The sequence below is a fragment of the Sulfobacillus sp. hq2 genome (genome assembly GCF_002903155.1).
Classification (GTDB): domain Bacteria; phylum Bacillota; class Sulfobacillia; order Sulfobacillales; family Sulfobacillaceae; genus Sulfobacillus; species Sulfobacillus thermotolerans.
Genome location: NZ_NWUL01000034.1, coordinates 230,531 through 278,778 on the forward strand (window position 1 = coordinate 230,531; position 48,248 = coordinate 278,778).

Sequence of the window (48,248 nt, forward strand, 5' to 3'; positions counted from 1 at the left end):
AGCGCGGGCTGCTTTGGAGATGCGTCAATATAGTGTGGCCATGGACTGGGCGAAAAGGGCCCTCGGTCGGCGTGCTTTGCCTTCGTCCCAAAGCCAGGTGGCTTTGCAGTTGATTGAAGCGCAAGCGCTCTTGGGGCAAGAACGCTTCAAAGACACATGGAGACTCTGTGTCTCCTTGCTCTCCCGCCATCCGTCAGCTGATGCGGTGTATACGGCAGCCCAAGCACTTATGGGCTTAGAACGATTTGAAGAAGCCGCGGCCTATTATACGCAACTTGGCTCGGGACTTTATGGGAAACGCCAATTTCAAGAGCCTGGCGCGGATTCTTATCGCGCGTGGTTAGGAGCGGCCAGGGCTTTTCGTGCCATGCGCCGCGATAAAGATAGTTTCGACATTCTTATACATATTTTGTCGGAATATCCCTTTTTTCGCGAAGCTTGGCAGGAAATGTTTCGTTTGCTCCCTGCCGCGGAACCCAAAGAGCTTTATGCATTATTAACGCATAGTATCGCCCCTTCGAAAATTCGGGAGTTTTTTAGCCGGTTAACGCACCTCACAGAACCCGAAGACATTTTTCGGCATTGGTTGGGTGTGTAGAACATATTTCTTCCTGCAAAAGAAGGAGTTACCAAAATGGTGTCGAAAAACCGTAGAAATGCACGAGGGGAGGGATGACGTTGGTTAATAAGTCGCTGGCATTTTTTGAGAATGGACAAGCGGTCCCGATGACCACACCAATTTTTCAGACGCCCCGGTCCCGTCCGCGAGGTCGACGCCGGGATAGTGACCGTTATTTTCCCAGCGGCGAGTTGATTCCAGGCCGTGAAGAGCTTATCCAATACATTCTGAACCATGTTCTCTACCAAATCGATCCTGTCTTGGGGGGGCCAATTTTTTGCAAGCACATCATTAAGCCCAACCGTGAGCGCAATCGGGAGAGCATGTATCACGTCGTGCTGGGCCCGCCGTCGTGGACGGGAGTTTGGGAAGTAATTGGCAATCGCCGGATGTTTGATATTCATGCGGAGTACATTCCCGAAGATGGAGTGTGGCTTCCCCAAATTACCGTGTCACCGGGCAACTTTATTGGCGTCGGAAAGCTTAATGGAATTGAAATGGATCCGGTGCGTTTGCGCCGCGAAATTATTCGCCGGGGATTTGCCACACCGGAAGAATACGAATGGTTTGCCAGCCCTTATCTTTCGGTACGCCGTCTGGCGATTGACCGCGCTAAACGCGGCATTTGGATGTAGAGGTCAACGCGCGGTGTTGGACGGATGGGGAGTAAAGGAGGATTTATGCGCTTAGATATCACGGCTATCGGCGGAGTTATTTTTGGGGTGTTGGCCATTGTGACGGGATTCGTCTTAGAGGGCGGCCGGGCAGGCGCGTTGTTGCAAGGCACCGCGGCCTTGATCGTAATCGGCGGCACAATGGGGGCGACGGCGGTATCTTTTTCGATTGATGATTTGAAAAAAGTCCCCATGTTGTTCCGCATGGGTATGACGCGCAGCAATTTTGATCCCATCGTCCTCATTGATCAGTTGGCGGGCTATACCGATATTGCCCGCAAACAGCAGCCCTTGGCCTTGGAGCCGGAAATCGCGCTGACCCACGATGAGTTCTTAAGCAAAGGATTGCAATTGATTGTGGATAATGCCGACCCTGTCTTGATGCGCCAAATGCTTGAGTCTGATATTTATGCGCGCTACTCTCAGCAAAAGATGGGGGCCAGTATCTTTGAACAAGCTGGGGGTTATGCACCAACGATGGGGATTGTGGGGACGGTCATGGGCTTGGTCCATGTCTTAGGAGAATTGACGGGGAATCCCAATGCCCTGGCCAGTGCCATTGGCCTTGCATTTGTAGCAACATTGTACGGCGTCTCCAGTGCTAATCTGTTATGGTTGCCGTTAGCGACCAATCTCAAGAACAAGGCCAAGCACGATTTGCTGATGCGTCAAATTGGTTTGGAAGGTCTCTTGGCGATTCAAGAAGGCATGGCGCCCAGTTTACTGAAAGACAAGCTGATGTCCATTATTCGTCCTTCCGGGTCCCCACAGACGGCCCCTAGCACCACGGCCGATGTAGGGGCTCAAGGTGCGTCAGCCGCGAACGGTGCGGCGCAAGCGTCATGAACACGTTATGGGAGAAAGATGACGAAGAAGGGGCTGGCAACGAAGGCGGCGGGATGATGCGCTGGCTGTTGACCTATGCGGATTTGATTACGTTGCTGTTGGCCTTTTTTATCATTCTTTATGCCATGAGCCGAAACCAAGAGGTAAAATTCGCCATGGTTTCGCAAGCGCTCGCCCAGCAATTTGATTCCAAAAGTGTGGTCGGATCGTCGCCTGGCCCTTCGATTATTAACGGCCTCTCCGGAACACATGCGGAATTAGCCAGTATGAATCATTTGCAAAATGAGTTGCAGCAGGCGATTGCTGCAAAGGGGCTCGCTAACCAAGTATCGGTCGGTAGCAATGGACGAGGGGTAGAGGTCAGTTTAAATGCTTCTTTGTTGTTCCCGCCAGGGTCAGCGCGGATTTCTTTACAAGCGCAAGCCTTATTAGACACGCTAGGCCAGGCTCTGAAAACTGTGCCGAACGATATTGAGGTTGCGGGGTATACGGATTCGACACCGATCCGGACCGTGCAATATCCGAGTAATTGGCAGTTGTCTGCAGCGCGCGCGGCCAATGTCGTCTATGTTTTGGCGCATGTGCCAGGGATTATGCCGCAGCGATTGTCCATTGCCGCATTTGGCCGATATCATCCCGTGGCCAGTAATCAGACGGCGCAAGGACGGCAACAGAATCGGCGGGTCAATATCTTGGTGCTTTATTCGCAAGTGGCGCAAGTGGCCATTGGCAATGGACCCTAATAGGAGGAGGAAGAGATCATGGGGTTGTTCGATACCGTAACCAACCAAGCCGTCGTCACGACGCTCAATCTTTCGCGTAAAGCCGAAGCCTTAGTCGCCAACAACTTGGCCAATTATGATACCCCTGGCTATAAAACGGAAACCCTGTCGTTTCAATCGCAGCTGGCCCAGGCGATTGCGCAAGGGCCGGCCCAAGTCGCTCAAGTCAAAGGGCAGATCGTAATCAATCCGATGGCCTTGCAGCCCGACTTGAACAGTGTGTCGATGACCCAGCAGACGACGGATTTGGCCAAGACCCAGTTGCTCTATGAGACCGCGGTCCAAGCCTTTAATTATAAAGTGACCGAAGTAAAAATTGTTAGTGAAGGGCAGGCTCAGTAATGTTTGATGCGATGCAAATCACCTCAACGGCCTTAAGCGCAGAAAGCTTGCGGTTAGATTTAGTGGCCAATAATTTGGCCAATGCCACGACAACGCGTACGTCTACGGGTTTTCCCTATCAAAGCGAGTCGGCGGTTCTGACCAGTTTGCCGGCAGCGACCAGCGGGCCTAATCAAGGGGTCGGACAAGGCGTGATGGTGACGGCCATTTTGAGTAGTCAAGCGCCTTTCCCTGAAACGTATGATCCGACCAGTCCTTTGGCGAACAAGGCGGGATATGTGGCCGAGCCCAATGTCAACTTGTCCAGTCAGATGGTCGATATGGCTGAAGCGTCCCAGGCCTATCAAGCCAATGCGAATGCGTTTACCGCAGACAAAAATATGGTCTTAAAAGCCTTAACGTTAGGAGCGTAAACGATGAACATGGTAGGATTGAACGTTGCTAATGTATCGGCTTTGGGGCCTTCTACTGCCTCCAAATCTTCAAGTTCCAGCTTCGGCGCATTGCTAGATGGAGCGGTGCGTCAGTTGGAAATGAGCCAGGCTCAAGCTAACCAGCAAATTACCGGGGCCATGACGGGGCAAGTATCGGTGACCCAAGCGATGGTGGCCGTCAGTGAAGCGCAGAGCACGCTGGATGTGGCAACGGCCGTTCGCAACAATGTGGTACAGGCGTATCAGACCATTATGAACATGTCCGTGTAACTGATTAGGGGTTGACGATGAACGAACGAATTAAACAATGGGGACAACGGCTCGTTGCTTGGTGGAAGAATCTTTCGTCCACCAAGCGCTTGCGCCTTTTAGTGATTGTGGCAATGGCGGCGAGCATCTTGGTAGTGGTCGGGCATTGGGTTACCAGTCCTGATTGGCAGCCGCTCTATACCAATCTCAGTGCCCGAACGGCCGGGCAAATTACGACGCAATTAACGTCGATGAAGGTGCCGTATGAACTGGCCGACCAAGGTCGTACCGTGCTCGTTCCCAAAAAGGATGTTGACCAGGTGCGAGTGGACTTGGCGGACCAAAATATTCCCTCCGGTACGGTGGGCTTGCCACAACCTCTGACCTTTAGTTTGGGGGAGACGGATCAAGAGATTACGCTGAGCCAGTTGGCGAATGTCGAGGCGGAACTCGAGGCGACGATTAATTCGATTAATGGCGTCCATGATTCCCGTGTGCTCATTAATGAGCCGTCTCCTGCCCTCTTTGGGGAGAGCACGGCACAGCCCACGGCGTCGGTATTTTTAGATCTAAATCCGGGAGCTAATTTAAGTGGGGCCCAGGTCAAAGGCATTATGAATTTGGTAGCCCATTCCGTTTCAGGCTTGTCTCCCGCGCAGGTGACCGTCGTGGATCAAACCGGGGCGTTGTTATCCCAAAACGCGTTAAACAATCAACCCTCCTCCCAGATTACTGGGACGAACCAAGCGGAATTGGCCGCGGAAGACCAAGTGGATAGTCAAATTGCGCAGAACGTGACCTCCATGCTGGACCAGGTGCTGGGACCAGGGGCTGCGGTGGTGCGGGTGAATGCGACGCTCAATTTTGACCAATCCACGGTAAGCTCTACCAATTATGGCAAGGCGGTGTTGTCGTCTCAGCAAGTGACGACGAATACCAGCACGCAAGCTGCCGGCGCCACGACCCAGACGGCGGGAGCGGGTGGCAATACGCCCACGTATCCCGTGACCACGTCAGGAACAGGCCCCAGCAAGTCTACCAGCAACAGCACCATTAGCCATTGGTTGGTGGATACGCAAAGTACGCACCAAGTGATTCCTGCGGGCAGTATTAATCGCATGACGGTGGCCGTGGCGGTCGACAAGCCATTAACGGCGGCGCAGAGCGCGTCCTTGAAAAACTTAGTGGCTGCGGCAGCGGGAGTGGATAAAGCGCGGGGGGATGTGGTGACCATTTTGGGACAGCCCTTTAACCGTAGTCAAGTGAACTTAGCAGAAAAGCAAATGGCCCAAGCGGCCCGGGCTGCTCAGATTCGCCAAGATATCATGGACGGGCTCATTCTTTTGGGCATTTTAGCGGCCGGTGTCATCGTCTGGCGCTGGGCCAAAAAGGCTGGGCAGCAAGCGGCTTTGCAACCACGTCTTGAACCCCAGTTGGCAACGGGTGGTTCGGGCAGCTTGTCGGTGACCGATTTGCTTAATGAGATGCGGCAGACCAAGGAGCCTAGTTTGACCGATGTGGCCAAAAGTCATTTACAGGAGTTGCTGCAAAAAGACCCTGAAAGTGCCGCGCGTCTTATCAGGGCATGGATTCAGGAGGATGACTGATGAAGCTCTCGGGTTCTAAAAAAGCAGCTATCCTCTTAATGAGTTTGGGAGCAGAGCAGGCCGCGACGCTTTTACGCTATTTGCGGCGCTCAGAAGTCGAAACGATCACCATGGAAATTGCCAACATGAAGCGGGTTGACTCCCAATTGATGGATGATGTCCTCAGTGAGTTCTACCAAATGTCGCGGGCAGATTCGCAATTGGCTGAAGGCGGCATGGACATGGCCCGGGACATGCTCGAAAAAGCGTTTGATGGACCAAGGGCTCAAGAAATTCTTACACGGCTGACCGGACTATTACAGCGGCGGCCTTTTGAAGCCTTGCGCAAGGCAGATCCCAGTCAAGTCATGACGCTGATGATGAATGAGCACCCGCAGACGATTGCCGTCGTATTGGCCTATATGGATCCCACCCAAGCGTCCCAGGTCTTGTCCTCGTTGGAGCCTGATTTGCAAAGCGATGTGGCCCGGCGTATCGCAATTATGGGGCGAGCGGCGCCGGAAGTCATTAAAGAAATTGAGGCGTTGATGGAAAAAAAGCTCACCAACTTAGCCGCTGAGGAAATTTCAGGTGCTGGCGGAATCAATGCCATTGTACCGATTTTAAACAACACCGATCGTACTTCTGAGCGGTTGATTTTACAGCGCTTAGAAGAGTTTGATCCGGAATTGGCGGATGAAATTCGAAACCGCATGTTTGTGTTTGAGAACATTGTGCAGATTGATGACCGGGCGATGCAAAAAGTGCTGCGGCGGGTAGACAATAAGACCTTGGCCTTGGCACTTAAGGGGACCCCTGCCGAAGTGTCGCAGAAAGTCATGAAAAATCTTTCCCAAAAGGCTGCCGAGCTTTTAAAAGAAGATATCGATGTGTTAGGGCCGGTTCGTATTCGTGACGTGGAGCAGGCGCAACGAGAGATTGTCAATGCGATCCGTCAGTTGGAAGACCAAGGGGAATTGGTGATTTCACGAGGGGAACGTGATGACTTTGTCGTCTAAAGTGATTAAAGCGGGGCATATACGACACGGGGATGAACCTGTCCAACTAGGGAGCGCAGTCGATGTAAAGTGGGTGTCGTCGATGGATGGGACGATGCATGAGGCAATGAACGCCGCTGAAGAAATCATTGAGCGAGCTAAAGCCGAAGCGCAAGCCATTTTGGATGAGGCGCGCGAGGAGCGTCAGCACATTCACCAAGCCGCCCATGCTGAGGGATATCAGGCGGGCCACGCGGAGGGCGTCGCAGCCGGAAAACAAGCAGCGCACAAGGAATGGCTTAAGATTCAGGAGGTGGTGCAAGGCGTTCTAGAGCGGACCCAACGTCTGCAGCATTATGCAGACCGGCTTGAGCCCGAGGTCGTGTTAGCCCAAGCTGCGGCTTTAAGTGCAAAATTTTTTAGTCAGCAAGCGCGAGAAAATCCCCAAGTGCTGAAAGAATATTTGACGGCGTTGCTCGGAACCGTTGATGACGACGAGGTGGTCCTATTCGTCTCCCCGTCTTTTAAAGCCACCGTGGAATCGCTAGCGAAAGAGTGGGCGGGCCCCTGGCAGCAGGTGCGCGTGGCAGTCGACCGTGAGTTGGATGCGCTGGAATGCCGGGTCCAAGGGGAACCTGGTGGGCAAAGTTTTTTAGCAGGCCCCATTACCACGCTGACGGCAGTATTAGATGAGGTGCTATATGGGGATTACCACGAGGATTGAAAAGATGTCTGATGCGCATCGCTTTATTCCAGCCGGCCGCATTGTCGCTCTGCGGGGGGCAAGCTTAATCGCGCGAGGCGTGCGCATGGCCGTGGGTGAGATGGGGACAGTGGCCTTAGCGGGAGGCGCTTCATTAGCCGTGGAGTGTGTCGGGTTTTTACCCGGTGAAGAAGTGTTGCTGACCCCCTATCACGACGTCGAGGGGCTGAGGCCGGGTCTGTGGGTTAAAGCGACCGGCCATAGCGCGAGTGTGGTTACCGGACCTGCGGTGCTAGGACGGTTGCTGGATGGATTGGGCCAGCCCCTGGATGGGGGGCCCGCACCCATGGGCCCGAGACAATCATTGCGGGTGGGGCCTGTTCCCCCCTTAAGCCGCACAAGGGTGCATACGCCACTTTGGACTGGCATTAAAGCGATCGATGGATTGCTGACGCTGGGTAAGGGTCAGCGGACGGGAATTTTTGCCGGGGCTGGGTACGGGAAAACTACGCTTCTGCAACTGATTTTGCAAGGAGTGCAGGCCGATGTGATGGTGGTTGCGCTCATTGGCGAGCGCGGCAAAGAGGTTGCAGAATTTTATCGGGAAATGAATATGGCAACCAGGCAACGCACGGTGCTTATTGCCGCCACATCTGATATGCCTGCCATTTTGCGCCTCAAAGCGGCTTGGTCGGCTACGGTGGTGGCCGAGACGTTTCGCAAACAAGGCCTAGATGTGCTGCTGGTCATGGACTCCCTCACCCGTGTGGCAATGGCTCAGCGTGAGATTGGGTTGGAGACGGGCGAGTTGCCCGCTTCACGGGGGTACACACCCTCTGTATTCCATCTTCTACCACGTCTATTGGAGAGACCCGGCGCTTATCAGCGCGGGTCGTTGACAGGAATTTACACGGTGCTAGTGGACGGTGTCGACGCGCGCGAAGACCCGTTGGGCGATAGTGTGCGAGGCTTGATTGATGGGCATATCTTGTTGTCACGGGATTTAGCCGAACAGCACCATTTTCCGGCCATCGATGTGGTGAAAAGTCTCAGTCGTTTGATGCCCGACTTGGTGAGCGCGGATCATCTTCGGGCAGCCGCGCGGATTCGCCGGTACGTCTCTCACGTTATGGACTCGGAAGACTTGCGCGCGGTGGGGGCCTATGTGCCAGGACAAGATGTCGCTTTGGATGAAGCGTTGGCGCGTTATCCGCACATTCGCGCCTTCCTCGATCAGGAGGTAGGCGACATTGTGCAGCCGCATGTGATGCAGCAGGCCCTTGAGGGATTAGCAGGAAAGGAAGAGGATGTCCATGACGTGGCAACGGTTGATGAACCATTTGCGGCGGAGGGAGCGTGAGAGCCAGGCTGCATATCAGCATTGGTCGGAACAGCAAAAGGCCTTGCAAAAGGAGATTGCGCGCGGGATTGTGCCTCAATTTATTAACCTGGGAGCCGAAATGACGGCATTTGACATTGCCGATTATTTTACCGACAGCCTATTCCAAAAAGCCCGATTAGAGCGGGCCCAAAAAGAGGAATTTGTCGTAGCGCAGCGAATTTTAGAATGTCGGGAGGAACTTATGGCCATTCGCCAGGCCCAAAGACAGCTGGAACGTTTTCAAGCGCGTCAAGAGGCGGTTGCGGAACGCAGGCGCCAAAGGCTTTGGAATGACGAGATGGTTTCCCTCAGCATGACCCGGCAGCAGATAGGCAGGGAGGCTGTAAAGACTGGTGGCTGTGCTCGAATCCCATCAATCCGTCTTTCTCGTGGTACGCCCCGGACGGGTAGTGCCCACTCGGGTTATTCGGTGCGTGAAACAGGAGATTTATCTTGAAGCCTTAAAAGACCACGACCTGGAATTGACGCCTTTGCCAGGTCAAACGGTCCAGGTGCGTTGGATCTCTGATGACTGTCTCTTTGAGCAGCCAGCTGAAATTACGGAAGTGCTCGATCCTATTCCTATGATTGTGCTCAAACTCATTGGGGATGTGCACATGATTGAGCAACGTGGGAGCTTGCGGGTGAAGGTTACCGTTCCCTTAGAGTATGGGCTGTTGCGAGCGGGTTCTGAGGTGTGGATGACGACCACGCTCGATTTGTCTGCGAGTGGTTTGCGATTTCCGAGCTCTGTGCGGGTATGGAATGGCTTGCATTTGAAAATGCGTTTGCTCGTGGATCACAATGCCGTCGAGGTCGTGGGCCAAGTCAACCGCGTATCGGCTAAGCCGCGCGAGATTCGGGGCCATAAAACGTGGGAAACGGCTGTGACATTTCTCCAAGTCAAACCGCAAGACCGCCAGACCTTGGAAAATTTTGTACGATCCCAGTATCAGCGGCAACAACACAAGAAAGGCGCTCGCCCGCGTAGTGACTGAAAGGAGGTGAGTCCAAATGATTAACATGGTTCCTGAATTGCCCGAGGTACCTACGCGTCAGGGAAAGGAAGGCCCTGTGCATAAGGATAGGAGTCCGGGGCGATTTGCCCAAATGGTGCGCACAAACAAGGCGCCTCAAAAAAAGGCCGCGGCTTTTCATGTGCCGGTCGCCGTGGACGTCAAAGCCAAACGAGTGCTGGTGAAAATGGTGAAAGAAGATTATAGTGCTCGAGTTGGGATTAGCCATGAGAAAAGGCCTAAAGCAAAGTCTAATGCGTCGTCTCATCCCCATTCTTCGAAGGCATCGCCCAAAACGTCTTCTTTTAGCTCAGACGATACGAAGAATAAGCATTCTAAGACTAAGAAGGCGCAAGACTTGACAATGAGTCTTCCGGTGCCCACGCTCCCCTTACCAGGCGGGGGTCCTTCTGATGCGAATATCCCAGGCCACCGCACAGAGGAGCCAAACCGTCTTGACACGGTTGCGGCGTCATCGCCCATGCAAGCCAAGACGACCACGACCCCGTTAAGGCGTGAGTCGCTACCATTGCATATGCAAGTGGCCCGGGGTCAGAAGCAAAGTTCCGACGAGGCTATTACCATGCCGCAGACCCCCGGACGCTTGATTTATCGTGCCCAGACCAAGGGCGGCAATCATACCGTTGTCAGCCACGGTGCGTCTCGCACGGTATCAAAACAAGAAGCGCCGTCGGGGAAAGATTTGACGAGTCCCATTGTGCTTGGAATGGAGTCCTTTGCAAAACATGTGGTGGCCAAACCGTCTACGTTTCAAGCCGTGCACAGGGCTGTCAACCAAGGGGCCTTGGAGCCGCATCCAGCTAAGGGCTGGGTGATTCGACCTATTCATTGGAAAGGTGCTGGAGCCTCTAGCAGCAAATGGTTGGTGACGGTACCGAAAAATCCCGAGCCCTTAGTCATAACGCTGACCGCCTTGCATAATGCGTGGAAAGTGGATTTTCAAGTGGCGTCTTCCAATTGGGCAGGCACTATTGCCCAAGCTTTCTCACCAGGGCAAACCGTGACGGCCAATGCGGTACCGGTGCAGCAAGTGTCTGTATTTTTGGGCCAATCGAGCACCGGACAAAGTGGGAGTCAGAGCGGATCCGAGACACAGGGACGGGATGGATATGACCTCGTGCGACGAAGCCCGTCGGTTGGTGCCGCGTCGCCCTGGGGGTCGGCCGCGATGACCTTAGACGGCATTGATTACCGCGTATGATTGGTCAAAGAAATATTGTGAGAGGAGTGGTTTAAAGCATGTCTTCAACGGTGAATAGCCTTTCGTCTCTGCTTACCCCACAGGCATCGTCACAAGCGACCGGTTCAGCTACGGCGCCTTCTTCGTCGCCCTCCAGCAACTTGGGGGAATCGGCTTTTTTGACACTGTTGTCGGCCGAACTGCAGTATCAAAATCCTTTGCAACCGATGGATAATACGCAGTTTGTGGCGCAGCTTGCCCAATTTTCGGCATTGGCGGCAACCACAACCCAAACATCCACGTTAAATAGCATTCTCTCAACCTTACAGCAACAAAACCCTGTCGTGGCTATGGCTCAATTAATTGGCAAAACGGTCACGACCACTCAAGGCTCTGGCACCGTGAGCGCGGTATCCCAACAAGGACAAAGCTTGATGGCCGATATCAACGGGGTGGGAACTGTGCCGATTTCAGACATTACAGAGGTGCAGAACTAATGGGGATTCATCACCCCAGTGCCATCTTGGGGCCCTCTGCCACGGCTGTTCCCCAAGAAGGTGGACCAGGCCGTGCCTCGGCAACGGGTGTTAACTTTCAAGCCCTGGTGCAAGAACGCGTGACATTGAGTCAGCATGCCATGTCCCGGATGCAGGCACGGCACATGACCTTATCAGAAGCGGATACAAAGCGCTTGGGTGAAGCGATGACTGCTGTCGATAGCAAAGGATCGAAGCAAGCAGCCATTATCTTGGGAAACGATATTTATATTGTCTCACCGCCGGCGCGAACCGTCATTACCAGCATTCACCCGCCCACCGACGGAATGAAAGTGATTACGCAAGTCGACGCAGTGGTCTATATAAGCCGGACCTCGCACCAAGAGATAGAGGAAGCTTCGGGTTCCCGAACGACTGACGGAACCGCCGCCGCGCCGCATTGGAGTTTAATTACAAATCCTGAAACGTGATGGAGAAGAACGGCGACTCGTTATAGGACAATGGAGGAGATATTATGTCAGGCAGTCTTTACGCAGCGATATCGGGTCTTAACGCGGAACAGGCCTTATTAGGAGTGGTGTCTGAAAATATTGCGAACGCTAACACTACCGGTTACAAGAGCAGTCATGTCACGTTTGGACAGGCGATGGAGGAGACGCTGTCGGGAGGAACTGCTCCGACGGCTACGCTGGGGGGGACCAACCCGGAGCAAATTTCGGCAGGGGCCGCGGTTGGGGTTGATGGTGTCAATGTCAACATGAGCCAAGGAAGTTTGCAAACAACGGGCATTGCGACAAATATGGCCATTCAAGGCAACGGCTTTTTTGTGGTCAGGTCTCCTCAAGGCATTCAATATACGCGCGCGGGAGACTTTACGCTCGATGCTCAAGGCCAGTTGGTCAATCCCCAAGGGGGATTAGTCCAGGGGTGGACCGCGGTGAATGGCAAGCTCACCGGTGAATCGGCGGGAAATATTGGTGCGATCGTGATTCAACCCGGCATGACGATGCCACCAAGCGCTACGAGTAGTGCGACGGTGACAGGAAACCTTAATGCGGCGTTAGCATCGGCACCAGCTGGAACGAATACCGAGCGCACAGTGCCTTTGACCGTTTACGATTCACTGGGCAATCCGGTGACGCTGGCCATCAACTTTAGCAATCCAACGGTCTCCTCAGGAAATGGGACCAGCTGGACAGCAACAGTCACTGCACCGCCTAGTACGACGTCGCTCGGAAGCGGCACGGTCACCTTTGGTCCGACCGGCGCCATCACATCGGGACAGACCTTGGCGGTGTCGTTAACCACTACGGATGGTTCGACGAGTCCGCAGACCTTTAACATCAATTTAAGCGGAATGACTGGGGACGCCGCCAGCACGCAATTGACAGCCAGTGCCAACGGCTATCCCCAAGGCAGCCTCTCCAACTATACGGTTGGCTCCGATGGCGTCATTACCGGAACCTTTTCGAATGGGCAAACGCAGCCTATTGCGCAAGTGGCTTTGGCCAACTTTAGCAATAACGCGGGTCTGGTCAATGTCGGGAACACGATGTGGCAACAATCAGCGAACTCAGGTACGCCGCAGGTAGGTCAGCCCGCGTCTGGGAACTTTGGGTCCATTGCTGGCGGATCCGTCGAAGAATCGAATGTGAGTTTGGCCAACCAGTTTGTCAATATGATTATGGCCCAACAAGGCTATCAAGCGAATGCCAAGGTGATATCGGTTGCGCAAGCCCTGGATACGACATTGGTCAATACCATCGCGCCGTAACCGCTCAAGGCGCTTCAATTACCAAGAAAAGCCTGGCTAACGGCCAGGCTTTTGCATGGGTGTCTGCTTTTCTATTCTGTTGACACGCTATCCTTTAGTGAAGGATGCTTTAGCGCGTCGCCTGTCTCGGGTTCTTTCCCATAAAACCAGCATCATATATAATCAGCCGAAAAAGAAAAATAAATACCTAACCCTATGCACCTAAGACACAAATAATGATGATTGGGGACTGCTCGTCAACACAATAATGACTCCATGTGACGGATCATGCTGCACGCATTTAGTTGGGTTCTGGTGAATTATTATGTTAAAAAGCAATATGGTATGACTCTTGTTATATGGTGGCACAGGTTCGAAAATAGTAATACACTGAGTAAGAGGTGATACGTCCATGGCTATGTCGCGCATTGGTCCAAAGGGTCAGGTAGTTCTGCCGAAGGAATTTCGCGATATACTCGGGATTGGCCCAGGTGACCGAGTAGTATTTGACATGCAAGAGGGAAAGGTAGTTCTGACTCCCGTGCCTGCCCGTACCACATCTGACCTTCTTGGTATTCTTCGGATGCCCAAGTCGGTCAATGTAAAGGAGGCGCGTCAAGACTATCAGGACCACTTGGTCGACAAGCTCAAAGAAGGGCATTCCGATGGCTAAGGAGGCTCGTCGTGCTCATGTTGACGCTAATGTGATTCTGCGCCTTCTCTTAGGGGAACCGGAGGACCAGGCCTGCTCTGCAAAGGCGATATTCGACCGGGCATCGCGAGCAGAACTCACTGCAGTAATCCATCCAGTCGTATGCGCTGAGGTGATATACGTTCTCACGTCGCCTAGACTGGCAGCTTATTCACGACGACAGGTGGCAGACGTCCTACGTGGGTTTTTTGCATTGGAGGGTGTAGAAGTTGTAGACCTCGACGTGGTACTTAAAGCACTCCACCAATTTGAGGAAACACATCTCGACTGGGTGGACTGTCTTCTACTCGCATATTCGCCGGAAATCCCCGTCTACACTTTCGACCACGCGATGGTGGCTGCGGGGGGAATTCACCCTAAGCGTGCCGACTAACCTCGTCAAGGAGAGCGACGGTCCGATTTCGTCTGGCGTCGTTGATGCAGCATCTGGGCCTTTTTTGGGCATGATTTTTCCCATCTTTCCAGCATCGATCGGAAAAGGCCGTACTTCGTACTTCGACTCAAAGAAAGTAAGACCGTAACAAAAAGGCTCTTTGACGCGGCTACCCGCCAAGGAGGCGTCGCCGTGTTAAGCTCACTGAATGAGGGAGATAGCTTATGCAGGCTACCGTGATAGGCGTCATAGTACTTTTCGTTGCGATTTTAGGCGCAAGCGTGTGGCCAGCTATGCGTCATCATCGTGGGGGCTGGAAGTCTACGGGGCCTGGGTGGCCATGGATTGTGCGGTGGGGGTTAACGGCCTTGATACTCATCTCCATTGCGTGGTCCGTCTTACGGCGCTAATGGGCTACTGTCTTCGCCGCTTTTTATGAGAGAATTATTTGCAGCATATGTCGTCGGGCTTTTCATCTGTACCAAATTTCCTCCGAATTTTTCCCAATTATTGTAGAGCAATACGAGTCCCAACTGACCGAGATACGAAAGGGTTGGTATTGTGCTAGAAAAAAAGCCCATGGCATAGTGCCACGGGCTTTTTAGACCGACCAGGAACGAGAAGTATTACCCGTTCGGTGCTTGATGTAGGTGTCGTGATTACTGGTACGTTCCGTCTTTTTGCGCCAGGGCCACCGCTTGCTGATATGCACTGTGCATGGCGGCTTGAGGCGTTTCTTTGTTGATTAACACGGCCGTAATGGCATTGAGCAAGACCTCATGGGAGAACTCGTCCCACCAAGCGACCTTGGGTTCAGCGATGGCGTTGGGGAGCACGCTTAAGGATACTTGCTGGGCTGGATGGGTGTTTAAGAAGGACTGCGCGGCCTGTGCTACGTCGCTACGAACCGGGAGGTATCCTTCGCTTTTCTCCATCCAGTATAATTGCCCCGCTTTGGATGTGAGGTATTTAATGAACGCAAATGCCGCCGATTGCTGTGCTGGGGTCGCTTTGGAAAACATGCCGAGGTAACCACCAAATAAGCTTGTCGCTGCGATCTTGTCAGCCGGCAGCGGAGCCTCACCAATCGGGAATTTGTTGGCGACAGCTTGGTCTAAATAGGGGTAAAAGCCCGTGGTGCCAATCAATATCGAACTGGTTTCATTGGCAAAATCGGTTTGTGAGGCGTATCCGTGGGTCAGCACGGCTGAGCCGTTCTTGACCATATTGCTCCAAAGCGTAAGCGCTTTGACCGCAGGCCCATTGGCAGCGAATGCGGCAGGATTGGGTTCGCCATTCTTACCAACAAAATTGCCACCCGCTTGGTCAAAGAATGCCAACCATGGATAGGTATGCACGAGGGTGATGGCAAACGCTTGCTTGCCCGGGCCAGATAATTTTGCGCTGTCTTGGGCAAATTCAGCCCAAGTGGTCGGGGGATGGGTAATGCCGGCAGCCTGAAAAGCGGCCTTATTATAGTACATAATGGCAGCACCCAGATTGAACGGCATCAGATATTGCTGGCCGCCTGGCCATTTGCCGGGTTTGAGCATGTTGGGATAAAAAGGCGATAACGAGAAGCCATGCGATCCGGCAATCAATGGGCTTAAGTTCACCAAGCTGCCGGTCTGGATAAAGCCGGTCGCCCAGGGAGGATTCATTTGGGAGATTGTCGGAGGATTTTGCCCGACGACAGCGGAGAGGAGCTTAGGCTCTAAGGCGGCGTCGTTGGGGACGACCACATCTTTGACGGTAATGTTAGGGTGAAGCTTGTGAAATTGCTGAATTTCGCCGGCTAAGGCTGTCTCATAGGGGCCCGTCATTTCGTTCCAAAATGTGATAGTGACCGGAGCATTGTTTTTGGGCGTGGACGGGGTGGCTGTCGATTGGCCACATCCCGCCAATCCTGCCGCCAGGACAGCGGCTCCCGCAGCGGACGCGGCCCAGCGGATTTTGGTATTCGGTTTCATAAAAACCCTCCTCATATCGTCTCTATCGATTGTGTTCGAAGTTCTATCCCTTAATACCTGTTTGACTGACAGATTCCACAATTTGACGCTGTGCGATGATGTACAAAATCAATACAGGCAAGGTCGTGATGGCGGCCGCGGCCGACAACACCGTCCAATCGGTACCGTTGGCGGTGGACAGAAAATCGGCGAGGCCAACTTGGATAGGTTGGACGCTCGGGCCGGTCGTAACAATAAGCGGCCAGAGAAAGGCATTCCAGCTCAAGAGAAATAAATAGATGCTAACGGTCGCTAACGCCGGGCCTAAGTTGGGAACCACAATCTGCCACAGATAGCCCCAATCACCAATGCCGTCAATCCGAGCCGCATCGCGGAGTTCTTTGGGCAGCTGGCGCATAAATTGCACTAACATAAAGACGGCAAAGCCATTGGCCGCGAACGGAACGATTTGAGCCGCATAGGTATTGAGCCAACCGAGGTCGCGAACGATTAAGTAGTCAGGGACTAATATGGAGTAAAAAGGGATCATCATAGTGGCCAGAATCAGCCCGAGCACGACTTTACTAAAGCGTCCCGGCAGATACACAATGCCATACGCCGCCAGTAATGACGTGCCCAAAGCGAGTACGGTGGTGGCGATGCCAATGCCAAGCGAGTTCAATAGAAACCGGAGCCAAGGGGCAAGACGCCAGGCGGCTTGGTAGTTCGACAAAATCCCTTGCGGAATGAGCGCTCCAGGAAACGAATAGGCACGCGCGGCGGTTTCTAAAGACGTGGCGAATATCCACCAAATCGGAAACAAGGTGATGACCGCACTGATAATCAAGAACGCATAAACAAGCAGGCGACGGCCGTGAACCATGTTTTTAGCCTCCGTAATAGACCGCTTTGCGGGATATCCAGAACTGCAACCCGGTCAGCGCCAGAATCAACAGGAAGAATACCACGGCAGTCGCCGAGGCCCCGCCAAAGTGAAAGTAATTAAAAGCTGTTTCATAAATCAAATACGTCAGCGTGGTGGTGCCATTTACGGGTCCGCCTCGTGTCAGGGCGTAGATTTGCGTAAAGGTTTGGAAGGCGTTAATCGTATTGATGACCACCACAAACAGGGTCGTTGGAGACAATAGAGGCCACGTAATGCTCCAAAACTGCCGCCAGGGACTTGCGCCATCCACCTCTGCAGCCTCTAACAATTCCCTAGAGATATTAGTCAGTCCTGCCATGAAAAGAAGCATGGTAAATCCAAAACTGAACCAGATGGTATAGATAATCAAGCTGATCAGCGCCAACCGCGGCTCATTTACCCAGCCAATATTGCCTGGCAGTCCTACCATTGCGAAGATACGGTCGATGACGCCAACCGAGGGCTGGTACATCCAGAGCCATACCGTTGACGTGGCAACCACTGGCATCACATAGGGCAGAAAAAACAAGGCGCGAAAAAGGCCTACGGCACGGATGCCGCGAAACAAGAGAACCGCGAAAAGCAAAGAAATGGCACTCCCCCCGATTACAACCGCTGCCGCGAAAATCAAGGTGGTGCGTAATGACAACCAAAAAAGACTGGAGGTGAATAATTGTTGATATTGTGACAAGCCAACAAAGTGAGGATGTGTGCCATAGATAAAATGAAAGAAGCTATAACCAAAAACCATCACCAATGGGATCATCCAGAAGACACCCAAAATAATTAGCGCTGGCAATAGATACCAAAATCCTTTATGCGGCGGCGAATGTTTGATGGTTTTCACGGCTCGGCCCTTTCTGATACGTCCGCGTACCGGGTTAAGGTATACGTGATAACGCCTTCACGGTGATAGCCAATGCTGTATATCGCTGGTGTGTGGTCCGTTGTATAAGCTACTTGCTGAAGATACAAGACGGGATCGCCTGTGGCGATATTCAGCGCTTCAGCCGCTTCGGCTGTACTTCGTTGAATACTGAGATGGGTGCGCGCATATAAGATGAAAACACCCAAATGCGCTAAAGCGGCGATCATTTTATCAGAAAAAACAGATAAGTCTACCGAAATTTTCCCAATCGTTTCTGGCAGATAGTCCACTAGAAACACCGCGGGTTGGCCATCGGCTGTCACTGTCCGCACGACGCGAAATCCTGGGGTCGCTGTCGGGAGCAACAAGGCATCACATACCGCGGTCGGCAGGGACACCGAGGTGATATGGACGTCGGTCACGGCGGGTGTATAACCGTTGTTGCGGACAATATCCGCCACGCTGTTTAACACCTGTAACGAAGCGTCCATGTCGGTGTGAGGCGTGGAGGCAAACGTTCCAACGCCATGGCGACGAACAATGAGACCCTCTTGTTCCAGCGCGCTGAGTGCTGAACGAATGGTCGGTCGACTAATGCCTAGTTGCTTGGCCAGTTGTTCCTCGGAAGGGAGCTTGCTGCCAGCGCTCATGGTTGATAGCAGTGCTTCAATGCTTTCCCGAGCGAGACGCTGGCGGGGAACGAAGCGACTGGTCAATGACAACCCTCCTAAGGTAAGACGTTTTACGACTCGATTATAACGCCTTTACTGACGAAAAATGCAAGAGATTTTGTTGGTTTTTGCAAAAATATTTGGAGGTTTTGCCGTATATAGACACCAAGGCGATAGGGTTGGTATACGGGAATCAGAGAACGTATGCGAGGGATTGCAAGACATTCAATGAATGGGCGAGACGATGGGCGGGGATTTGGCGGAAGAGAGTGACCTCAAGACTACGCACGAAATCTTCTAAATATATATGGCTTGGGGCCTAGGGAATGCTGTCGAAAATTTTTTCGATTAAATGCGTCTTGTTGTTTCGTGTCGAGATTTGGTTCTTTATATAATATGCCCTAGCTAGGGGGGCATTCTTTGAATTCGTTAGGCCTGTTTTTTAATTTTTTATGGGCGATGATTTTAGTGGTTGGCTTGGCGTATGTTGCTGCCCGCCTACTAAAGAAGATGGGCTGGGGCAAGGTTAGCCATGCCCAGTACTTGGAGCAAATAGATTATCTCCCATTAGGGCCTAAACGCGGCATTGCGCTGGTGCAAATCGCGGATAAGACGGTGGCACTCGGTGTCACGGAACAAACGGTCTCTTTATTGATGGAAGTGGACGCGGACGCGATTACGAGGCAAGCACCCACGGCGAGTCGTGTCGTCTCAACCACTTTGCCGCCATTTGCCGAGGAGCTGTGGCGCAAGTTGCGCCGAGGTGAGGGCAAGTCGTGAGAAGCCGCCGTTTGTCGCGTTGGTGGGGAGGCCTGGGGGCTGTCCTCATCCTTATCTCGACGGGTCCACAGGCCTTTGCCCAAAGTAGTCTGTCGATTCCCTCAGTGACGCTTAACACGCATGGAGGAAGCTCTCCCTCTCAAGTCATCAGTATTTTAGCTTTATTAACGTTGTTGTCATTTGTGCCTGCCTTGCTCTTGACAATGACCGCATTTACGCGTGTCATTACCGTCTTGGCTTTTGTACGCAGTGCGCTGGGGTTGCAACAGACGCCCCCTAATCAGGTGCTGATCGGGTTGGCGTTGTTTCTCACTTTTTTCATTATGGCGCCTACCTTTCAACAAATTGACCACCAAGCCCTGATCCCCTATATGCATGGCCATATGGGTCTTATTCAGGCCTCCAATAAAGCTCTTGGCCCTTTGCGTCTTTTCATGTATCAACAAACGCGTCCGACGGATATCGCCTTATTCTTGCGACTCGATCATCTGCCTCCCCCCAAAAGTCTTAGTCAGGTGCCGACTGTGGCATTGATTCCGGCGTTTATCATTTCGGAGCTGAAAACAGCGTTTGAAATTGGAGTCTATATCTTTATTCCGTTTGTCATTGTGGATTTGGTTGTTTCCACGGTACTCATGTCACTCGGAATGATGATGGTGCCGCCGACATTGATTTCTTTGCCTTTGAAATTGTTGCTGTTTGTTCTTGCTAATGGCTGGAGCTTAGTGGTGCAGTCTTTAGTGTTGTCCTTTCATGGGGTGCGATAAATGTTTGATCATGCCATTGCATTGAGTCAGTCGGCGATGCTCACTACGGGTATCATTTTGGGGCCCGTTCTCGTGGCGTCGCTATTGGTGGGACTGTTGGTGGGGCTCTTTCAAGCGACCACCTCCATTCAAGATATGACGCTATCTTTTATGCCTAAGTTAATTGTGGTGGGTGTCATGATTTATTTAGCGGGGCCATGGTTTTTGCGGCTATTGATTACCTTTACGCAGAATGACTTATCGAGCTTTTGGCATGTTACGTACCTGCCATGAGACCCAATGGGAGTCGTGTGAGGAGCCTATGACCGTCAGTTTGGTGTCAACGCAGTTAACGGAAACATTCTTTTTGGTAGCATCCCGGTTGGCGGGATTAGTGTTCAGCGCCCCGGTGCTCAGTTCTGCGTACTTGCCTCGCATGCTGAAAGTAGCCTTAATTCTGGCCCTAGCGGGGGCTTTGTCACCTTCTGTGCAGGTCAGCGCCTCTATCTCGGGACTTGCCTGGGGACTCGATTTAATTGTTAATTTCGCCGTGGGTATGCTGATTGGTTTGATTTTGTCCTTGTTTTTGGCGGTTTTAGATATGGCTGGTCAGGTGGTCACGTATGAATTGGGTCTGGGCTTGGCGATTGCGTCAAATCCTGGGCTCGACGAAAATGGCTCTTTTCTCTCGGAATGGCAAAGTCTCTTAGCCCTCTTCGTCTTTGTGGCGACTGGGGGGCTGGAACTCTCGGTGATCGCGTTGCATGCAAGCTTTCGGGCCATTGGGCTCAATATTATGGCACTTCCTCTACCCGCTTTATCGTTTGTCACGGGACTCATGACGAGCGCGTTGACGATGACGTTATTAGTCGCGTTTCCTTTGCTATTGGCGGGCTTTATTGTCAACATGGCGGTCGGCATTATGTCGCGGGCGTTTCCACAAATGAACGCCTACTATCTTTCATTGCCGGTCAATTTTGGCGTTAGCCTCTTGGTGTTTGCGGCCATGTTGCCGTTGTTGATGGGAATCTTACCAAGTTTTTGGGACCAGGCGTTTACCGATGTGAGTCGGCTTTTAGCGTTATTGGAGGGAAAGCCGTGACAGCAATAGCTGGGCGTATTTATTATGCGTCGGCGGGAGAGAAGAGCCACCAAGCGACACCCCATAAAAAGCAAGAAATACAAAAACAAGGCCAGAGTTGGAAAAGCCCGGATTTTCAAGCGGCTTTAGGCTTGTTTGTCGGGTTCTTGATGATCGGCCATTATTTGCCATGGGCAGGATCCCAATTAGGATTTCTAGAGTCCATGGTGTTGCAGTTGTCGGCAAACCCCGCCAATGCGTTAGGGCAAGCGTGGATTGAAGCTTTTGCCATCATGATTCGCATTTTGCTGCCCATCACTCTACCGCTGGTTATCGCGGGGCTCTTTGCGAGCAGTTTGGAGAAAGGCTTTCGTCTGTCGTTTAGTGGTTTGAAGGCGGATTTTACGAAGATTAATCCCGTTGAAGGTTTAAAGCGCCTCTTTTCCCAAGACAGTATGTGGCAGCTCGGCAAGGGCGTCTTAAAAATTGCCATCATGGGTTCGCTTGCGGCGTGGTTGATTCACCGCCAAGTGGCGGATTATGCGGGCTTGATGGCTGAATCTTTGGGAGGCGCCTTACATTCGGCTTTAAGTATGATGGGGCAAGTATTGCTGTTAATGTCTTTAGCGTTTTTTATCATTGGCATTGCGGATATGGGATATCAGTCTTATGCGTTTCAGCAAAAGATTCGCATGACGACCCAAGAGGTTCGGGACGAGTTCAAGAATACCGAGGGGGATCCTCGTGTCAAAGGCAAACGCCGAGAACTGGCGCGGCGGATTTGGCGGTCGGGCGTGCGTCAGGTAAAAAATGCGCAAGTGGTCGTGACAAATCCCACGCATTATGCAGTGGCTTTGCAATGGGACGAAAAAAAGATGGCAGCCCCTATTGTCGTGGCTAAAGGGGTTGATGGCACCGCCAAAAATATTCGCGACATGGCCATGCGCTATGAAGTGCCTATTGTTGAAAATCCTCCGCTGGCGCGTTCCCTCTACGAATTGCCCATTGGGCAGGCGATTTTGGAAGAGCATTACCAAGCCGTTGCAGATATTTTAGCGTTTTTGATACGCAAGCGTCAGGGGCGTCCCATGGGGAGGCGTGAGCCATGAAGTTCAGTCGAGCGATCCTCAAAGAAGCCTTTGTTCCTGTCGCCGCCGTCATTGCGATTTTAATGCTCGTGATCCCGATTCCTCCTTGGCTCTTAGATTTCTTTTTGCTCATTAATATTGGCTTGTCGATTGCGGTCTTGGTATCCACGATGTTTATCAACCAAGTGCTCGAGTTGTCCGTCTTTCCATCACTCTTGCTGTTAACGACGTTATTCCGGTTGGCGCTCGAAGTGACGGCGACGCGCCTGATTTTACTAGAAGGCAATCCTGGCTCGGTCATTCAGACCTTTGGGCGCATGGTTGTGGGCGACAATGTCGTCGTGGGGATTATCATTTTCATTATTTTGATCGTCATTCAGTTTATGGTGATCACGCGTGGCGCGGAACGGGTCAGTGAGGTGGCAGCGCGGTTTACCTTAGATGCGATGCCCGGAAAACAGATGGCCGTGGACGCGGAACTCAATAGCGGGATGATACGAGAAGCCGAAGCGAAACAACGGCGCGCCGACATTGAGCGCGAAGCGGACTTTTATGGAGCAATGGATGGGGCATCCAAATTTGTGCGCGGCGATGCGATTGCGGGCATTATTATCGTGCTGATTAATATCGTGGGTGGCTTAATTATTGGGCTGTCTGAACGGCATTTGGCGATAGGCGTTGCGCTGAATACGTACACGATTCTCACCATTGGCGAAGGTATCACCACGCAAATCCCTGCCTTGTTGCTGTCGACCGCGACCGGTATTTTAGTGACGCGCTCGGGCGCCACCGGAACGTTGAACGATGATGTCCTGTCCCAATTAACGCAATTACCGCGTGTTCTCTACATTGTGGCGATTGTGCTCTTCTTATTGGCTTTACTGGGCATTCCGCCGTTTGTGCCTATGGTTTTGGGAGCAGGTGTTTTTTACCTCGGCTGGCGCATCGAACAGCGTCAAAAAGTGCAGAAGGCATTGGAGGCACGCCGCCAAAGCCAAGAAGCCGAAAATCTCAACAAGCGTCCCGAAGCGGTGATGCAGTTGATTGGATTTGACACCGTGGAGTTGGAGGTGGGTGTTGGGTTGGTGCCCTTAGTGGGAGGACAAGCGGGGCAGGATTTGCGCGACCGCATTGTGGCCTTGCGGCGGCAAATTACGACAGAGCTGGGCTTGGTTATTCCTCCCGTGCGGGTACGTGACAGTTTGGACTTAAGTCTCAATCAATACCGCATTCGCGTTCGTGGCGCCAGTATCGCCGTAGCGGAAGTGCGTCCGGACCGTTTTTTGGCGATGGGGGGACAAGACTTGGGGATAGAGAGTGCCATTCTAACCAAAGACCCCGTGTTTGGTTTGCCCGCCTATTGGATTCGCGAAGACTCGCGAGACCGGGCCGAATTAGCGGGGGCCACCGTGATTGATGCCGGGTCCATTTTGGTGACGCACTTGGCCGAAGTCATTCGTTCTCATGCCTATGAAATCTTAGGGCGTGAGGATGTCAAAAAATTACTCGACCATGTGAAACTCACGCATCCGGTGGTCGTGGCTGAACTCGTGCCCGACTTGCTAACGTTAGGCGAGGTCCAACGCGTGTTAGCCAATTTGCTGCGAGAGAAAATCTCGATTCGCGATATGCCAACGATTTTAGAGGCCTTGGCGGACCGCGCCCGCACGACACGCGATCCTGATCTCCTCACTGAAGCCGTAAGACAACAGTTGTCTCGTCACATTACAGAGCCCTTGATTAAGCAAGGCTTCTTGCATGCGGTGGTCTTGTCGCCGCGCATTGAACAGGCCATGAAGGATGCGATGGAGACAACCGATACTGGCACCTATTTAAATCTCGATCCCAAAGTGGCTCAAGACGTGGTAGGGGCTTTAAACACCCAACTTAAGCAAATGCCGGCAGGGCTTCCTAAAGTGGTGATTACGTCGCCTTTTGTGCGGCTGTATTTTAAGCGCTTGACAGAAAGGCTTTTCAAGGATTTGTCGGTGCTGTCTTATGCCGAAATTCAAAGTGATGTGGGAATCAAGACGATGGGAGTGGTTGAAATATGATTGTCAAACGATTCAGTGGTCAGACGGTGGAAGAGGCTTTGATTCGGGCGAAGTGGGAACTCGGGGATGAAGCGGTATTACTATCCTCGGGCCCGGCGAAAGATCGATGGTGGAAAGTGTGGGAAAAAGGCTATCACGTCTTGGCAGCTACCGATTACCCCGTGAGCAAAAATTCACGTGGAACTTTAGACGAGCCTCATAGTGCCCATGAAGTAGCGGCGGGTCAGTCTCAAATGGTGGAGAGAATCCAGACAACTCAAGATGAGCGCTGGGATGCGGTGTTAAAACTGTTGTCGCAGGTCGACCGCAAGATTGATCAGGCGGTGCCCGTGGCACCGGGGGCCGGGGAATGGTATGACTTTTTGCTGGAGCGAGAACTTCCTCCAGAGTGGGCACGTCGGTTAGCCCAAGGCGTGCCTAGTGAGGGGACCAAAGAGATCCAGCAAGAAGCGCTCCAGCGTTCGGCTGTGGAACATTTGATGATCCAGCCCGTGTTGCCCTTGACAAGGCCACAAGCGGTTATTGTTGTCATCGGACCGACCGGCGCCGGCAAGACCACGACAATTGCCAAGCTCGCTACTTATGCGCGTTTGGAATTGGGGCGGTCTGTACTGCTTGTGACCACAGATACCTACCGGGTCGCTGCTGTCGAGCAACTCAAGACATTTGGCGGCATTTTAGATGTGCCGGTTGCCGTGGCCAACCGGCCGCAGGATCTGCCGGCAATCATTCGGGAACACAGTCCCGAAGTGGTGTTTGTGGATACTCCAGGTCATAGTCTGAGCCAGCCCATGCAAATTCGGCAGAGTCAAAGTGTCATGAAGTACGCTCACGCTACAGACGTCCTTTTGTGTATGCCGGCTACCGCGTCTCGGTCCCTATTCGTTAAGACAGCCCAGACGCTAGCAGGAGATCACGCGGTGAGTTTATGTCTGACGAAAGTGGATGAAGTGCTCTCACCAGGTACGGTCCTCGGCGCTTTGATGGATCTGCAATGGCCCTTGGCGTATATCGCGCATGGTCAAAATGTGCCGGAAGATATCGGACCGGCGTCAGCCGATGGCTTGGCCCAGTGGCTGATGAGAGGCGGGGCATATCATGGCTGATCAAGCCCAAAGGTTGCGTCAGTGGATTCGCGAGAAAAGTCTTAAGGCCCAAGAAACGGTGTTAGAGGAACGCGCGCAAGGCAGCCGTGTGGTCGCCGTGACGTCAGGGAAGGGCGGCGTAGGCAAAAGCCAGTTGACCTTAAACTTGGCCCTTGCGTTAGCGCAGAGAGGACAGCGGGTGGTTATCTTAGATGCCGACCTTGGTTTGGCCAATATCAACATCTTAATGGGGTATGAGCCCAGCTTTACCTTGTGGGATGTCGTTCAAGGTGCGGCGACTTTAACCGATGTGATGCAAAAAGGTCCCTTGGGGATTCGCATCATTCCTGGGGCGTCGGGGATTAGTGCATTGGCGAGCCTAGACCCTGTCGAAATCTCGGGGATTATAGAAGGATTTCAGGAGTTGGAGAGCGAATGTGATTGGTTATTGGTCGATACCGGTGCGGGCATTGCCGCCAACGTGCTGGCCTTTGTGTTGGCGGCCGACGAGGCGCTGGTCGTGTCCAATCCTGAGCCGCCTGCGTTAGCGGATGCTTATGGATTGATTAAAGCCGTGTGGGAGGCTAAAGGCCACGTCGCGTTGAAGTTGGTCATGAACCGCAGTACCACCGCTCAGAGCGGAGAGGAGATGGCGATGCGCATTGTCACCTTGGCGATGAAGGTCTTGGACCAGAAAGTCGAGTTTATGGGGACTGTGCATGAGGATCCGCATGCGAAGCGGGCAATAAGCCGACAAGAACCGTTGTTGCTGTTGTATCCCGCGTCTCCAGCGGCTATGGATATTGGACACTTAGCCGACCGTCTGATTCACCGCATTCAGCCGCCAAAGCGCGGGCGCTTTGGACAGTTTGTTGCCCGAATGACCGCCTTATGGCCTACGTTACCGTCATAGAAAGGAGACGCCTTGCATGAATGCTTTATATACCGCGGCATCAGGCCTGTTAGCGCAACATCAAATTCTTCAAGCGACAGCGGGTAATATAGCCAACCAAAACTCCTTGGGCTACCTGGCTCAAAAGACGCAGGTGGTGGGATTTTTACCCCAGACGGTGCTGGCGGTAGGGCCACAATCCACCCAGGCCATTGGCCAAGTGATTTCCGCACAAGCCGTCATCTCGCAATACGATGTGGCCCCGGGTGCCATCCGTTCCACGGGGGTGTTTTCCGAACTGGCCATTTCTGGAAACGGCTTTTTTGCCGTGCGAACGCCAAGTGGTGGCGTCGCCTATACCCAAGATGGGCGGTTTCATCAGACTTCTCAAGGACAGTTGGCAACTGCCAATGGCGATCTGGTTTTGTTGTCATCAGGAAAGCCGGTGCATCTGGCTCCAGGACCCTTTACCGTCAGTATTACTGGGGTGCTGTCCCAAAATAACGTCACGCTTGGCACGTTAGGATTGGTCGATTTACCCGCAGCGGGATTAACCAGTCTGGGGGGAGGTTTGTATCAGTCCAAGACACCGCAAGCCTTTACGGGAAACGTGATTCAAGGCGCGGTCAACACCTCAAATGGCAGTCTAACGGGAGAGACCGTGGATTTGATGCAAGCCGAAGAAACCTATCAGTCCCTGACGTCCTTGGTGAATGAAGAAAGCACTCGGCTGAAGACGGCTGGAGCCTTGGGGGTTCTTGGGTAAGTGACTAGCATGGCAAATGACAAGGTAGGAGGCGTTAGAGATGTTTAGTGTGCTGCATGCAGCCCAAAGTGGGATTGAGGTTAGTAATTTGTGGTTAAATGCGATTGCGAGCAACGTGGCCAACAACCAAACTCCCGGCTATGGCGAGCGGCTCACGGCTTTTAGTAACGGCCCCAATGTGGTGAGTCGCGCAGCAGGCCGTATGGTGGGGTCCCAGACGGTGCAGCCGGAATTAGGCTATACTGCGGGGGCGTTTATGAGTCAAGATGTCGCCTTGTTTGGTACCCAAATGATGTCCAGCTCGAATCCCCATGATGTGGCCATCAATGGCTCAGGGTTTTTTCAAGTCAAAACCGCTAACGGGACAGTGGCCTATACCCGCGACGGGTCGCTGCAAGAAGACGGTCAGGGGCAGCTAACTTTGCCAGGGGGCAGTTTGTTAGATCCCCCGGTGACGGTGCCGCCTGGTCAAGAATGGGCCATTGCGCCCAATGGAACGGTGATGGCGGGGCCAGCTGGGCAACCACTAAAAGCCATTGGCAAGATATCTTTGGCGCTTTTTGCTAATCCTGAAGGGTTGATCAGTGTGGGTCATAACCTCTATCAAGCCTCTTTGGCTTCGGGCCCAGCTATCCTCGCAGCGCCCGGCACCCAAGGGGCTGGAACGCTGGAGGATGGAGCCCTCAATGGCAGCGGCGTAAGTCTCGCGTCGCAGCTTGTTGATATGATTGTGGCCCAAACGGCCTATTCCGCAAGCGCTAAAGTCATGAGCGTCCAAGAAACGCTTAGCCGCGGATTAACACAAATTACGACTTAAGACGGTGACGGCGTATTCGCCAGCGCTTGATAGGTAGCGAGCACCTTTTGTACGTATTGCTGCGTTTGTTCATAAGGCGGGATGCCACCAAAATGGTCTACCGCACCAGGACCCGCATTGTATGCCGCGATGGCTAAAGGGAGGTTGCCATGAAACGAGTCGAACAAGCTTTTCAGATATTCGGCACCCCCCATGATGTTTTGCTCAGCATTATAGGGATTGACGCCCAACTCTGCCGCCGTACCTGGCATCAATTGCATGACTCCAACAGCGCCCGCCGAACTGACGGCTTCGGGATTCAAAGACGACTCAACCGTGGCTACGGCCTGAAGCAAAGCGGGCGACAAACCCGTGCTGGCGGCCGCTTGCTGAATAGAGGCTTCTATGGATGCGGACGGTTGCGAAGATTCTGGGGTGGCTGCGTTGTTTTGGGCCTCTGACAGCGCCGTGGCAAACGGGCTGGGCAAGGTGCTTGGTGGGGTAAATTCATTGAAAAATAGGGTTTCAAGCGCCCATAACAGTAATGGTTCCATTGTTCAAGGTACCCTCCTCGATTTCAGTGTACAGGCACCGTGCGCGATTGAGGAACAATTAGGGGGATTTTAGGGAGGATTTTCAGGATGAAAAAGTTTTTGGTGTTTGTTCTCGTATTTTTGTTGGGGGCAGGAGCTGGTGCGGCTGGCTTGATTTTTGGGGATCCGTCCTTGTTGAGCCATGCGCCGAAACCCGTGGTGGAAGCATTGCCGTATAATCCTCTGACAGCTGTTTCGGTTACGGAATCCGGTATTGAAAGCAACTTAGGCAGTTCTGGGCATTATGTCAGCTTTAATGTGGAATTTGATGTAGCATTAGCGGCCTTAACGAGCCAAGGGGGAAGCAAGGCAGGGGCTGAAGGGGGATCGGGAACGGGTTCTCCGGTTCTTGATGCGCGCATCCGTAATGATTTGATTAATCTAGCCCGCAGTACTCCATACCATGAGTTTACGGCGTCCGGAGGGTTGTCGACATTTAAGACGCAGGTGCGAACGGTTTTGGAATCGATTTTTGGCCCGAATACGATTGGCCCCATATACTTCTCATCGCTTATGACCCAGTAATTCGCGATGGAAATGAGGCGGATGAAAAGAGAGGAAATAGGATGGGACTCGTCAAAGATCTTAAAGAAGTAAGGCCGTATGATTTTCAACGGCCGCATCAGCTCAGCCGCTTGCAGTTGGATGCCATTACGTTGATGATGGAGTCATATCTGCGTATGGCGTCAAACTTCTTGTCGACCTACCTGCGCACGCCCGTACAAATCCAGCATTTGAGCACCGAGCAGATGCCTTATGAGCAGTATGTGGAGACCGTGGCGATTCCGAGTGTGTTAGCGCTTTTTACCATTAATCAGTCAGGATCTGGTCTCTTTGAAAGTTCACCCGAAGTCACCCTCGCGATGATTGATCGCGCGTTAGGGGGACCAGGCACAGGGCACTTTCCCAACCGCGAATTAACAGAAATTGAGCAGACTATTTACCGCCGCATTATGGAACGGCTGTTGAGCTTACTCAGTCAAAACTGGTCCTCGCTTATGCCGTTTGAAGCCGCGGTGGATGCGATTGAGTATAACCCTGCTTTCACCCAGGTTGCCTCGGAGGGAGATCTGGTGGTCGTCCAACAGCAGCAAATTACCATTGATAGCCACAAAGGGAAACTCTCTTGGGTCTGGCCGTATCCCGCCATTCAACCATTTGCCATGTTGTTAGGCCGACATGCTTTAGGGCGAGAAGATGATCAAGAGATTATGCCGCGGCCTCAGGAAATGGTGCGACATGTGCATCACACCCAGGTGCCGGCCCAAGTCGTTCTAGGGCGCACAGCGTTGTCTTTGGGGGAGTTCCATCAATTGAAGGCAGGAGATGTGGTGATCTTAAAGAACCGCTACGATCAACCGCTCGTGATGACTGTCGCGCATCAAGAAAAATTTCAAGTGCTGGCTGGCCGTATGGGAGGACATTTGGCCGTCAGGATTACGGCACGAATTGCCGACAAGGAGGATGAACATGGCGGAAAACAATAGTCGGTTAACGCCTGAGGAGCTGGCAGCGCTGACGCAAGGGTTGTCTGATACGTCCGGTGCCGAAGAGATTGAAGCACGTCCCGTAGAGTTTGCCGAATTAACCGGCCCCGCGGTGCCGCGGCCTGGGCAAACGGCGGGCGTAGATTTTCTCTGGGATGTACCCATGGACGTCGAGGTTGTTTTGGGGACAAGCGCATTAGCAGTGCATGATGTCCTAGAAATGGGACCGGGGTCCGTGGTGGAACTCGACCGAGCCTACGGCGAACCTGTTGATGTTTTTCTGAACGGCCGCATTGTGGCACGTGGTGAGGTGGTGATTGTGGGGGAACAGTTTGGGGTTAAGATTACGGAGATTTTGGCTTCGGTGAAGGAGATGGCGGGACCGGAGCCGGGGCCTTCAAATCACTAAGGTCATCTGGGGACACCGAGTGAGCCGCCAGAGCATTTTCTTTCTGGGCACGAAAAAGCTCTTCGCGCATGACACTGACGGCGCGAGGAGCTTCAATGCCCAGTTTGACTTGATCGCCTTGCACTCCCAAGATGACGATGCGGATTTCGCCTTCGCCAATAATCAGAGCTTCATCGGTTTTTCGGCTCAGTACCAGCATTTGTGGTGTCCTCCCCTATTAAGGGATATTGATATGAATAGGGTAAGGATAACACAAATTGGCCGCCATGCCGCGTCTCCCGGTTAATGATTAGCGGACTTTTGAGGTTGACCGTGGCTTTTAGAGCGCCGGTTGCGGAGTGTGTGACCGTACAAATGCATAAAATCGCCCACGTCTCCTGATTCCCCAAGTCCGGCAATTCATTCGCGGGCACCGTATATGTCGCATCAAAGGTATACGGATCAATGACAATAAAGGCGAGAGTGGGATCAGTGATGGACTGTAAATATAAAAATGGGCTGTCGCTGCGGTGTGGGAGTAAAATAAATTCCTTGTGATTCGCAAACCCTAAAATGGGATAATCCATGACCAGAATATCGTGGTCGACAATGGTGATTTCCCCATGAAAACGGGTCCGAATGGTATTTTGCGTCATCATCCTATTAATCTCTCCCTTGCATGATATCCCGCTATGGCGGCCTCTATGGATGAATGTAATTTAGTAAAGATATGGAGAGAATTTGGGCACCACTTTGTAAGGCGGCTTGGTAGGCCTGTTCTTCTTGCGTCAGCTGTACCGTAACGGCTGTCATGTTGGCACCAGATACTTGTGCTATGGTTTGATTGAGGTTCTGAGCTAAGGTGGTCAACTGCGTTTGAGCTTGGGTCACTCGCTGCATGCGGCCTCCCACAATACTCTGTGCTGTGGATAAGTAGCCCTCATCGGTTTGAAGTGTGCCAAGCATCGCTTGGCTGGCCGAGGCGCTAGTGGTTACAGCCGTGGCGAGTTGGCTTAAGTCGTTATATACGGTAGCAAGGTAGTTGGTGCCGCTGGGCTGCCCCGCATTTTCCATGCCTGTGAGATTGATGGTGACTTGAGCATTTTGACCAATTTGATAGATGCTCGACTGAGTGCTGGTCGGTAGACTGACGCCAGAGGCGGTCACCGGCGGCGTGTCTTGGTTATAGCCGTTGAAAATGTAAGCCCCTTCATAACGGGTATTGAGTAATTGTCCGAGCGAGGTTTGGGCCTGTTCCACTTCTTGGGCTAGGGCCTGACGGTCGGTTGGCGTCAGCGCATTGCTTGATGCTTGGACTGTAACCGATATCATTTTTTGCCAGAGTTGTTGCATGTTTTGTAACGCACCACTGGTGACGTTTAGGACATTTTGAGCGGCGGTTGCCGAATTTTGATATGCCGTGGTTTCGGTTAGGGCCGCACTCAGGCTCATGGTGCTCGTGACGGCTTCGGGATTGTCCGATGGGACTTGAAAGCTTTGTCCGGTCGATGCTTCTTCTTGCAATTGATTAATCGTTTGGTATTGGGTTTGCATGTTGGCCAAAAGATTATTGCGAATGGTAAGGGGTGTAATCTGCATAGCGATCCTCCTACGAATTGAATGAAGGCCCATTGGCCTGAGATAGGATTAGCTGACGGCGGCCAACAAACTGGCCATGGTGGACTGTTCCACACTGACCAATTGCGCGGCGGCTTGGTAACTTTGCTGTTCTTGAATGAGTTGTGCCGATTGTTCGTTGACATCGACGCCGGTGGCACTCTCTTGAGCATTTTGCAAAGAGTTCAAGGTGTTTTGGGCGCTTGCGAACTGGTTGCTGGCTTGTTGACCATCGTTGCCCACTTGCCCGACTAAATTGGTATAAAACTGATTGAACGTCACGCCCGTTGACGTGGTGTCTAAAGTCCCCGTTGTGGGGGATATTTCGGGTTGATAGATCATATTGGCAATAGTCAAGGCGTTGCTACCATCGCCCGGGGCGTTAGGGTTTTGTGCGGCAGCGACGTCTTGTGATGTCAAGGTTGAAGAGACTTGAATTGTTGACGCCGTCACGGGAGCTGTCGAGGACAAGGAGGACGTAAAGAAAATGGGACCGTTAGTGGCGCTATTTAACGTGTATCCGGCCTCTTGTTGCGCATTGACCGCAGACGCGAGATCCCCAGCCAGGGCATCAAGAGAGGTGAGATATCCAGGTAAATTTTGATTCCCCGCCGTTAAAAGGCCAGCCAATTCTCCATTTTGCAACCCATTCGAGGCATTGAGGGTTTGTGACGGATTATCATGAAAAGCTATTTGGTCGACGCTATTGGCTGTGGTCGGAGCACTGGTCATGAGGCTATGGGCCGTTTGATTGATGACTAAGGCATTGCTGCCCAAATAGATATTGACACTTTGGTCCGGATTCACGGTATAAGAGATATTGACCAATTGGCTTAGTTGGTTCATTAATGTGCCGCGTTGATCCAAAAGCGTATTGGCCGATCCGCCTGCGCCCGTGACGGCGCTGATCTGTTGATTCAGTTGGGCGATTTGACTGGTAATGGTATTAATCTTTTGGACCGTATTGACGACGCTCTGATTGATATTTTGTATTTCGCCGGTGATTTGATTGGCCATGCTATTAAACGTACTGGCTAAATTTTTTCCTTGGTCAATGACGGCTTGGCGCGCTGACAAACTTGAAGGGGTCTGGGATAACGTCAGCCAGGCATTAAAAAAGGCTCCCATCGCCTCAGACAAGCCACTGGCGGAAGGCTCTTGAAAGACATTTTGGATTTGAGACAAACTGGTGTTCATGCTCTGCCAATAGCCGGTAGTTCCGAGTTGGGTCCGTACACTGCGAGCCAAGAACGCATTAGATGCCCGCGTAATGGCATCGACACTGACGCCTTGCCCTTGCAAGGAGCCATTGAGCTGAGACGATGGGATGGGTGGTGTTTCGACGAGATTCGCTATTTCATTGTGATAGCCGGTGGTCGTGGCGTTGGCCAAGTTATTTCCGGTTACTTCCATCGCTAATTGCTGGGCAGAGAGGCTGCGGCCTGCAATATTCAACATCATAAATGACATGCGATCACCTTCCTTCACGAAATGTCCTAAAAATTAACATTGACGGATGGTTGCTGTGACTGCCCGAGTAGAGTGAGGACAAAATCACAATAGCCTAATTGGCTTTGTAGCACCGTACTTAAAAGCTGGGAGCGTGCTTGCCAATGTTCCGCATGACGGCGCAAGACGTCTCGCTCTTCGTCAGTGAGGCGAGCAATGTCAAAAAGATACCGATTGACTTGAGTTAGTGGATCCAATTCCGATTGAAGCAATTGCAAGAGCACCGTCGAATTTCTCTGGGTAGCCGCTTCAATTTTTCGTTCGGTCAATTCCTCGAGTTGTGTTAAGGCATCCATGATAGTTTCAAAAACAGTCATGAGTTCTCCTTTGGTCTGTGCGCTATAGCAAAATATCACAAAGTAATCCGCGAATTAGATCCATCCGCTGCATGACCACACTAGCGGGGGAGTGATGAAGGATGGCCTGACGCAGATTTTCCAGTTCCGTAGATACCGATTTGATCCGGACCATATAGCGAAACCCCCCAGATGGAGAGAAATATCCTCCGATTTCCGTTTGCTGCTCGTCCAGCGCCCCGCGCAACATCTCTTTAACCGTCCGCGTATAAGCGTCTACGGCTTCCAGTGTCATGCGCGTGAGCACACGATGTTCTTGTTGGTCGAGTCGTTCCCACTGCTTGGTCAGATCAACTTTCGGCTGACGGGCAGTGGGTGGCGATGACAAGCTAGAGGTCGTATGGGCCAAGCGCGTCGACACTTTTTGTGCTTCCATATTTTTATTGTACGAGACGATTGTCGAAAGTACGAAAAATAGGGCGGGTTTAGCGAAAATTCTTTGCGGTTTTTGCAAAAAGAGGAAGGATTTTTTGGAAAAAATGTAGAAATGTCTAGGCGCATTCTTTATCCGACATACTGTAGAAGGGGAGAAAAAAAGAATGGCAAATTCCCATGCAAACACCATGTTAGAAACCATACGGCAACTACAAAATGAACTTGACCGTATCTATGCAGTGACTAATGATTTGTCAGACGACACCTTAGCGGCTGTAAGCCACGAGTTAGATGCACTATTTGTCCACTATCTACGAAGCCAAGGTGTAGTCTCCGACATATCGGATGCTATTACATAGCACCTTTTTGGCATTGCGATTGCCAATACTGTTGCACTCGTACAATGTACAAATCGATCTCTTGACTCACAGCGAGAACGTCGGGATCCATGTTCCCCTTCATTTTAGCTAAAGTATCGAGCACTCCTTGCAGAATGCGAATGCGTTCAATGGCACGGTGATATTCCGCAACACTCTTAAGTGGGCTCATGATGCCCTCCCTTTGTGGATTTGAATAAAAAAATTATACCACGATCCTTAAGATATTCAAGATCGTGGTATTTATGGAAAAAAATGTTACTTTATCCGCAACTGTTTCTTGAGCCAGTAGGCGAAAATTTCTGCGCCCCCTACTCCTGCTTGTCGGGCTGTATTGCGGAACTGGTCAAACATTTGGAAGACTTCAGCCTGTGCTTGAGCATGGCCCGGAGTGGGTTTGACAGCAAGATGAATACCTTCTTGGTTTTTTTCAATACTAATGTCGTAACCACCCAGTCTTGTTTTACGCGCCATCGCTGCGCCTCCTTGTGCACTGTCCGGTAGTTTGATATGACATAGTGTATCACACCGCGTAAAAAATGGTGACCAATACAGCGGTGTTTAAGTGTATCGTCATTGGAAGAGCGGTCAGTTGTCGAGAAAAGCTCCTTGACAAATAATCATGACGCTCCTATACTATCATTTGTGCGTGGGAAGACTTAATATCGCGGGGTAGAGCAGTCTGGTAGCTCGTCGGGCTCATAACCCGGAGGTCGCAGGTTCAAATCCTGTCCCCGCAACCATGGCGGCGTAGCTCAGTTGGTTAGAGCACACGGTTCATACCCGTGATGTCGGTGGTTCGAGTCCACCCGCCGCTACCATATCATATAATGCGGGCGCGTAGCTCAGTTGGTAGAGCAGCTGACTCTTAATCAGCGGGTCCACAGTTCGAATCTGTGCGCGCCCACCATGTTTTTCCTTCCCTGCTTTACTTTCCGGGGTTTCAGTCGGGCCATGGTAGGCCGAAAAATAGCTCCAAATCTGATGAAATACCTGCGGTCTTCCGCACAATTTCCGCCCAGCGCAGGTCGGTGGGCCTTTTTTCGAGATCCCGAATACGCCGGGGCCAATTGCGCAGAGCTTGGTCCTCCGCTTTCCAATGTCCGCTATCCACAAAACCCGTGAAAATGATTGTATCATCCTGTCGCAATTCGAGGTGTCCACAATTTAGACTAACATCCTGATGGCGGACTTATTTTTCTGTCATTTTATCAACGTCAACGATTTCCAATGCGTCGAAGCTAATGGCTGTCGAACTACCGGTTAAAATTGGCGAGAAGGAGGTATCACTATGGATAATTGATGCGGCACTTGTCAACGAATTATCACACTAGTCGAAATGACTTTCGCCACAGTTTTCGGAGCGACTGCATCAATTTCCACGCCCAAAGGGCTTGGACGTGTAATGACTGCGGCATAGCCATAGACAACATATTTATTGAAATTGATGTTCCCGATGGGAATAGAAATGCCACCGATCGGAATGGTGAATTGGCCAGAGAGTTGAGTCGCCTGAATAACACGCCATTGTACACCGGGGTTATTAATAAACTGGGTTACGTCATAGTGCCCTTGATTATTTAACAGGGCTCCAGCATTGCCACTAAATAGCATCCGAACCCATTCAGCGGAATTCAATGGGTTAACCCATACGAAGCCCCCAGCATCTCCCGCACTCCAGCGTTGTTTTGTCCAACCCGATGGAACCTCTAATTGTACGGTAATACTGGGGGGGATCGTGACCCGTTGTGTTTGGAATAAACCCGGTGCAGGGGTCACGTTAGATAGCTCCCCAGGAGTAAATGAACGGGATACCGCACTGACTATCGATGACCAATGGTTCTTGTCGATTGCAGGATACGAGATGGACAGCACATCCCTATGAGTGGATCCAATGAATTCTTTGGTGTAATAGATTTGGGAGCCATGGATTCCAGACACGACGAGCCAATCGGATCCATGGGCCTGATACGCAGGGTGTTTCTGATGGTCCAAAGTGCTCAACGCAGATGTGACCGTTTCAATGTGTCCCATGGCGTTACTATATTCCCCGTACACGACAATATTTACCGAGCCGGAACTCCATGACCTTCCATCCCGATCTTCGACGGGTCCCGATTCGGTAAACGATTGGGGCACGGCTACAGAATATCCCCAAATGCTGTTGTGATAGGTCACGTATGACAATGGGGCCGCGGGTGTGGAAGCCCTCAACGCGGCGGGCGACGATGTGGGGGAAGGGGACATAGGACGGGATGACCGCGGGGATGTACTAGGCGCGGGACTCACCGTGTGTGAATGCGGAGGGAGAGCACTGGCCACGGGAGGCGCGGTCGTACCGCAGCCAGTGAGGACTATACTGCCCAACAAAATGGCTGCGCCGACGAGTCCATTGTGTCGTATGATCATGTCATCAAGCCTCCTAATCCGCTCTACCTTAGAATAACGCCCCCCGGCCTACGCCGGTTACCAGCAATGTTTGACAGGAGCCGCGCCGGAGGAAGGCTCGGCCCCTGATATGTCGTGAGATCCGAAAGATTTGGCTTCAGGGGCTGATTTTGCGCGCAGCGTGGGACGACGGCGTCCTAGGTCTCGTTTTTGACGATGCTCTGCGGGATGGAACGCAGGGGCGTTTCTAGATGGTGCGATAATTCACCAGATCCTCAATCATATGAGGAGGACGGCGCTGGCGTACATCGACATGCGGCGGGAAGACCGGGATGTCGTATGTGGGGTTGAATTTGTAACGCAGGACCCGATCAAAAATAACTGGATGAGCCTATAGTGCGAACGCAAATATTTATGGCTTTCCAGTCCTTGTCTTGGTTTAGGTAGTTAAGGATTTGTGTAGTGTAGATAGAATGATGACACCGGCCGATTCCGGATCGCGTGGTGGAAATGGGGAATTCTGATCAGTTTGGATGTCAGTCTAATTGTGGACACCCCGAATTGACAGGATGATACAACCTTTTTCACGGGAGGTGAATCCGGTGGCCAATCCGTATGACAGAACGTTTAAAGAACAAGCGGTTCAACTGGTGTTGGGTACCGACGACTAATCAGGATGAAGGGATCAATCTAGGCAGGAATTCTCACACCCCGTCTCTGATGACCCTTGAAGAACCTAAGACGCGAAAAACGGCCCCGATGACCAATCTTCTCCCAGGCTGGGAGACATTGGCGCGTCATGGGGCCAGTTTTGCCGCGTTTTTTACGGTGTGGAGGGTGCCCATGGATTCCCAACGGGTTCGGGGAGATGGGAGACGGTCAGTACGTCCGCCCATCGGAAGCCGTCGGCAGTGAGCTGGCTCGGTGAAGGCACCCAATGTAGTGTGTGGGAGCCTTCGACGTACACTTGAGGGGCTGTCTGTGCACGAACTAAAACAGGATAGCCTATCGGGGCCGTCAGGTGGGATACGGTGTCGACGCGGGTCCAGCGAAATCCCGCCGCGTCAAAGGTGGCCGGATTGGGAATCCAGTGCAAGGTGCCCCCGGAGGCCCAGTAGACCCGAGGACTGCCTGCCAACCGATAGGTCACGCCTTGCGCGCTGGTTTCATGGGAGACGAAGGAGACGGACGCGGGATTTGTTGGCCATGGACTCAAGGGCACGGGTAACGGATTGGTGATGGTGCCAAAGGTTTGTCCCGCCGTACCGAGACTCAGGATCATATCGTTCGGCGGATTGGGGGCGATGCCATTGGCACGAAGGACCGTCATAAACCATGGATCATTGCCCACCGTGCCATTCACCGGCCACCGGTAGAGCGTCTGGGAATGGACATTGTAGAGCCAAACCGGTTCCACCTCCGATGGCAGTGTGGGGGACCCGGATGCGAGGATATGCGCGTCATTCGTATACACGCGTAGCGTTCCGCCAATCGGGGGACGCGGCACGGTATCGGGCAGGACGGTCACGTAATGCCAATTCTCACTAGCGGCTTGAAACAGCTTGCCCGAGGGAATCCAATAAAGTTGGTGATTGATGAGTTGATAGACATCGGGTTCCCCAATAAACCGCACGAGCGATCCGGGTGTGGTGGGAACCGTCGCGGCCTGGACAGGGCCTGAGACCATGCCCGCGACATATCCAAGCGCAAGACCGATCGACAAGACATGCTTTTTCATAGGGAGTAGACCTCCAATATCCTAGGAATACGATCTAATGGAATTGTCTGGCAGACGTGCGCGGCCTGTCAAGAATTGCCTCCATGGTGCCCGGCGCGGATGATGCTACAAAGCCTATGGGCGTTACGATGCCCGCGATAGCACAACGATCCCGGCGAGAATTAGAGCCGATCCAAGAACAATGGGGACTGACAAACGTTGGTGCAGTAATAAACGGTATGTGGCTACCAACACTAATTGGACGAGGCCGATGCTCAATGGATAGGCGAGCACGATGGTAGTGTTCCGGATGATACCGAGCCAAGTGATAAAACTCGCAATATATAGAACTATACCAACTACCGCTGTATAAGAGAGCATAATGGAGAATTGGGGTCGTACTTGTAGGTGGAATGAGGGATTTGCTAGCCCCGCCTTCATGAGCATCAGAGCGCTGGACGATAGAATAGCATAGAAGATGATAAGCAACCAGTTAGTCAGCGTCATTGCGACTCCGCGGGTATATTTGACGTAGTCGGCGTCATGATCCCCGCCGTTTCCTGAACAAAGAACAACGGTCGATGTTTGACTTCCGCGAACACGTGCCCTAAATATTCTCCTAGTATCCCAAGGCTAAACAACTGAACGCCGCCAAAAAATAAGCCGATACCAATGATGGAGGCCCATCCCGGTTGTGCGGTGTGGGAAAAGACTTTGACCCCCAGGACATAAATTGCGTACAGCAATGCGACAGCGATGCTCATTACTCCGAACAGAAGAGACAAGCGTAGTGGAGCTATAGAGAAAGACGTTAATCCGTTCAGTCCGAGATGCATCATTTTGCGCCATGTATATTTAGACTGACCATACTGTCGAGGCCGTGGAACAAAGGGTATAGCGGTCTGAGAAAACCCGATCCAACTCACCATGCCCCGAAGAAATCGTTGGCGTTCCGGCATGGACTGCAAGGCCTGTAATGCTGTTTCGCTTAACAATCGGAAGTCGGCACCTCCTGGTGTAATGGGCACCTCGGAGATTAGATTGATGAGACGGTAAAATATCGCCGAGGAATACCGTTTCAATGAATGGACTGAGTCGGTTTCGAGTCGAATGGTGTTGACGACAGCGTATCCTTGTTGCCATTGGGCCACGAGTTGAGGAATAAGGTCAGGAGGATGTTGTAAATCCGCATCCATGGTGATTACAGCATCAGCACTAATATGTGTTAATCCTGCGGCCAGGGCTGTCTGATGCCCGAAATTGCGTGAAAGCCGAATCCCCTTAACTTTTGGGTCCCGTGTTGAGAGTTTCTGAATGACGGACCATGAGTTGTCCTCACTGCCGTCGTCGACAAATAATACTTGCCAGAAATAATTTAGGGTCATCATGACATCCCGTAAGGCCATGTAAAACGATTCTAGTCCATCTTGTTCGTTGTAGACTGGTACCACAATTGCGAGTTTCATACTTGTCCTCATTTCTTTTGGATAATCACGCAGATAGACTTATGCGACCTTGTCTATCCAATACGACTGCAGGGATGACCCATTGATTCTTTCCATTTCGCCAATCCAAAACAATCCTACCGAAATTGCCGTCAAGTTGGCCTGATAGAAGCATGTGCCGACGACGTATAGGTTCAAATGTCCACTGCCAGACGAGAAAGCGGCACGGAGAGGTCGTCTAATTGGGTTGCATTCGCCAATACAGGGTAACCGGGAAAGGTCTGGTGGCCCGACAAGACAACGCCAACTGGGGTTTGTGCCATTATGGTGTAATGATGGGTCAAAGCTTGCCAGACGAAGGCATTGATTTTGAGACCGGCACTGCCTTGTGGCAAAAAAGCCCACATAGGGCGGCCAGACCGATACAACTTGGTTGGTGCTCCATAGTACCATTCCCTGTTGCTTAAATTGAAGTGCAAGCAAAAAGTAAGGGCCACTCAAAAATCGAAAAGGCCGCGCTAGAAGGTATAAGATATATGCGTCGGTATTGAGTACAATGGGTTCATTTAAAAATGAATTGCATGCTAAAGAGTGTCCGTGCGAAATAACATAAAGGCTCGGTGCCGTATTGCCTAAATCAAACACGGTGGCGTGCCCCTCCGTATACCTTCGGATTTTGAGTAAGGTCCATCCCATAGTCCAAAGCAGCGACATGCCCAAAACCCACCACTGAGGTCGGGGGAATTCTCGAATCTTGCGGCGAATTATGGTCAATGTGAACCGGATTGACAATAATGCCCTCTCTGGTCATAATTGTGCAAAAGTTCGACAGTCGCGCGTTAAAATCCTGCCTATTCGTGATCTTCATAGAAAAATGCCAAAAATTTTTTGAATATCTTGGAACCCAGCCATCGTTGGTCGGATAGGGGCTATGTTACCCGCGTTATAAACCGCCTTGATTAAAATATGTGGCTAGCCACGTATTTATCTGATACAGTAGTGCAGGCAACATCATGCTGATTATTGTCAGTGATATTACATAGTGAGTTAGGAGTGAGAACGTGGACAAGTTATGGGAGACGGTAACGGTCGGACGTATGACGTTGTCTCACCGTTTGGTGATGGCGCCTATGACTCGAAGTCGGGCACAGGCTGATGGTACGCCAGGTGATTTAGCGCCCGTATACTATTCCCAACGGGCATCTCTAGGACTGTTGATTAGCGAAGGCACACAGCCGTCGGAAGATGGACAAGGTTACTTGTTCACACCGGGAATTTATACGGATAATCATGTGGCGGGTTGGAAAAAAGTAGCCGACGCTGTGCATGACAAGGGTGGCTACCTCTTTATTCAGCTGATGCACGTTGGACGCATGTCACATCCGGATAACACACCCCATCATCGACTGGGTTTGGCTCCGTCTGCGGTAGCGCCGGGGCTTGAAATGTTCACAGCGACAGGAATGCAAGAGATTCCTGTACCGCGGGAAATGAGCATAACCGATATTCACAGGACTATTGACGAATTTCGACAGGCAGCAGCTGCGGCTATTCGGGCGGGTGCTGATGGTGTGGAGATTCATGGCGCTAACGGGTATCTTATTCAACAGTTCATGGCTGAAAATGCCAATCAGCGCCAGGATCAATATGGAGGGTCTATAGAAAATCGCGCGCGATTTGCCATTGAGGTGGCAGCGGCGGTTGCTCAAGAGATTGGAGCGGACAGGACTGGATTTCGTATTTCGCCAGGGATGACGTTGGGAGGACTCGATGAAGGGGCAAGTGGCCCGGATCTCTACCGGTATTTAATTTCGGAATTGGCCAAACTGAATTTAGTTTATCTCCATGTCATGCATGGCGGCAATGATCCATTTCTGAAAGAAATTCGTGCCTTATGGCCGCATGTATTGTTAGTGAATCGTGCGGGCCGACCGTTGGATCAGATTGCTAGCGACATTGAAGCAAACTTAGCGGACATTGCACCAATTGGCGCATGGGCGCTTGCGAATCCTGATTTCGTTGAGCGTTTGAAGGCGGGGGCCTCGCTTAATCCGGCCGATACCGCCACATTTTTTGGAGGCGATGCTCACGGCTATATCGATTATCCAACGTTAGCGGAACTCCAGCAGGAAAGCTGAGGATCTGAATGCCTTATCATGAGGAAGGAGGTAACGAGGGGCCCGCTGGGTCCCCCGATTGCCTCATCAGTGCGAATGTTATTTTACTGGCTCGTGCTCACCGAAGCTTAGCGGCGGAGTTGCTGCGGGAATTGGGGCTATTTCCTGGCCAAGAAATGTTGTTGCTGGAATTAGGGAAGCAAGACGGTCAATCTCAGCAGTGCTTGAGCCAGGCTTTACAGCTAGATCACTCGACTGTAACGAAATCGTTGAGTCGGCTGGAGTGCGCGGGCTTCATACAGCGCATGCGTTCGGAGCAAGATGGTCGAGTGACCCTTGTCATGTTGACAGAGGCCGGGCGTGCCTTAGAGGGGCAAGTTCGAGAAATCTTTCGGCGGCTGGAAGAGGTTACCGTGTCGACCTTGACGGCCGACGAGCGTCGGTGTTTTTTAGAGGTGACGGAGAAAATTTCTAGGACATTAAGAAGGTCTCTAAGATCGTCTGGTGCCCATTCACCAAAGTCGTGCGACCATGATTAGAAGAACAGGGGGAACCCTATGGCTGGGAAGAGCGGGAAGATCCGTAAGGACTTGCGACCGGGACTCACCGTCGATATTGTGTTGAAGGCGGATCAGCCGACGGGGCGGCTTACACGCGGGGTTATTCAAGACATTTTGACGAAATCCCCGACACATCCGCACGGCATTAAGGTGCGCTTGGTTGACGGACAAGTGGGACGTGTGCAAGAAATCATCGAAGATGACGCATAAGGGTTGGGCATCAAATATGAGGTTGATCTCAGGGATGCTTCCATCCTCTGAAACTACTAGGATGTGCCTATTTACTACTACATAGTAAAGGTTGTCCTTGTTGCGTTCGGGTTAAATTGACGTCTTGTTTCTCGCTTTGGGGCTACGCATTTTGCCGATTGTCGCCTGTTTCTTGGGATATGGGATATGCCATTATAATCACCTCCTATCCGCATAGTTATATTGCTGTTTTGTTTTGGTATTGACGAAATCCTTTATGGGAATGGCTATAGAGCAAGTGAGAATTCAGCAGAGGATGTTGAAGCTTTGCGAAAGCACTAGTTCTTAGCATCTAGGATATGAGAGGCATTGTTTTCAAGGCGTTTCGCATATACGATTAAATTGCATATGCAGTATCTTAGCGAATAGGAGGGGTTTCATGCGTACCATATCTGTCGAAGAGTTCGGGCAGGCTATGAACCAAAAGCCCTTAGCTGTTGTGGATATCAGGCCATTTGATGATTATCAGGCCTGGCACATTGAGGGACCACGGATTGAAAGTCAGCACCTCGATGGAACCTCGATTTTGCGAGATGCCAAAACGCTACAAGCTCTCGACTCTGAGACGCCGTGGGTCGTGGTGTGTGCTTTAGGCGAAACGGCTAAGGCTGTGGGGGCTGTCATGGACCGTGAGGGCTATGATGTAACGGTGCTTGAAGGAGGCATGGCAGCTTGGAACCGGTATCATGAACTGCATGCGGTGGCGGAAGAACCCACATTTTCGTTATTCCAAATTCAGCGCCGGGGCAAAGGCTGCCTGTCGTACCTATTGGCTTCAAATGGAGAAGCTATGCTCTTTGATCCTTCTCAGTTTGTGGACGTGTACCAAAGGATTCTTGATCAAAACGGATGGCGACTAAAAGCGGTGGCAGACACTCACGTTCATGCCGACCATATTACAGGTGGGTTCTTTCTTAGTGAACGCTACCATGTTCCGTTTTGGCGTGGTCAAAATAGCCCAGGGGTTTCTTTGTTGCAAGATGGCCAGGAATTTAAAGTGGGTGCGGTGACGGTTAAAGCGATCGCCAGTCCCGGACATACGCCGGATTCGTTTTCGTTTCTTATTGCCGGCCGTTATTTATTGACAGGTGATGCGTTATTCGTTTCAGGTGTGGGTCGGCCAGATCTTGGAGGCCACGCTAAGGAGTGGGGCGAAGATCTTCACCGGTCATTGCAGCAATTGCAATCATTAGCCCCTGAAACCGTGATTTTGCCTGCGCATTATGCCCATTGGTCAGAAATCAATGACCATGGAATTGTGGCAGGCACTTTAGGCGACCTGCAGGCGCAAAACCCTTTATTGCATGAACCCCTTGAATCCTTTGTCAACCACGTCGAGGCTTCAGCGTCAGCGATGACGCCGCCGAATTATGAACCGATTGTGGCGTTTAATGTGTCTCAGAAGGGTCCCCTAGATCCAGCGATCTTGCGGTCGTGGGAAATTGGCCCTAACCGGTGTGCCGCGCCGGCATAAAGAAAAGAGAAAAGCTCTATCGGCTAATAACGGAAAGTCTAAAGGGGTTTCCTCCCCCTTTAGGCTTTTTCTATGGTTTCTGCCACGTTTTGTCATGCTTGACGTGTGATTTTGTGTTGGGTACAGTGGGCCTATTGAATGTCAGGCCGTCTAGTGCCGATTTACCTCATAATCCGGATTCGCAAGTCACGGTCTATAAGCGAGTTTGGCTAGGCAGGAAGGAAGGGAGACGCAGTGGCGGTAATCGTCTTACTCCTTCTTAGTTTATCAGCCTTTGCGATGGTCTCTGGGTTTAATGATGGGGGCAATTTGGTTGCGACCTACCGAAGCAGTCGCATTATCGATTCCCGCCGTATAGCGCCGCTGCTCATTGCAGCCATTGCGCTGGGGCCTGTCATTTTTGGAACTGCGGTCTCTCGCACAATGGCCTTGGAAGTAGTCAATTTTACGCAAACGAGTTCCCGCCTTTTGGCTATTTCTGTAATGGCCGGTGTTCTCACTCTGGTTGTCACATGGCGGATGCGTTTGCCAACCAGTACGACGATTGCGCTGGCCGGGGGAATAATTGGAGCGGCTGCAGCCAGCGGGCAGGCGGCGTTGATTCATTGGGCTGGGGTAGAGAAGATTGCGGGGGGATTAGTGGGGTCCGTTGTGATGGGGTTTATGTTGGCGTGGCTGTTAACGGGCGTCATGAAACGGGTTACAGCCTCTGATGGCACCCCTCGATTGGTGAAAGTCGTTGACAAATTTCAATATCTGACGATTCTTTGGCAGGGATTGGCATACGGTGCCAATGACCAAGAGAAGGTCATTGGCCTTACAGCGATTGTCATGATGTTGTTGAGTCATGATGCCGTGTATCATGTGAGTTCTTTTGATATCCTATTCCCGTTGGCAAGCTGGTCCGTGGGACTGGCTTTAGGGGGATCGCGCATTGCAAATACGGTGGGCACACAAATTATTCATCTGCGTCCGGAAACATCGGTCACCACGCAATTAGCAGCGGCGATTACCGTGAGTTTAGCGGCGATTTTAGGGTTTCCGGTGAGTACGACGCAGGCTACTGATGGGTGCATTTTTGGATCAGGCACGATGATTAATCGTCACCGTGTGCACTGGAAAGTTGTTCGTAAGATTATTGGCGTGTGGATCATTACGATGCCTATTGCTTTGGCGATGGGGGCTGTGCTCATGATGCTTGTTCGTCTTTCGCAGGGATCACACGCTTTCTTTTAAATGGGCCTAAAATTATGCCATACTGATCATATGCCACGATTAGTCACGATAGGTGAAGTCTCTAAAGTGTTGGGCTTGTCGTTCCCGACACACCGGAAAAAGAAGGCCAATTACAGTCAGGCGAAATCACGTCAGATGGTCACCGGCGCTATCACAAGTTAAACTCCGCCCTGAATTATTCAAGCAACAGAAAAACTATAGCCTATGCAAGGGTATGGCATGATGACAACGGCCGACATAGGGGATGATCCCAAAAGAGATGGCCCGCGCAAAAGGGTAGGAAGAGGTCGCCCTGCGCGATTTCAGGAACCGGTGGTGGGCACTTGGTGTTCTTCTCGCCGTTGCAGGTAGACTAAATAGTATACATTAGTATAGTAAGGGTATATAAATAAATATTATTTAAGTTAGTATTGACACGATATTTATATATCGTTACACTAGATTTTGCTGAGAGCGAGGGACAATATCATGAGCAGTAGCTTGCATGGGTCGAACGCGCTTTGCCCCGTTGCCCGTGGTGCGGCACTGGTGGGAGATCTCTATATTCTTCTGATTGTCCGAGACTTGGCTGAGGGCTCGAAGCGATTTGGAGAATTAGAAGAATCGCTGGGGGTGACTGCGCGTACTTTGACTGCGCGACTCCGGATGCTGGAGACTGAACAGATTGTCGAACGCGTGGTGTACCCGGAAATTCCGCCTAGAGTCGAATATAGTCTCACAATTAAAGGTAGGGACTTGCTGCCGGTGATTGAGGCATTGCGACAATTTGGGGAAAAGTGGACGCATGAGTAGCTTGCCGCCCTCAGGATATGCGAAATTATTTGATGATGAGGAGTGTGTCATAGTGGCTACATCAGAAATAAAGACATGGGCGATTGATCCGGATCACAGTCTTGCGGAATTTTCTATCCGGCATATGATGATTTCTACGGTGCGAGGCTCTTTTCCTGGGTTATCCGGAGAAATTATTGCTGATGTGAATGACTTGACCACGGCCAAGGCGCATGTGTCGATTGACGTTAGTACCGTCGACACGCGTCAGAAAGATCGTGATGCTCATTTACGGTCGGCAGACTTTTTTGATGTTGAACATTACCCTACTATGACCTTTGATAGCACTAACATTCGGCGTGTGTCGGAAAATGTCTATGACATTGAAGGTAACATGACGATTCATGGGGTGACCAAGCCGTTGGTGGTGCGCGCCGAGTACATGGGGACAAGCAAAGACCCGTGGGGCAACGTACGCGCAGGGTTTTCGGCGACAGCGGAACTCAATCGCAAAGACTTTGGGTTACAGTGGAATCAAGCGCTGGAAACGGGTGGCGTACTTGTTGGAGACAAGGTAAAACTATCGGTAGAGTTGGAGACTGTACTAAAAGATTAAAGGGCTGAGCCAAAAAGTTTTTATACCGAGCGTGTTGCGATGAGGCAACACGCTCTTTTTTGGTGCGCCCAGCATGGGCGCGTGACGGGAGAGAAGTCAGCCATACTCGGCCCCGCGACCGCGCTGGCTAAAGGGCCGGACATGACGAGAAAGTGGTGCTCGTGGGATTCACGATGCACGCAAGGGCCCACGGCGCATGGCTCTTAAACAGCGTGTTGACACGGAGCTATTGAGATGCACAAGGCTTGCACCGTCTCCTCAACCTGTACGACGCTGTATACCGAATGGTACGTACGGTGTGGCGAGTAGGGCGGGTTAGTCACCCGCGCCTACTCGATTTTTTGCGTGTAAGAATTCGCGGTTGGGATGAAAGTACCGCTCTAAAATTCTGGGTGTTGAAATTGAGTAAAGTCACACTCAACAAGACGTGGCAAATATCGCAATTAACTCATTCAAAAGCACTGTCTTTTTAACAAAGATCTGCCTTGAAAAAACAGTATTTTTTCATGAAATGCGGTGGATTGGTAAAAAGTAGGGGACTATCATCAGTAGTTGGCTATTAGAAATGGTGACACCCGCTATTAAGCTTTCCGTACGCCAGATTCTAAAGGACTATTTAAAATTGAACCTAATAGTCAGAACAAAACGTACTTTAGGAGGGGTTAGGATGGCGCTGACCAAGGGAGAGGATATTCGCCAAGCAGCGCAGGCGGAGTCTGAACCGGTCGAGGGAACACGGAAGGTCCATACCACCTGCTATATGTGCGCCTGTCGGTGCGGGATTGAAGTGACCGTCGAACAGGAACAGATTCGCTTTATTGCCGGGATCAAAGACTCGCCCGTGAATAAGGGGGTGTGGTGCGCGAAAGGCGGCGCGGGCATCATGACCCAATATTCGCCGGCACGGCTGATGACGCCCTTGATGCGGGCGCCGGGCAGCCAACGCGGGAGCGGAGACTTAGTGCCCGTCGACTGGGAAACAGCGCTCCGCACGGTGGCCGGGTGGTTGCAGCAGATTCGGGACACGGATCCGGCGCAGTTGGCGTACTTTACGGGCCGGGATCAAATGCAGGCCTTCAATGGCTATTGGGCGCGGCAGTTTGGGA

58 protein-coding genes, 3 tRNA genes and 1 pseudogene (1 of these 62 cut by a window edge) are annotated in these 48,248 nt (G+C 51.8%); 44 read left to right on the forward strand and 18 right to left on the reverse strand.

The window, feature by feature from the left end; translation table 11 throughout:
* The 20 genes from CO251_RS10715 to CO251_RS10810 all read left to right on the forward strand — a co-directional run.
* A protein-coding gene (locus CO251_RS10715; protein ID WP_103375799.1) for a hypothetical protein crosses the window boundary here: on the forward strand, positions 1-598 show its 3' portion. 557 nt of this gene lie to the left of the window's left edge; the window shows 598 of its 1,155 coding nt (coding positions 558-1,155); its start codon lies off the left edge, out of view; its stop codon occupies positions 596-598.
* Positions 599-678: 80 nt separating this feature from the next.
* Positions 679-1,254, forward strand: coding sequence for a hypothetical protein (locus CO251_RS10720; protein WP_103375874.1), 576 nt, complete (start codon positions 679-681; stop codon positions 1,252-1,254).
* Positions 1,255-1,299: 45 nt separating this feature from the next.
* A complete protein-coding gene (locus CO251_RS10725) occupies positions 1,300-2,139 on the forward strand; it encodes a motility protein A (RefSeq protein WP_103375800.1) in 840 nt (279 codons plus the stop codon).
* Positions 2,136-2,882, forward strand: coding sequence for a flagellar motor protein MotB (locus CO251_RS10730; RefSeq protein WP_103375801.1), 747 nt, complete (start codon positions 2,136-2,138; stop codon positions 2,880-2,882). Before CO251_RS10725 ends, CO251_RS10730 begins: the two co-directional genes overlap by 4 nt.
* A gap of 18 nt (positions 2,883-2,900) precedes the next feature.
* Entirely contained in the window at positions 2,901-3,263 is a 363-nt protein-coding gene (locus CO251_RS10735) for a flagellar basal body protein (RefSeq protein ID WP_103375802.1), read from the forward strand.
* Entirely contained in the window at positions 3,263-3,676 is a 414-nt protein-coding gene (gene flgC / locus CO251_RS10740; RefSeq protein WP_103375803.1) for a flagellar basal body rod protein FlgC, read from the forward strand. Before CO251_RS10735 ends, flgC begins: the two co-directional genes overlap by 1 nt.
* A gap of 3 nt (positions 3,677-3,679) precedes the next feature.
* Positions 3,680-3,967 (forward strand): flagellar hook-basal body complex protein FliE, encoded by a 288-nt coding sequence (gene fliE, locus CO251_RS10745; protein ID WP_103375804.1) that lies wholly within the window; start codon positions 3,680-3,682, stop codon positions 3,965-3,967.
* 17 nt (positions 3,968-3,984) lie between these two features.
* Positions 3,985-5,553, forward strand: a complete 1,569-nt coding sequence (gene fliF / locus CO251_RS10750) for a flagellar basal-body MS-ring/collar protein FliF (protein WP_103375805.1) — start codon at positions 3,985-3,987, stop codon at positions 5,551-5,553.
* Positions 5,553-6,551 (forward strand): flagellar motor switch protein FliG, encoded by a 999-nt coding sequence (gene fliG, locus CO251_RS10755; protein WP_173677097.1) that lies wholly within the window; start codon positions 5,553-5,555, stop codon positions 6,549-6,551. The genes fliF and fliG overlap by 1 nt, the downstream gene beginning before the upstream one ends.
* Entirely contained in the window at positions 6,535-7,254 is a 720-nt protein-coding gene (locus CO251_RS10760) for a hypothetical protein (protein ID WP_103375807.1), read from the forward strand. The genes fliG and CO251_RS10760 overlap by 17 nt, the downstream gene beginning before the upstream one ends.
* Entirely contained in the window at positions 7,232-8,593 is a 1,362-nt protein-coding gene (locus tag CO251_RS10765) for a FliI/YscN family ATPase (RefSeq protein WP_103375808.1), read from the forward strand. Before CO251_RS10760 ends, CO251_RS10765 begins: the two co-directional genes overlap by 23 nt.
* Positions 8,547-9,071 (forward strand): hypothetical protein, encoded by a 525-nt coding sequence (locus CO251_RS10770; protein WP_103375809.1) that lies wholly within the window; start codon positions 8,547-8,549, stop codon positions 9,069-9,071. Before CO251_RS10765 ends, CO251_RS10770 begins: the two co-directional genes overlap by 47 nt.
* Complete coding sequence (locus CO251_RS10775) at positions 9,049-9,612, forward strand: flagellar brake protein (RefSeq protein WP_242968553.1); 564 nt, start codon at positions 9,049-9,051, stop codon at positions 9,610-9,612. Before CO251_RS10770 ends, CO251_RS10775 begins: the two co-directional genes overlap by 23 nt.
* 16 nt (positions 9,613-9,628) lie before the next feature.
* Complete coding sequence (locus CO251_RS10780; RefSeq protein WP_103375810.1) at positions 9,629-10,852, forward strand: hypothetical protein; 1,224 nt, start codon at positions 9,629-9,631, stop codon at positions 10,850-10,852.
* A gap of 38 nt (positions 10,853-10,890) precedes the next feature.
* Positions 10,891-11,328, forward strand: coding sequence for a flagellar hook capping FlgD N-terminal domain-containing protein (locus CO251_RS10785; protein WP_103375811.1), 438 nt, complete (start codon positions 10,891-10,893; stop codon positions 11,326-11,328).
* The gene (locus CO251_RS10790; RefSeq protein WP_103375812.1) at positions 11,328-11,798 is read left to right on the forward strand and encodes a flagellar hook associated protein; all 471 of its coding nucleotides are present in this window, start codon (positions 11,328-11,330) and stop codon (positions 11,796-11,798) included. Before CO251_RS10785 ends, CO251_RS10790 begins: the two co-directional genes overlap by 1 nt.
* A 44-nt stretch (positions 11,799-11,842) precedes the next feature.
* On the forward strand, positions 11,843-13,102 hold the full coding sequence (locus CO251_RS10795; protein ID WP_103375813.1) for a flagellar hook protein FlgE: 1,260 nt from the start codon (positions 11,843-11,845) through the stop codon (positions 13,100-13,102).
* Positions 13,103-13,493: 391 nt separating this feature from the next.
* A complete protein-coding gene (locus tag CO251_RS10800) occupies positions 13,494-13,754 on the forward strand; it encodes an AbrB/MazE/SpoVT family DNA-binding domain-containing protein (protein ID WP_103375814.1) in 261 nt (86 codons plus the stop codon).
* A complete protein-coding gene (locus CO251_RS10805) occupies positions 13,747-14,166 on the forward strand; it encodes a PIN domain-containing protein (protein WP_103375815.1) in 420 nt (139 codons plus the stop codon). Before CO251_RS10800 ends, CO251_RS10805 begins: the two co-directional genes overlap by 8 nt.
* A gap of 224 nt (positions 14,167-14,390) precedes the next feature.
* The gene (locus CO251_RS10810; RefSeq protein WP_103375816.1) at positions 14,391-14,576 is read left to right on the forward strand and encodes a hypothetical protein; all 186 of its coding nucleotides are present in this window, start codon (positions 14,391-14,393) and stop codon (positions 14,574-14,576) included.
* A 249-nt stretch (positions 14,577-14,825) separates the two neighbouring features.
* On the opposite strand, the gene CO251_RS10815 is transcribed toward CO251_RS10810, so the two are convergent.
* Genes CO251_RS10815 through CO251_RS10830 form a run of 4 tightly spaced genes read right to left on the reverse strand, consistent with a single transcriptional unit; the run spans position 14,826 to position 18,624 of the window.
* Entirely contained in the window at positions 14,826-16,136 is a 1,311-nt protein-coding gene (locus CO251_RS10815; protein WP_158246297.1) for an ABC transporter substrate-binding protein, read from the reverse strand.
* 43 nt (positions 16,137-16,179) lie between these two features.
* Entirely contained in the window at positions 16,180-16,998 is an 819-nt protein-coding gene (locus tag CO251_RS10820) for a carbohydrate ABC transporter permease (RefSeq protein WP_103375818.1), read from the reverse strand.
* Positions 16,999-17,002: 4 nt separating this feature from the next.
* A complete protein-coding gene (locus CO251_RS10825; RefSeq protein ID WP_103375819.1) occupies positions 17,003-17,887 on the reverse strand; it encodes a carbohydrate ABC transporter permease in 885 nt (294 codons plus the stop codon).
* Positions 17,884-18,624 carry a GntR family transcriptional regulator gene (locus CO251_RS10830; protein ID WP_103375820.1) on the reverse strand — a complete coding sequence of 247 codons (741 nt, stop codon included), beginning with the start codon at positions 18,622-18,624 and terminating at the stop codon, positions 17,884-17,886. Before CO251_RS10830 ends, CO251_RS10825 begins: the two co-directional genes overlap by 4 nt.
* A 375-nt stretch (positions 18,625-18,999) precedes the next feature.
* Between CO251_RS10830 and fliO the strand changes: the two genes are divergently transcribed.
* From fliO to CO251_RS10880, 10 genes are read left to right on the forward strand one after another with little or no spacing between them, the layout of a single operon-like run.
* Positions 19,000-19,359, forward strand: a complete 360-nt coding sequence (gene fliO, locus CO251_RS10835; RefSeq protein ID WP_242968554.1) for a flagellar biosynthetic protein FliO — start codon at positions 19,000-19,002, stop codon at positions 19,357-19,359.
* Complete coding sequence (gene fliP, locus CO251_RS10840) at positions 19,356-20,126, forward strand: flagellar type III secretion system pore protein FliP (RefSeq protein WP_242968555.1); 771 nt, start codon at positions 19,356-19,358, stop codon at positions 20,124-20,126. The genes fliO and fliP overlap by 4 nt, the downstream gene beginning before the upstream one ends.
* A complete protein-coding gene (locus tag CO251_RS10845; RefSeq protein WP_103375821.1) occupies positions 20,127-20,399 on the forward strand; it encodes a flagellar biosynthetic protein FliQ in 273 nt (90 codons plus the stop codon). It abuts the gene before it with no gap.
* A 28-nt stretch (positions 20,400-20,427) separates the two neighbouring features.
* Entirely contained in the window at positions 20,428-21,207 is a 780-nt protein-coding gene (locus tag CO251_RS10850) for a flagellar biosynthetic protein FliR (RefSeq protein WP_103375822.1), read from the forward strand.
* The gene (locus CO251_RS10855) at positions 21,204-22,295 is read left to right on the forward strand and encodes a flagellar biosynthesis protein FlhB (RefSeq protein ID WP_103375823.1); all 1,092 of its coding nucleotides are present in this window, start codon (positions 21,204-21,206) and stop codon (positions 22,293-22,295) included. Before CO251_RS10850 ends, CO251_RS10855 begins: the two co-directional genes overlap by 4 nt.
* Positions 22,292-24,328: a flagellar biosynthesis protein FlhA gene (gene flhA, locus CO251_RS10860; RefSeq protein ID WP_103375824.1), complete on the forward strand. Its 2,037-nt coding sequence runs from the start codon at positions 22,292-22,294 to the stop codon at positions 24,326-24,328. The genes CO251_RS10855 and flhA overlap by 4 nt, the downstream gene beginning before the upstream one ends.
* A complete protein-coding gene (locus CO251_RS10865; RefSeq protein ID WP_103375825.1) occupies positions 24,325-25,434 on the forward strand; it encodes a flagellar biosynthesis protein FlhF in 1,110 nt (369 codons plus the stop codon). The genes flhA and CO251_RS10865 overlap by 4 nt, the downstream gene beginning before the upstream one ends.
* The gene (locus tag CO251_RS10870) at positions 25,427-26,326 is read left to right on the forward strand and encodes a MinD/ParA family protein (RefSeq protein WP_103375826.1); all 900 of its coding nucleotides are present in this window, start codon (positions 25,427-25,429) and stop codon (positions 26,324-26,326) included. Before CO251_RS10865 ends, CO251_RS10870 begins: the two co-directional genes overlap by 8 nt.
* A gap of 16 nt (positions 26,327-26,342) precedes the next feature.
* Positions 26,343-27,071 (forward strand): flagellar hook basal-body protein, encoded by a 729-nt coding sequence (locus CO251_RS10875; protein WP_103375827.1) that lies wholly within the window; start codon positions 26,343-26,345, stop codon positions 27,069-27,071.
* Positions 27,072-27,111: 40 nt separating this feature from the next.
* Complete coding sequence (locus CO251_RS10880) at positions 27,112-27,888, forward strand: flagellar hook-basal body protein (RefSeq protein WP_103375828.1); 777 nt, start codon at positions 27,112-27,114, stop codon at positions 27,886-27,888.
* On the opposite strand, the gene CO251_RS10885 is transcribed toward CO251_RS10880, so the two are convergent.
* Complete coding sequence (locus CO251_RS10885; protein ID WP_103375829.1) at positions 27,885-28,421, reverse strand: lytic transglycosylase domain-containing protein; 537 nt, start codon at positions 28,419-28,421, stop codon at positions 27,885-27,887. The two genes, CO251_RS10880 and CO251_RS10885, sit on opposite strands and share 4 nt — an antisense overlap.
* Positions 28,422-28,508: 87 nt before the next feature.
* Here CO251_RS10885 and CO251_RS10890 point away from each other — a divergent pair, with 87 nt between their 5' ends.
* From CO251_RS10890 to fliN, 3 genes are read left to right on the forward strand one after another with little or no spacing between them, the layout of a single operon-like run.
* On the forward strand, positions 28,509-28,985 hold the full coding sequence (locus CO251_RS10890; RefSeq protein WP_103375830.1) for a flagellar basal body-associated FliL family protein: 477 nt from the start codon (positions 28,509-28,511) through the stop codon (positions 28,983-28,985).
* A gap of 41 nt (positions 28,986-29,026) precedes the next feature.
* Complete coding sequence (locus tag CO251_RS10895; RefSeq protein WP_103375831.1) at positions 29,027-29,947, forward strand: flagellar motor switch protein FliM; 921 nt, start codon at positions 29,027-29,029, stop codon at positions 29,945-29,947.
* Positions 29,931-30,356: a flagellar motor switch protein FliN gene (gene fliN / locus CO251_RS10900; protein ID WP_103375832.1), complete on the forward strand. Its 426-nt coding sequence runs from the start codon at positions 29,931-29,933 to the stop codon at positions 30,354-30,356. The genes CO251_RS10895 and fliN overlap by 17 nt, the downstream gene beginning before the upstream one ends.
* Before the next feature lie 37 nt (positions 30,357-30,393).
* Here the strand turns inward: fliN and csrA are convergent.
* The 8 genes and pseudogenes from csrA to CO251_RS10945 form a co-directional block, all read right to left on the reverse strand.
* Positions 30,394-30,555: pseudogene (gene csrA, locus CO251_RS18080) on the reverse strand (carbon storage regulator CsrA); the annotation flags it as partial.
* A complete protein-coding gene (fliW, locus tag CO251_RS10910) occupies positions 30,527-30,994 on the reverse strand; it encodes a flagellar assembly protein FliW (protein ID WP_103375834.1) in 468 nt (155 codons plus the stop codon). The gene fliW and the pseudogene csrA, both read right to left, overlap by 29 nt.
* A gap of 43 nt (positions 30,995-31,037) precedes the next feature.
* Positions 31,038-31,934, reverse strand: coding sequence for a flagellar biosynthesis protein FlgL (locus tag CO251_RS10915; protein WP_103375835.1), 897 nt, complete (start codon positions 31,932-31,934; stop codon positions 31,038-31,040).
* Positions 31,935-31,982: 48 nt separating this feature from the next.
* Positions 31,983-33,422 (reverse strand): flagellar hook-associated protein FlgK, encoded by a 1,440-nt coding sequence (gene flgK, locus CO251_RS10920; protein WP_103375836.1) that lies wholly within the window; start codon positions 33,420-33,422, stop codon positions 31,983-31,985.
* Positions 33,423-33,448: 26 nt separating this feature from the next.
* Positions 33,449-33,778 (reverse strand): hypothetical protein, encoded by a 330-nt coding sequence (locus CO251_RS10925; RefSeq protein WP_103375837.1) that lies wholly within the window; start codon positions 33,776-33,778, stop codon positions 33,449-33,451.
* Positions 33,779-33,800: 22 nt separating this feature from the next.
* Complete coding sequence (locus CO251_RS17430; protein WP_103375838.1) at positions 33,801-34,178, reverse strand: DUF327 family protein; 378 nt, start codon at positions 34,176-34,178, stop codon at positions 33,801-33,803.
* A gap of 365 nt (positions 34,179-34,543) precedes the next feature.
* Positions 34,544-34,741: an aspartyl-phosphate phosphatase Spo0E family protein gene (locus tag CO251_RS10940; RefSeq protein ID WP_242968556.1), complete on the reverse strand. Its 198-nt coding sequence runs from the start codon at positions 34,739-34,741 to the stop codon at positions 34,544-34,546.
* Positions 34,742-34,827: 86 nt separating this feature from the next.
* On the reverse strand, positions 34,828-35,043 hold the full coding sequence (locus tag CO251_RS10945; RefSeq protein ID WP_103375841.1) for a hypothetical protein: 216 nt from the start codon (positions 35,041-35,043) through the stop codon (positions 34,828-34,830).
* 192 nt (positions 35,044-35,235) lie between these two features.
* Between CO251_RS10945 and CO251_RS10950 the strand changes: the two genes are divergently transcribed.
* From CO251_RS10950 to CO251_RS10960, 3 genes are all read left to right on the forward strand, one after another.
* Positions 35,236-35,312, forward strand: a tRNA-Met gene (locus CO251_RS10950).
* Position 35,313: 1 nt separating this feature from the next.
* Positions 35,314-35,390 (forward strand) — tRNA-Met (locus CO251_RS10955).
* A gap of 13 nt (positions 35,391-35,403) precedes the next feature.
* Positions 35,404-35,479: transfer RNA gene (locus CO251_RS10960), tRNA-Lys, on the forward strand.
* Positions 35,480-35,883: 404 nt separating this feature from the next.
* Here the strand turns inward: CO251_RS10960 and CO251_RS10970 are convergent.
* From CO251_RS10970 to CO251_RS10990, 5 genes are all read right to left on the reverse strand, one after another.
* Entirely contained in the window at positions 35,884-36,978 is a 1,095-nt protein-coding gene (locus CO251_RS10970) for a hypothetical protein (RefSeq protein ID WP_103375843.1), read from the reverse strand.
* 802 nt (positions 36,979-37,780) lie between these two features.
* Positions 37,781-38,695 (reverse strand): hypothetical protein, encoded by a 915-nt coding sequence (locus CO251_RS10975; protein ID WP_103375844.1) that lies wholly within the window; start codon positions 38,693-38,695, stop codon positions 37,781-37,783.
* 123 nt (positions 38,696-38,818) lie between these two features.
* Positions 38,819-39,181 carry a hypothetical protein gene (locus CO251_RS10980; RefSeq protein WP_103375845.1) on the reverse strand — a complete coding sequence of 121 codons (363 nt, stop codon included), beginning with the start codon at positions 39,179-39,181 and terminating at the stop codon, positions 38,819-38,821.
* Entirely contained in the window at positions 39,178-40,140 is a 963-nt protein-coding gene (locus CO251_RS10985; RefSeq protein WP_103375846.1) for a glycosyltransferase family 2 protein, read from the reverse strand. The genes CO251_RS10980 and CO251_RS10985 overlap by 4 nt, the downstream gene beginning before the upstream one ends.
* Positions 40,141-40,313: 173 nt before the next feature.
* Entirely contained in the window at positions 40,314-40,514 is a 201-nt protein-coding gene (locus CO251_RS10990) for a hypothetical protein (RefSeq protein ID WP_146039057.1), read from the reverse strand.
* Between the two features lie 666 nt (positions 40,515-41,180).
* Between CO251_RS10990 and CO251_RS10995 the strand changes: the two genes are divergently transcribed.
* From CO251_RS10995 to CO251_RS11030, 8 genes are all read left to right on the forward strand, one after another.
* Positions 41,181-42,257 carry an alkene reductase gene (locus CO251_RS10995; protein WP_103375848.1) on the forward strand — a complete coding sequence of 359 codons (1,077 nt, stop codon included), beginning with the start codon at positions 41,181-41,183 and terminating at the stop codon, positions 42,255-42,257.
* A gap of 8 nt (positions 42,258-42,265) precedes the next feature.
* Positions 42,266-42,775 carry a MarR family winged helix-turn-helix transcriptional regulator gene (locus CO251_RS11000; protein ID WP_103375849.1) on the forward strand — a complete coding sequence of 170 codons (510 nt, stop codon included), beginning with the start codon at positions 42,266-42,268 and terminating at the stop codon, positions 42,773-42,775.
* Positions 42,776-42,793: 18 nt separating this feature from the next.
* Positions 42,794-43,006 (forward strand): YwbE family protein, encoded by a 213-nt coding sequence (locus CO251_RS11005; RefSeq protein ID WP_103375850.1) that lies wholly within the window; start codon positions 42,794-42,796, stop codon positions 43,004-43,006.
* Positions 43,007-43,424: 418 nt separating this feature from the next.
* Positions 43,425-44,519: an MBL fold metallo-hydrolase gene (locus CO251_RS11010; RefSeq protein WP_103375851.1), complete on the forward strand. Its 1,095-nt coding sequence runs from the start codon at positions 43,425-43,427 to the stop codon at positions 44,517-44,519.
* A gap of 234 nt (positions 44,520-44,753) precedes the next feature.
* Positions 44,754-45,755 (forward strand): inorganic phosphate transporter, encoded by a 1,002-nt coding sequence (locus CO251_RS11015; RefSeq protein WP_242968557.1) that lies wholly within the window; start codon positions 44,754-44,756, stop codon positions 45,753-45,755.
* A 468-nt stretch (positions 45,756-46,223) separates the two neighbouring features.
* Positions 46,224-46,547 (forward strand): helix-turn-helix domain-containing protein, encoded by a 324-nt coding sequence (locus tag CO251_RS11020; protein ID WP_103375852.1) that lies wholly within the window; start codon positions 46,224-46,226, stop codon positions 46,545-46,547.
* A gap of 52 nt (positions 46,548-46,599) precedes the next feature.
* On the forward strand, positions 46,600-47,142 hold the full coding sequence (locus CO251_RS11025) for a YceI family protein (RefSeq protein WP_103375853.1): 543 nt from the start codon (positions 46,600-46,602) through the stop codon (positions 47,140-47,142).
* A gap of 667 nt (positions 47,143-47,809) precedes the next feature.
* The coding region (locus CO251_RS11030) for a molybdopterin-dependent oxidoreductase (RefSeq protein ID WP_158246298.1) at positions 47,810-48,248 on the forward strand (439 nt) is incomplete at its 3' end.

Excerpts from the sequence above, each read along its gene's own strand:
- CO251_RS10845 (WP_103375821.1), top strand. The coding sequence starts at position 20,127 with ATGTTTGATCATGCCATTGCATTGAGTCAGTCGGCGATGCTCACTACG.
- CO251_RS10890 (WP_103375830.1), top strand. The coding sequence starts at position 28,509 with ATGAAAAAGTTTTTGGTGTTTGTTCTCGTATTTTTGTTGGGGGCAGGA.
- CO251_RS10735 (WP_103375802.1), top strand. The coding sequence starts at position 2,901 with ATGGGGTTGTTCGATACCGTAACCAACCAAGCCGTCGTCACGACGCTC.
- CO251_RS10885 (WP_103375829.1), bottom strand. The coding sequence starts at position 28,421 with ATGGAACCATTACTGTTATGGGCGCTTGAAACCCTATTTTTCAATGAA.
- CO251_RS10760 (WP_103375807.1), top strand. The coding sequence starts at position 6,535 with ATGACTTTGTCGTCTAAAGTGATTAAAGCGGGGCATATACGACACGGG.
- CO251_RS10945 (WP_103375841.1), bottom strand. The coding sequence starts at position 35,043 with ATGGCGCGTAAAACAAGACTGGGTGGTTACGACATTAGTATTGAAAAA.
- CO251_RS10915 (WP_103375835.1), bottom strand. The coding sequence starts at position 31,934 with ATGCAGATTACACCCCTTACCATTCGCAATAATCTTTTGGCCAACATG.
- CO251_RS10970 (WP_103375843.1), bottom strand. The coding sequence starts at position 36,978 with ATGATCATACGACACAATGGACTCGTCGGCGCAGCCATTTTGTTGGGC.
- CO251_RS11010 (WP_103375851.1), top strand. The coding sequence starts at position 43,425 with ATGCGTACCATATCTGTCGAAGAGTTCGGGCAGGCTATGAACCAAAAG.
- CO251_RS10730 (WP_103375801.1), top strand. The coding sequence starts at position 2,136 with ATGAACACGTTATGGGAGAAAGATGACGAAGAAGGGGCTGGCAACGAA.
- CO251_RS10790 (WP_103375812.1), top strand. The coding sequence starts at position 11,328 with ATGGGGATTCATCACCCCAGTGCCATCTTGGGGCCCTCTGCCACGGCT.
- CO251_RS10805 (WP_103375815.1), top strand. The coding sequence starts at position 13,747 with ATGGCTAAGGAGGCTCGTCGTGCTCATGTTGACGCTAATGTGATTCTG.
- fliN (WP_103375832.1), top strand. The coding sequence starts at position 29,931 with ATGGCGGAAAACAATAGTCGGTTAACGCCTGAGGAGCTGGCAGCGCTG.
- fliE (WP_103375804.1), top strand. The coding sequence starts at position 3,680 with ATGAACATGGTAGGATTGAACGTTGCTAATGTATCGGCTTTGGGGCCT.
- fliG (WP_173677097.1), top strand. The coding sequence starts at position 5,553 with ATGAAGCTCTCGGGTTCTAAAAAAGCAGCTATCCTCTTAATGAGTTTG.
- CO251_RS10980 (WP_103375845.1), bottom strand. The coding sequence starts at position 39,181 with ATGACGCTGACTAACTGGTTGCTTATCATCTTCTATGCTATTCTATCG.
- CO251_RS10810 (WP_103375816.1), top strand. The coding sequence starts at position 14,391 with ATGCAGGCTACCGTGATAGGCGTCATAGTACTTTTCGTTGCGATTTTA.
- CO251_RS11020 (WP_103375852.1), top strand. The coding sequence starts at position 46,224 with ATGAGCAGTAGCTTGCATGGGTCGAACGCGCTTTGCCCCGTTGCCCGT.
- CO251_RS10780 (WP_103375810.1), top strand. The coding sequence starts at position 9,629 with ATGATTAACATGGTTCCTGAATTGCCCGAGGTACCTACGCGTCAGGGA.
- flgK (WP_103375836.1), bottom strand. The coding sequence starts at position 33,422 with ATGTCATTTATGATGTTGAATATTGCAGGCCGCAGCCTCTCTGCCCAG.
- flgC (WP_103375803.1), top strand. The coding sequence starts at position 3,263 with ATGTTTGATGCGATGCAAATCACCTCAACGGCCTTAAGCGCAGAAAGC.
- CO251_RS10765 (WP_103375808.1), top strand. The coding sequence starts at position 7,232 with ATGGGGATTACCACGAGGATTGAAAAGATGTCTGATGCGCATCGCTTT.
- CO251_RS10880 (WP_103375828.1), top strand. The coding sequence starts at position 27,112 with ATGTTTAGTGTGCTGCATGCAGCCCAAAGTGGGATTGAGGTTAGTAAT.
- CO251_RS10895 (WP_103375831.1), top strand. The coding sequence starts at position 29,027 with ATGGGACTCGTCAAAGATCTTAAAGAAGTAAGGCCGTATGATTTTCAA.
- fliF (WP_103375805.1), top strand. The coding sequence starts at position 3,985 with ATGAACGAACGAATTAAACAATGGGGACAACGGCTCGTTGCTTGGTGG.
- CO251_RS10800 (WP_103375814.1), top strand. The coding sequence starts at position 13,494 with ATGGCTATGTCGCGCATTGGTCCAAAGGGTCAGGTAGTTCTGCCGAAG.
- CO251_RS10870 (WP_103375826.1), top strand. The coding sequence starts at position 25,427 with ATGGCTGATCAAGCCCAAAGGTTGCGTCAGTGGATTCGCGAGAAAAGT.
- CO251_RS10770 (WP_103375809.1), top strand. The coding sequence starts at position 8,547 with ATGACGTGGCAACGGTTGATGAACCATTTGCGGCGGAGGGAGCGTGAG.
- CO251_RS11000 (WP_103375849.1), top strand. The coding sequence starts at position 42,266 with ATGCCTTATCATGAGGAAGGAGGTAACGAGGGGCCCGCTGGGTCCCCC.
- CO251_RS10940 (WP_242968556.1), bottom strand. The coding sequence starts at position 34,741 with ATGAGCCCACTTAAGAGTGTTGCGGAATATCACCGTGCCATTGAACGC.
- CO251_RS10985 (WP_103375846.1), bottom strand. The coding sequence starts at position 40,140 with ATGAAACTCGCAATTGTGGTACCAGTCTACAACGAACAAGATGGACTA.
- fliW (WP_103375834.1), bottom strand. The coding sequence starts at position 30,994 with ATGATGACGCAAAATACCATTCGGACCCGTTTTCATGGGGAAATCACC.
- CO251_RS10875 (WP_103375827.1), top strand. The coding sequence starts at position 26,343 with ATGAATGCTTTATATACCGCGGCATCAGGCCTGTTAGCGCAACATCAA.
- CO251_RS10815 (WP_158246297.1), bottom strand. The coding sequence starts at position 16,136 with ATGAAACCGAATACCAAAATCCGCTGGGCCGCGTCCGCTGCGGGAGCC.
- CO251_RS10795 (WP_103375813.1), top strand. The coding sequence starts at position 11,843 with ATGTCAGGCAGTCTTTACGCAGCGATATCGGGTCTTAACGCGGAACAG.
- CO251_RS10820 (WP_103375818.1), bottom strand. The coding sequence starts at position 16,998 with ATGGTTCACGGCCGTCGCCTGCTTGTTTATGCGTTCTTGATTATCAGT.
- CO251_RS10850 (WP_103375822.1), top strand. The coding sequence starts at position 20,428 with ATGACCGTCAGTTTGGTGTCAACGCAGTTAACGGAAACATTCTTTTTG.
- flhA (WP_103375824.1), top strand. The coding sequence starts at position 22,292 with ATGAAGTTCAGTCGAGCGATCCTCAAAGAAGCCTTTGTTCCTGTCGCC.
- CO251_RS10785 (WP_103375811.1), top strand. The coding sequence starts at position 10,891 with ATGTCTTCAACGGTGAATAGCCTTTCGTCTCTGCTTACCCCACAGGCA.
- CO251_RS10725 (WP_103375800.1), top strand. The coding sequence starts at position 1,300 with ATGCGCTTAGATATCACGGCTATCGGCGGAGTTATTTTTGGGGTGTTG.
- CO251_RS11005 (WP_103375850.1), top strand. The coding sequence starts at position 42,794 with ATGGCTGGGAAGAGCGGGAAGATCCGTAAGGACTTGCGACCGGGACTC.
- CO251_RS10975 (WP_103375844.1), bottom strand. The coding sequence starts at position 38,695 with ATGAAAAAGCATGTCTTGTCGATCGGTCTTGCGCTTGGATATGTCGCG.
- CO251_RS10925 (WP_103375837.1), bottom strand. The coding sequence starts at position 33,778 with ATGACTGTTTTTGAAACTATCATGGATGCCTTAACACAACTCGAGGAA.
- CO251_RS10865 (WP_103375825.1), top strand. The coding sequence starts at position 24,325 with ATGATTGTCAAACGATTCAGTGGTCAGACGGTGGAAGAGGCTTTGATT.